This is a genomic window from Corynebacterium guaraldiae (assembly GCF_053480195.1).
The window spans coordinates 169,952-226,943 of the sequence record NZ_JBRBAU010000001.1 but is presented as its reverse complement, the minus strand read 5'-3'; the positions used below and the strand labels follow the sequence as shown (position 1 = coordinate 226,943).

At 61.5% G+C, this 56,992-nt stretch carries 52 protein-coding genes and 1 tRNA gene (2 of these 53 cut by a window edge); 27 read left to right on the top strand and 26 right to left on the bottom strand.

From position 1 onward, the window contains the following. On the bottom strand, window positions 1–1,086 hold the 5' portion of the coding sequence (gene dapE / locus ACUY3D_RS01070; RefSeq protein ID WP_269948520.1) for a succinyl-diaminopimelate desuccinylase. Its footprint begins 3 nt before the window's first position; the window shows 1,086 of its 1,089 coding nt (coding positions 1–1,086); its start codon is at window positions 1,084–1,086; the stop codon falls past the left edge of the window. Between the two features lie 91 nt (window positions 1,087–1,177). Between dapE and ACUY3D_RS01065 the strand changes: the two genes are divergently transcribed. From ACUY3D_RS01065 to ACUY3D_RS01040, 6 genes are all read left to right on the top strand, one after another. Then, on the top strand, window positions 1,178–2,536 hold the full coding sequence (locus ACUY3D_RS01065) for an amino acid permease (RefSeq protein ID WP_154762026.1): 1,359 nt from the start codon (window positions 1,178–1,180) through the stop codon (window positions 2,534–2,536). Window positions 2,537–2,554: 18 nt separating this feature from the next. Continuing rightward, window positions 2,555–3,526 carry a 2,3,4,5-tetrahydropyridine-2,6-dicarboxylate N-succinyltransferase gene (gene dapD / locus ACUY3D_RS01060; RefSeq protein WP_154762025.1) on the top strand — a complete coding sequence of 324 codons (972 nt, stop codon included), beginning with the start codon at window positions 2,555–2,557 and terminating at the stop codon, window positions 3,524–3,526. A gap of 126 nt (window positions 3,527–3,652) precedes the next feature. Then, window positions 3,653–5,083: an amino acid permease gene (locus ACUY3D_RS01055; protein WP_154762024.1), complete on the top strand. Its 1,431-nt coding sequence runs from the start codon at window positions 3,653–3,655 to the stop codon at window positions 5,081–5,083. Window positions 5,084–5,616: 533 nt separating this feature from the next. Continuing rightward, complete coding sequence (locus ACUY3D_RS01050) at window positions 5,617–6,462, top strand: type IV toxin-antitoxin system AbiEi family antitoxin domain-containing protein (RefSeq protein WP_154762023.1); 846 nt, start codon at window positions 5,617–5,619, stop codon at window positions 6,460–6,462. 69 nt (window positions 6,463–6,531) lie between these two features. After that, on the top strand, window positions 6,532–6,741 hold the full coding sequence (locus ACUY3D_RS01045; protein ID WP_196060522.1) for a helix-turn-helix transcriptional regulator: 210 nt from the start codon (window positions 6,532–6,534) through the stop codon (window positions 6,739–6,741). After that, a complete protein-coding gene (locus tag ACUY3D_RS01040; protein WP_196060523.1) occupies window positions 6,734–7,216 on the top strand; it encodes a transcriptional regulator in 483 nt (160 codons plus the stop codon). The genes ACUY3D_RS01045 and ACUY3D_RS01040 overlap by 8 nt, the downstream gene beginning before the upstream one ends. Window positions 7,217–7,634: 418 nt before the next feature. Here the strand turns inward: ACUY3D_RS01040 and ACUY3D_RS01035 are convergent, their stop codons facing one another. From ACUY3D_RS01035 to typA, 8 genes are all read right to left on the bottom strand, one after another. Continuing rightward, on the bottom strand, window positions 7,635–8,198 hold the full coding sequence (locus ACUY3D_RS01035; protein ID WP_144675980.1) for a GtrA family protein: 564 nt from the start codon (window positions 8,196–8,198) through the stop codon (window positions 7,635–7,637). Window positions 8,199–8,305: 107 nt separating this feature from the next. Further along, entirely contained in the window at window positions 8,306–9,112 is an 807-nt protein-coding gene (locus ACUY3D_RS01030; RefSeq protein WP_143335618.1) for a pseudouridine synthase, read from the bottom strand. After that, window positions 9,113–10,198 (bottom strand): succinyldiaminopimelate transaminase, encoded by a 1,086-nt coding sequence (dapC, locus tag ACUY3D_RS01025; protein ID WP_070562115.1) that lies wholly within the window; start codon window positions 10,196–10,198, stop codon window positions 9,113–9,115. Between the two features lie 3 nt (window positions 10,199–10,201). After that, window positions 10,202–10,525, bottom strand: coding sequence for a ferredoxin (gene fdxA, locus ACUY3D_RS01020; RefSeq protein ID WP_070524905.1), 324 nt, complete (start codon window positions 10,523–10,525; stop codon window positions 10,202–10,204). A 50-nt stretch (window positions 10,526–10,575) separates the two neighbouring features. Beyond that, window positions 10,576–10,968 (bottom strand): hypothetical protein, encoded by a 393-nt coding sequence (locus ACUY3D_RS01015; protein WP_070530376.1) that lies wholly within the window; start codon window positions 10,966–10,968, stop codon window positions 10,576–10,578. Beyond that, on the bottom strand, window positions 10,965–11,831 hold the full coding sequence (locus tag ACUY3D_RS01010; protein WP_101736278.1) for a PIG-L family deacetylase: 867 nt from the start codon (window positions 11,829–11,831) through the stop codon (window positions 10,965–10,967). Before ACUY3D_RS01010 ends, ACUY3D_RS01015 begins: the two co-directional genes overlap by 4 nt. Beyond that, the gene (locus tag ACUY3D_RS01005; protein ID WP_448240164.1) at window positions 11,824–13,425 is read right to left on the bottom strand and encodes an ABC transporter family substrate-binding protein; all 1,602 of its coding nucleotides are present in this window, start codon (window positions 13,423–13,425) and stop codon (window positions 11,824–11,826) included. Before ACUY3D_RS01005 ends, ACUY3D_RS01010 begins: the two co-directional genes overlap by 8 nt. 102 nt (window positions 13,426–13,527) lie before the next feature. Next, a complete protein-coding gene (gene typA / locus ACUY3D_RS01000; protein WP_070524897.1) occupies window positions 13,528–15,438 on the bottom strand; it encodes a translational GTPase TypA in 1,911 nt (636 codons plus the stop codon). 272 nt (window positions 15,439–15,710) lie between these two features. Between typA and ACUY3D_RS00995 the strand changes: the two genes are divergently transcribed. Genes ACUY3D_RS00995 through ACUY3D_RS00985 form a run of 3 tightly spaced genes read left to right on the top strand, consistent with a single transcriptional unit; the run spans window position 15,711 to window position 17,929 of the window. After that, window positions 15,711–16,430 (top strand): Rv1157c family protein, encoded by a 720-nt coding sequence (locus ACUY3D_RS00995; RefSeq protein ID WP_269948514.1) that lies wholly within the window; start codon window positions 15,711–15,713, stop codon window positions 16,428–16,430. Continuing rightward, on the top strand, window positions 16,430–16,966 hold the full coding sequence (locus ACUY3D_RS00990) for a ribonuclease FAU-1 family protein (protein WP_239248485.1): 537 nt from the start codon (window positions 16,430–16,432) through the stop codon (window positions 16,964–16,966). The genes ACUY3D_RS00995 and ACUY3D_RS00990 overlap by 1 nt, the downstream gene beginning before the upstream one ends. 42 nt (window positions 16,967–17,008) lie before the next feature. Beyond that, on the top strand, window positions 17,009–17,929 hold the full coding sequence (locus tag ACUY3D_RS00985; RefSeq protein WP_239248486.1) for a DUF808 domain-containing protein: 921 nt from the start codon (window positions 17,009–17,011) through the stop codon (window positions 17,927–17,929). On the opposite strand, the gene zupT is transcribed toward ACUY3D_RS00985, so the two are convergent. Then, window positions 17,922–18,719 carry a zinc transporter ZupT gene (gene zupT / locus ACUY3D_RS00980; protein WP_448240163.1) on the bottom strand — a complete coding sequence of 266 codons (798 nt, stop codon included), beginning with the start codon at window positions 18,717–18,719 and terminating at the stop codon, window positions 17,922–17,924. The two genes, ACUY3D_RS00985 and zupT, sit on opposite strands and share 8 nt — an antisense overlap. 9 nt (window positions 18,720–18,728) lie before the next feature. Then, the gene (locus ACUY3D_RS00975) at window positions 18,729–20,666 is read right to left on the bottom strand and encodes a BCCT family transporter (RefSeq protein ID WP_448240162.1); all 1,938 of its coding nucleotides are present in this window, start codon (window positions 20,664–20,666) and stop codon (window positions 18,729–18,731) included. A gap of 154 nt (window positions 20,667–20,820) precedes the next feature. On the opposite strand from ACUY3D_RS00975, the gene ACUY3D_RS00970 reads away from it, so the two are divergent. After that, on the top strand, window positions 20,821–21,645 hold the full coding sequence (locus tag ACUY3D_RS00970) for a hypothetical protein (protein WP_070530361.1): 825 nt from the start codon (window positions 20,821–20,823) through the stop codon (window positions 21,643–21,645). A 71-nt stretch (window positions 21,646–21,716) separates the two neighbouring features. On the opposite strand, the gene selB is transcribed toward ACUY3D_RS00970, so the two are convergent. From selB to ACUY3D_RS00955, 3 genes are all read right to left on the bottom strand, one after another. Then, on the bottom strand, window positions 21,717–23,507 hold the full coding sequence (gene selB, locus ACUY3D_RS00965) for a selenocysteine-specific translation elongation factor (protein WP_250223736.1): 1,791 nt from the start codon (window positions 23,505–23,507) through the stop codon (window positions 21,717–21,719). Next, the gene (selA, locus tag ACUY3D_RS00960; RefSeq protein WP_448240161.1) at window positions 23,508–24,791 is read right to left on the bottom strand and encodes an L-seryl-tRNA(Sec) selenium transferase; all 1,284 of its coding nucleotides are present in this window, start codon (window positions 24,789–24,791) and stop codon (window positions 23,508–23,510) included. Between the two features lie 24 nt (window positions 24,792–24,815). After that, window positions 24,816–24,910: transfer RNA gene (locus ACUY3D_RS00955), tRNA-Sec, on the bottom strand. A 35-nt stretch (window positions 24,911–24,945) separates the two neighbouring features. On the opposite strand from ACUY3D_RS00955, the gene selD reads away from it, so the two are divergent. Continuing rightward, the gene (gene selD, locus ACUY3D_RS00950; RefSeq protein ID WP_070524877.1) at window positions 24,946–25,923 is read left to right on the top strand and encodes a selenide, water dikinase SelD; all 978 of its coding nucleotides are present in this window, start codon (window positions 24,946–24,948) and stop codon (window positions 25,921–25,923) included. On the opposite strand, the gene nrfD is transcribed toward selD, so the two are convergent. Genes nrfD through fdnG form a run of 3 tightly spaced genes read right to left on the bottom strand, consistent with a single transcriptional unit; the run spans window position 25,913 to window position 31,329 of the window. Beyond that, window positions 25,913–27,007 (bottom strand): NrfD/PsrC family molybdoenzyme membrane anchor subunit, encoded by a 1,095-nt coding sequence (gene nrfD / locus ACUY3D_RS00945; RefSeq protein WP_101736268.1) that lies wholly within the window; start codon window positions 27,005–27,007, stop codon window positions 25,913–25,915. The genes selD and nrfD overlap by 11 nt on opposite strands. After that, entirely contained in the window at window positions 27,004–28,047 is a 1,044-nt protein-coding gene (locus tag ACUY3D_RS00940; RefSeq protein ID WP_144676002.1) for a 4Fe-4S dicluster domain-containing protein, read from the bottom strand. Before ACUY3D_RS00940 ends, nrfD begins: the two co-directional genes overlap by 4 nt. Before the next feature lie 9 nt (window positions 28,048–28,056). Then, on the bottom strand, window positions 28,057–31,329 hold the full coding sequence (gene fdnG, locus ACUY3D_RS00935) for a formate dehydrogenase-N subunit alpha (protein ID WP_448240160.1): 3,273 nt from the start codon (window positions 31,327–31,329) through the stop codon (window positions 28,057–28,059). 86 nt (window positions 31,330–31,415) lie between these two features. On the opposite strand from fdnG, the gene ACUY3D_RS00930 reads away from it, so the two are divergent. Next, entirely contained in the window at window positions 31,416–32,486 is a 1,071-nt protein-coding gene (locus tag ACUY3D_RS00930) for a lipoate--protein ligase family protein (protein ID WP_070565095.1), read from the top strand. Window positions 32,487–32,603: 117 nt separating this feature from the next. Beyond that, on the top strand, window positions 32,604–33,974 hold the full coding sequence (locus tag ACUY3D_RS00925) for a dicarboxylate/amino acid:cation symporter (protein ID WP_448240159.1): 1,371 nt from the start codon (window positions 32,604–32,606) through the stop codon (window positions 33,972–33,974). A gap of 274 nt (window positions 33,975–34,248) precedes the next feature. On the opposite strand, the gene ACUY3D_RS00920 is transcribed toward ACUY3D_RS00925, so the two are convergent. The 4 genes from ACUY3D_RS00920 to ACUY3D_RS00905 form a co-directional block, all read right to left on the bottom strand. Next, entirely contained in the window at window positions 34,249–35,529 is a 1,281-nt protein-coding gene (locus tag ACUY3D_RS00920; protein ID WP_144269180.1) for an HNH endonuclease signature motif containing protein, read from the bottom strand. A gap of 267 nt (window positions 35,530–35,796) precedes the next feature. Next, complete coding sequence (locus tag ACUY3D_RS00915) at window positions 35,797–36,987, bottom strand: MFS transporter (RefSeq protein WP_448240158.1); 1,191 nt, start codon at window positions 36,985–36,987, stop codon at window positions 35,797–35,799. 102 nt (window positions 36,988–37,089) lie between these two features. Then, entirely contained in the window at window positions 37,090–38,373 is a 1,284-nt protein-coding gene (locus tag ACUY3D_RS00910; RefSeq protein ID WP_448240157.1) for an FAD-linked oxidoreductase, L-gulonolactone oxidase family, read from the bottom strand. Further along, complete coding sequence (locus ACUY3D_RS00905; RefSeq protein ID WP_448240156.1) at window positions 38,370–39,542, bottom strand: alanine racemase; 1,173 nt, start codon at window positions 39,540–39,542, stop codon at window positions 38,370–38,372. The genes ACUY3D_RS00910 and ACUY3D_RS00905 overlap by 4 nt, the downstream gene beginning before the upstream one ends. A 90-nt stretch (window positions 39,543–39,632) precedes the next feature. On the opposite strand from ACUY3D_RS00905, the gene ACUY3D_RS00900 reads away from it, so the two are divergent. Next, complete coding sequence (locus ACUY3D_RS00900; RefSeq protein WP_448240155.1) at window positions 39,633–41,180, top strand: succinic semialdehyde dehydrogenase; 1,548 nt, start codon at window positions 39,633–39,635, stop codon at window positions 41,178–41,180. A gap of 11 nt (window positions 41,181–41,191) precedes the next feature. Continuing rightward, window positions 41,192–42,154, top strand: a complete 963-nt coding sequence (locus ACUY3D_RS00895; RefSeq protein WP_448240154.1) for a winged helix DNA-binding domain-containing protein — start codon at window positions 41,192–41,194, stop codon at window positions 42,152–42,154. On the opposite strand, the gene ACUY3D_RS00890 is transcribed toward ACUY3D_RS00895, so the two are convergent. Further along, window positions 42,140–43,048 carry a cation diffusion facilitator family transporter gene (locus tag ACUY3D_RS00890; RefSeq protein WP_070623778.1) on the bottom strand — a complete coding sequence of 303 codons (909 nt, stop codon included), beginning with the start codon at window positions 43,046–43,048 and terminating at the stop codon, window positions 42,140–42,142. The genes ACUY3D_RS00895 and ACUY3D_RS00890 overlap by 15 nt on opposite strands. Window positions 43,049–43,192: 144 nt before the next feature. Between ACUY3D_RS00890 and ACUY3D_RS00885 the strand changes: the two genes are divergently transcribed. From ACUY3D_RS00885 to ACUY3D_RS00860, 6 genes are read left to right on the top strand one after another with little or no spacing between them, the layout of a single operon-like run. Further along, window positions 43,193–43,846 (top strand): HAD family hydrolase, encoded by a 654-nt coding sequence (locus ACUY3D_RS00885; RefSeq protein WP_070524001.1) that lies wholly within the window; start codon window positions 43,193–43,195, stop codon window positions 43,844–43,846. Between the two features lie 32 nt (window positions 43,847–43,878). Further along, a complete protein-coding gene (locus ACUY3D_RS00880) occupies window positions 43,879–44,865 on the top strand; it encodes a phosphate/phosphite/phosphonate ABC transporter substrate-binding protein (RefSeq protein ID WP_070623775.1) in 987 nt (328 codons plus the stop codon). Window positions 44,866–44,896: 31 nt separating this feature from the next. Then, window positions 44,897–45,697, top strand: coding sequence for a phosphonate ABC transporter ATP-binding protein (phnC, locus tag ACUY3D_RS00875; RefSeq protein ID WP_448240153.1), 801 nt, complete (start codon window positions 44,897–44,899; stop codon window positions 45,695–45,697). Then, entirely contained in the window at window positions 45,694–46,488 is a 795-nt protein-coding gene (gene phnE / locus ACUY3D_RS00870; RefSeq protein WP_046649249.1) for a phosphonate ABC transporter, permease protein PhnE, read from the top strand. Before phnC ends, phnE (ACUY3D_RS00870) begins: the two co-directional genes overlap by 4 nt. Next, a complete protein-coding gene (gene phnE / locus ACUY3D_RS00865) occupies window positions 46,485–47,285 on the top strand; it encodes a phosphonate ABC transporter, permease protein PhnE (RefSeq protein ID WP_448240152.1) in 801 nt (266 codons plus the stop codon). Before phnE (ACUY3D_RS00870) ends, phnE (ACUY3D_RS00865) begins: the two co-directional genes overlap by 4 nt. 11 nt (window positions 47,286–47,296) lie before the next feature. Further along, window positions 47,297–48,139: a MurR/RpiR family transcriptional regulator gene (locus ACUY3D_RS00860; protein ID WP_070523993.1), complete on the top strand. Its 843-nt coding sequence runs from the start codon at window positions 47,297–47,299 to the stop codon at window positions 48,137–48,139. Here ACUY3D_RS00860 and ACUY3D_RS00855 read toward each other — a convergent pair. Continuing rightward, window positions 48,136–49,326 carry an amidohydrolase gene (locus ACUY3D_RS00855; RefSeq protein WP_448240151.1) on the bottom strand — a complete coding sequence of 397 codons (1,191 nt, stop codon included), beginning with the start codon at window positions 49,324–49,326 and terminating at the stop codon, window positions 48,136–48,138. The genes ACUY3D_RS00860 and ACUY3D_RS00855 overlap by 4 nt on opposite strands. 31 nt (window positions 49,327–49,357) lie before the next feature. Beyond that, window positions 49,358–50,443, bottom strand: a complete 1,086-nt coding sequence (gene ychF, locus ACUY3D_RS00850) for a redox-regulated ATPase YchF (protein WP_070523989.1) — start codon at window positions 50,441–50,443, stop codon at window positions 49,358–49,360. 47 nt (window positions 50,444–50,490) lie between these two features. Between ychF and ACUY3D_RS00845 the strand changes: the two genes are divergently transcribed. From ACUY3D_RS00845 to ACUY3D_RS00835, 3 genes are read left to right on the top strand one after another with little or no spacing between them, the layout of a single operon-like run. Beyond that, the gene (locus ACUY3D_RS00845; RefSeq protein WP_448240150.1) at window positions 50,491–51,978 is read left to right on the top strand and encodes an AI-2E family transporter; all 1,488 of its coding nucleotides are present in this window, start codon (window positions 50,491–50,493) and stop codon (window positions 51,976–51,978) included. 36 nt (window positions 51,979–52,014) lie between these two features. Continuing rightward, on the top strand, window positions 52,015–53,085 hold the full coding sequence (locus ACUY3D_RS00840) for a DNA recombination protein RmuC (protein ID WP_070564377.1): 1,071 nt from the start codon (window positions 52,015–52,017) through the stop codon (window positions 53,083–53,085). Window positions 53,086–53,120: 35 nt separating this feature from the next. Beyond that, complete coding sequence (locus ACUY3D_RS00835; RefSeq protein WP_448240149.1) at window positions 53,121–53,864, top strand: DUF6542 domain-containing protein; 744 nt, start codon at window positions 53,121–53,123, stop codon at window positions 53,862–53,864. Here ACUY3D_RS00835 and ACUY3D_RS00830 read toward each other — a convergent pair. Beyond that, window positions 53,861–54,820, bottom strand: a complete 960-nt coding sequence (locus ACUY3D_RS00830) for a 4-hydroxy-3-methylbut-2-enyl diphosphate reductase (RefSeq protein WP_180952102.1) — start codon at window positions 54,818–54,820, stop codon at window positions 53,861–53,863. The genes ACUY3D_RS00835 and ACUY3D_RS00830 overlap by 4 nt on opposite strands. Window positions 54,821–54,962: 142 nt before the next feature. Here ACUY3D_RS00830 and xseA point away from each other — a divergent pair, with 142 nt between their 5' ends. Genes xseA through ACUY3D_RS00815 form a run of 3 tightly spaced genes read left to right on the top strand, consistent with a single transcriptional unit; the run spans window position 54,963 to window position 56,885 of the window. Next, the gene (gene xseA / locus ACUY3D_RS00825; RefSeq protein WP_070523981.1) at window positions 54,963–56,204 is read left to right on the top strand and encodes an exodeoxyribonuclease VII large subunit; all 1,242 of its coding nucleotides are present in this window, start codon (window positions 54,963–54,965) and stop codon (window positions 56,202–56,204) included. A 39-nt stretch (window positions 56,205–56,243) separates the two neighbouring features. Further along, window positions 56,244–56,531: an exodeoxyribonuclease VII small subunit gene (locus tag ACUY3D_RS00820; protein WP_070523979.1), complete on the top strand. Its 288-nt coding sequence runs from the start codon at window positions 56,244–56,246 to the stop codon at window positions 56,529–56,531. Next, entirely contained in the window at window positions 56,532–56,885 is a 354-nt protein-coding gene (locus ACUY3D_RS00815) for a hypothetical protein (protein ID WP_070523977.1), read from the top strand. Between the two features lie 4 nt (window positions 56,886–56,889). Here ACUY3D_RS00815 and ACUY3D_RS00810 read toward each other — a convergent pair whose 3' ends face one another. Further along, window positions 56,890–56,992, bottom strand: partial view of a DUF4245 domain-containing protein gene (locus ACUY3D_RS00810; protein WP_070562565.1) — the end only. The gene runs 488 nt beyond the window's last position; only the last 103 of its 591 coding nucleotides appear in the window; its start codon lies beyond the right edge, outside the window — the gene reads right to left on this strand; the stop codon is at window positions 56,890–56,892.

The following is a 56,992-nucleotide window of genomic DNA, read 5'->3' as shown; positions in this document are numbered from 1 at the left end:
TCCCTTCAGGTAGTTCAAGAGTGCGGTCGAGACTTCGGCGATCTGGGTGACGGGCACTTGCTCGTCCTTCTTGTGGGCAAATCCCGGGTCACCAGCGCCGAAATTGACGGCCGGGGTCCCCATCTCGGAAAAGCGGGCCACGTCGGTCCAACCATACTTGGCGCGGACGTTGCCGCCGACGGCGTCGACAAGCGCGCGTGCCGCCGGCTGGCCCAGGCCGGGCAGGGCGGCGCCGGCGATGTCATCGACCTCCACGGTGATGTTCTCGTGTTCGCCGAGGACCTCCATCAGGTGCGCCAGCGCCTCCTCGGAGCTGCGGTCCGGGGCGAAGCGAAAGTTGACGAACATCCAGGCCTCATCCGGGATGGTGTTGGTGGCCACGCCGGATTCGAGGTGGACGATGTTGAGGCCCTCCTTGTAGGTGCAGCCGTCAATCTCCACATCGCGCGGCTGGTAATTGGCCACGTTGAGCATCACCGGCACCAAGGTGTGGGCGGCGTTGGAGCCCAGCCAGGCGCGGGCCGAGTGCGCGCGGGTCCCGTGGGCGGTAACGCGCACGCGAATGGTGCCCTGGCAGCCGGCCTCTATCATGGCGCCGGAAGGCTCCCCCAGCAGAGCGAGGGCCCCCTTCAGCCATTCCGGGTGATCCTTTTGCAGGTGGCCCAGGCCGTTGAACTCGGTGGCAACCTCCTCGCCCTCGTAGGCGATGACGGTGAGGTCGTGTTTGAGATCATCGGAGTTGTACAGCTGTGCAAAGGCGTTGAGGTAGACCGCCATGCCCGACTTCATGTCCACGGTGCCGCAGCCGTACATGATCTCCCCGTCCTCCGACATGGTGTGGGGGACGTTATCAGCCAGGGGCACAGTATCGATGTGGCCGGCTAGGACCACGCGGCTTTCAAAACCCCGGTTCGTCCGGGCACACACGGTGTTGCCATAGCGTTGCACCTCCACCGTGTCCTGGTCCAGATCGCGCAGGGCCTCCTCGACGGCGTCGGCGATAGCCTCCTCGTGATGGGAAGGGCTTGGGATATCCACTAGGGCCTTAGTGAGCTCGATGGGATCGGAGAAGAGATTTAAAGTCACAACCCGCCATGCTAGCGCCCCCGGATGCTCAGCGCATTGCGTAAAGTACTTCCCATTACAAACAATCAATAGCGTTGAAGGTGATCACCCTATGGCAGCGGCCACACAACTTAAAACCCGCCACCTCACCATGATGGGTCTCGGATCCGCGGTGGGTGCGGGGCTCTTCCTGGGCGTGGGCCTAGGCATTCAGGTGTCCGGCACCTCCGTTCTCATCTCCTATGCGGTAGCTGGCGCGCTCATCGCCTTGGTGATGTGGATGCTCGGAGAGATGGCCGCGGCGCGGCCTTCGCTGGGCGCTTTCTCCACTTATGCAGGACAGGCTTTTGGGCCGTGGGCCAGGTTTACGTTGGGCTGGATTTACTGGTTCATGCTGGTCATGGTGATGGGCGCGGAGATTACCGGTGCCGCGGCTATCATCTCGAATTGGTTCGGGGTCGATCCGTGGATACCGGCTTTGGTGGCTGTGGTGTTCTTCGCCGTGGTCAACTTTGCCGCCGTGGGTGGTTTCGGCGAATTCGAGTTCTGGTTCGCCATTATCAAGGTGGCCACCATCGTGGCCTTCCTGGGCGTCGGCGTGCTCATGGCTTTAGGCATCCTGCCCGGAATGGACCTCTCACTGGCGGGCCACAACTTTACAGAGAACTTCCTGCCCAACGGCGGCCCCGGTTTTGCTGCCGGCCTACTCGCCGTGGCTTTCGCTTTCGGTGGCATCGAGCTGGTCACCATTGCCGCCGCCGAGTCCGAGGATCCAGCGCACAACGTCGCCACTGCGGTGCGCGCCATCATCGTGCGCATCATGGTCTTCTACATCGGTTCCATCCTGGTTATCACGCTGGCATTGCCTTTCAGCTCCATCCAGGACGCCGACGTCGCCGCGGACTCGCCCTTCACGCTGGTCCTCGCCGCCGCGAAAATCCCCTTCGCTGCGGGATTCATGGAAGCCATCATCGCCCTAGCGCTGCTCTCTGCCTTCAACGCACAGATCTACGCCACCTCCCGTCTGGTCTATGACATGGCGAAGGACCATAGCGCGCACCACATCTTCCTTCGGACGAACACCTCCGGTTCCCCCATTTTTGCGGTGGTGCTCTCCATCATCTTCGCCTTTGCATCGGTGGTGCTGCAGTACTGGAACCCGCCGGGATTGTTGGCCTTCCTCTTCAACGCGGTTGGCGGCTGCCTGCTGGTCATCTGGTGTTTCATCGTGGCCTCCTATATCAAGCTGCACCCACAGATGCAGGCCAACGGCGAGCTCACCACGCTGCGCGTCCCGGGCTTCCCGTGGCTGCCGTGGCTCACCGCCCTAGCGCTGGTAGGCCTTACAATCCTCATGCTTTTCGACGCCTCCGCCCGCAACCAAGTCCTCGCCGTCCTCATCCTGACCGTGGCCCTGGTTGTGATCTTCCACCTACTACCGGGTAACTCACGGCGCACGGCCGAGGCGTAGCTGCTAGGGTGTGAGCCTATGACTTCAGCATCCGCACGCGGCCTGGCAACCATTACCCACGACGGCACCGTCCTGGACGTTTGGTTCCCGGCAGTTCACACCGATATTTCTGTAGACGCCAGCGGCACCGAGCGCTTGGAAGAGGTTCCGCAGCAGTTCGCTGACCTGGTTGGCCCCGATGAGGAGCGCGGCGTCGCCCGCATCGCCGTGGAGACTAAGATTGCAGACCTTGACGCAGCACCTGCCGATACCTACGACGCTTACCTGCGTCTGCACCTGCTCTCTCACCGCGCAGTCAAGCCTCACGGCCTGAACGTGGACGGGATCTTCGGCAAGCTGGCCAACGTGGTGTGGACCAACTACGGCCCCTGCGCGGTTGCCGATTTCCAGATGGTCCGCGGCCGCCTCGCTTCCCGCGGTCCGGTCGTTGTCTACTCCGTGGATAAGTTCCCGCGCATGGTGGACTACGTCGTCCCGTCCGGCGTGCGCATTGGTGACGCCGACCGCGTTCGCCTGGGCGCCCACCTCGCCGAGGGCACGACCGTAATGCACGAGGGCTTCGTCAACTTCAACGCCGGCACCCTGGGCGCCTCCATGGTCGAAGGCCGCATCTCCGCGGGCGTCGTCGTGGGCGATGGCTCCGATATCGGCGGCGGCGCCTCCATCATGGGCACCCTGTCCGGTGGCGGCAAGGAGGTCATCTCCATCGGTGAGCGCTGCCTGCTCGGCGCGAACTCCGGCGTGGGCATTTCGCTTGGCGACGACGCCGTCGTCGAAGCCGGCCTTTACGTCACCGCCGGCACCAAGATTGCCGTCTTTGGCAAGATTGCTCAGGCTCTCGGTTTGTCTGAGGGCGATACCATAAAGGGCTCCAAGCTCTCCGGAGTCTCCGGCGTGCTGCTGCGCCGCAACTCCGTCACCGGCGCCGTCGAGGCCGTGGACTGGAAGTCTGAGGCCGTGGCCCTCAACGAGGACCTACACAAGAACTAAGCGCTGCTGTTTGAGGCCCCCGTTTCTGCGGGGGCCTTTCGCGATCGTGGACTTAAGCCCTCCGCATTGTGCACAAGCGCTATAAAATGGCCCCTTTATGCCCAAACGCCTTGGCAGCTGCCTACAATGCTAAAGGTGACTGCTCAAAACGATTCCTCTCCTAGCTCACTCGGCAGCGGCTTGAAAGTCCGCCACCTAACCATGATGGGGCTGGGCTCCACTATCGGTGCCGGTCTTTTCCTAGGCACCGGCGTAGGTATTTCCGCCGCCGGTCCCGCGGTTCTCTTGGCCTACCTCATCGCTGGCTTCCTTGCCATCTTGGTCATGCAAATGCTCGGTGAGATGGGCACGGTCATCCCCGCTTCCGGTTCCTTCTCCGAATACGCCGAGCACGGTATCGGACGCTGGGCAGGCTTCACGCAAGGCTGGATTTATTGGCTTGCCACCGTCGCCGTCCTCGGCGCGGAAATTACGGGCGCTGCTGGTTTCATCGGCGCATGGTTCGACTGCCCGCCGTGGATCCCCGCCGCTATCTGCGTGGCGCTCTTCGGCACCATCAACCTCTTGCGCGTGCGCTTGTTCGGCGAGTTCGAGTACTGGTTCGCCTTCATCAAGGTCGCGGTCATCATTGCCTTCCTCATCATCGGTGCGCTGCTGATCTTCGGCCTTCTCCCCGGCCACACCTTCATCGGGACGTCCGTCTTCCTTGCCGACGGATTCATGCCCAACGGCCTCGGCGGCGTGGCCGCCGGTCTGCTCGCCGTGGCTTTCGCCTTCGGCGGCATCGAGGTCGTCGCCATCGCTGCGGCGGAATCCGAGGATCCCGAGAAATCCCTCGTCAACGCGGTGCGCACCACCATTACTCGCATTTCGGTCTTCTACTTGGGCTCCGTCCTCGTCATCACCTTCCTCCTGCCCTACTCTTCGCTCGGCTCCGCGCAGTCTGCCGCCGAGTCTCCGTTCACCATGGTCTTGGACCGGGCTGGAATCCCTGGTGCTGCGGCCATCATGGAAGTGGTCATCGTGCTCGCGCTGCTCTCCGCGTTCAACGCGCAGATCTACGCCTCCTCCCGCATGATGCACTCGCTGGCCTCCCGAGGTGAGGCGCCCAAGCTCTTCGCTGCAACAGATCGCCGCGGCGTGCCAACCGCCGCCATTGCGCTGTCCGTTGTGCTCTCCGCAGTCATGGTCGTTCTCAACTATGCGGATACCGGATGGCTACTCTCCTTCATGCTAAACGCCGCTGGTGCTTCGCTGCTCATCGTGTGGGTCTTCATTGCAGTGAGCCAGTTGCGCCTGCGCCCGCAGCTCGAGGCCGTCCACCCGCTGCCGGTCCGCATGTGGGCCTACCCCTACCTCACGTGGTTCGCGCTGGCATTGTTTGCAGCTATTGCGGTGCTCATGCTTAGCGACGCCTCCGCCCGCATCCAGCTCTACTCCGCCGCCGCCATGTTCGCTGTGCTCGCTGTCGCGGGCGTGATCAACGCTAAGGCCCGCGGAATCTCCCCGACCGCGCGCCTGCCCCTGCCCACGGAAGAAGAGCTGGAGGCACGCTAGCCGCCACTCCCGCAGCAACCCCACGCCCTTCGCGTCCCTTCCTCACTCCTCCTCGCAGCCACCTCACTCCCTTCGCGCTCACCGGCGCACTGCGTAGCACCGTATCTCCGCTCCCTGTGGCCGCCAAGGGCATGCCGCATGAGCTGTCACCCCAGCAAGCGCCCTTCGCGCTCACCAACGAAGGGCGGACAATGACAGGCGCCTGCCCCGTGAGCGCAAAAGGTAGGTGGACCCGAACGGCGCTGCTTCGCCGCCTCCCCTTCCCTTCGCGCTCACCGCCGAAAGCTCAAGCAGCTAATCAGCGAGCCCGGTGAGCGCCAAGGGCGCGGAGGGATTTAAGGGGCTGTGTTGGTCGACAACGCCGAATCGATGCGGCGATCCGAACACTGCAAAGCCCAAACGAAAGGAAATGCGCTAGTCAGGAAGACGACGTGTCAACATAAACCCTCAAAATCTGACTTTTGAGGCAGAGTTATCCACAGGCGGAGAATTGACTATCGACTCGTCGCCAAGCACTGCATACCTTGAGTTTCATGAGGGCATGGACTACCGCGGAGCTGCGCGAGATGGGGTTGAGCAAGGAGGCAATCCGGCGGAAGCTTCGCGCGGGAAAGCTGTTTCGCGTGCATCGGGGGATTTATAGCGATGAGTGGTCGCCGTTAGCTGTGGCAAAGGCCCTGGCGCATGGACTGAGCCGAATACACTTCACGGGTAAGACGGCACAAGAGATTCACCTGGGCCGAAAGCTGACGTTTCCGCTGGAGGCCGAGGGGCCGCGAACGCTCAAGGGGAAGAGCTTTCGGGTGACGCATTCGCGGCTTTCGGCCACAACCCTGGTCAACGGACTTCCGGTCATTCAGGTTCTCTGGGCGGCGCGGCGAATAACCGCAGCGTGTGGTCAATTGCTGGAAGAGCATTATCGCGGCAAGACAGGCCCTGCTCGCCTCGAAGATGACCGGCGGAGAATGCGGCGAGTCCCACAACGCTTGAAGGAAACTATCCGTCGCACGCCCATCGGCACAGACAGCGTGCCGGAGCGCCAGCTCAGTCGAAGACTGCGCACGGACGGAATCTTCCCTGAGCACAATGCGCTCATCGCGGGCTACCGCTTTGACTTGAAGATTGGCAAGCTCATAGTCGAGGTCGACGGCTGGGAGCACCACAAACATAGTCGCGCTTTTCAAGCAGACCGCTCGAAGCAGAACGCCGCAGTGGCACATGGCTATACGGTTTTGCGCTTTACTGCCGACGATATCCGCTACCACCTCGACGATGCAGTTCTACTCATCAAAACCACACTTGAACAGCTCAAAGGGCGTAAACCGAAGCTGCCGGCTGTGGTGATGCACCCCTACTGGACATGGCATGTTTGCATGTAACCCTTGCTCCTATGACAAGTTTGCTTTACATTAAGACATGTAAACGCGACACACCGTAAAGGAGACCAGATGGCCGAGCGCCAGAATATGGTTCGCAAATGGCGTCGGTGGCTCGAGATGTCTCAAGCCGACCTTGCTGAAAGAGCCGGAGTTTCTCGCCAAACTATCGCCAATATCGAACGCGGCAACTACTCCCCCTCCGTCTACCTAGCGCTAGACATCTGCCGCGAACTAGGAAAAACCGTCGAAGAAGTCTTTGGAGATGAACAACATGATTAACGCCCTTGCTAACTACACCCTCAACGAGATCGAGCGCGCCTCCCGCGACGAATACGAACGCGAAACCTTTTACAAAGCCTGCGCCGTCGCAGCGCCGCCTGTGCAGTTCTTGGAGCTCGTCATCGCTGCCATCCTTGCTTGGGTACTTCCCGGCCAGATGAGCATGTTGTGTTTCCTCGCCATAGTGCCGTCTGTCATCGGCAATGCCATCGGCACGGCGTGGCTGCGAAAACGCGTCGCTACCCCGCTTGTGGGTCGTAATTGGTCCGCCATGGCCGTTTACTTAATACCGGCAATCGCGATGTTCGCGGGAATCGCCTATAACGCCTATGCGCCTGCCGACGGCCACAATCCCACCGCTTATCTAGCCGGCACCGCAGTTGGCGCTATCGCCGTCCTCATCCTCGCCCCATTCCTTCGCCGCCGCCAGCACCAACGCGACCAAGAGCGCCTCGACGCCGAGCTCGACGACTAGGCAGCTCTTCCCCGCCCACCTTCCTTCATCCCGCCCTTCGCGCTCACCGCGGACGGCGGGTTCCTCTATTTTGCAGGCGCCGGTGAGCGCCAAGGGAGAATAGGGCCACGTCGAACCAAGCGCCGAAGTGCATCTCATCCCGCCATCTCACCGGTCAAACCGCCAGCACGCCCTTTCGCGCTCACCGGCAGCAGTAGCTACCGAATCTATTGGACGCGTGTGAGCGCGAAGGAGGCATTTCCACCAATTACCCCTAAGCGCTCACCAGGGCGATGGAGCGCTGCCTCGTCGTGTTTCCGGTGAGCGCGAAGGGAGCATCTGCTTGCCGACGCCCCCCTTCCCGCTCACCGCAGCATCGAAAAGACCCCACCGGCCGTCGCTGGTGAGCGCGAAGGGCAGGCGGGGCGAAGGGTCGATATTAAGCCGGTTCCGTCTCGTGGACCACGACCGGCGCCTTGGGCTTCGAGCGGAAGGTCCACAGCTTGTTGAAGATGAAGTTAATCGGCATGGCTACCACGATGGAGATGGCATTGGCCCAGTAGTACATCGTGCGGAAACCCGTGGAGTCATCGAAAATATCGGGCGGCAGCTGCAACGGCGAGGTCGGATTCATCAGCAAGTACTGCACAGCAAGAGTCACCAAATACGCGCCAATGCCCGTAATGAGGAACGGGAAGAAACCCCGCAACCACGAGACTTTGCTAACGGATTTAAAAGTCCACATGCGGTTGAGCTGGTAATTCCACGTATTCGCAACGAGGAAGGCGATGGTGGAAAAGAGCATGAACCAGCGCACGTGAAACTGGGTGCCGAAGAGGTTGAACATCGCGTCATGCGGCGTAGCCCCGAACCAGGACAATCCACACTTTGCGGCCAGGATTGAAACTGCAATATTGACCAACGCGCCCGAACCGCCAACCAGACCGAACTTAATGAACTGGCCAAAATTCGAGGCAAAGCGAGCAAAGCTCAGATCCGCCATGGACACGCCCTTCGTACAAAATGCTCAATTATGATGAATAAAACTTCATTTGAGTTTAGTCGTTCAATCAGCACAAACTAAAACGCACGCCGCATTAGCGCCCAATCTCACAGCTGAAACTCCCGGTTGCGGCCGGTAACTGGATCGCTAAAACTCAAAGCGACATGGGAAAGCAGCAGCGGCGTGGAGAAATCATAAAGATCCAAGCCTCGATCCACGGGATAAGTATCATCCCCCACAATCGGATGTCCCAGGTGGTTAAGTACCACGCGGATCTGGTGGGTATGGCCGGTGAGCGGCCATACATCGGCAGTCGTTCCACTAGCACGCACGCGGGTCACCGTAGGCGTACCGGTGGAATCCACGAGGACCTGACGTTCACCACGCACGCGCCGCATCCCCAGCCGTACAGTGCCGTCGAAGGAGAAGGGCGCGGCCACCTGAGCCCGGTAGTGCTTCACCACCGCACGCTCCTGAAAGAGTTGCTGATACGCAGCGCGCGTGCGGGGATTGCGCGAGCACAGCACCAACCCCGAAGTCAACCGGTCCAGCCGCTGCAGCGGCACGATGGAGTCCTCATTAAAGTCCACGCGCAAGCGTGTCTGGAGCGTCTCGCGGACGATGCGACCATTCGACGTCGTGGGTAAGAAGTGCGGCTTGTCCGCGACTATCAGGTCCCCGTCCTCATATACCACCCGGTAATCAAAGGGAATGGGCTCTTCGGAAGGTACCGAGGGGTGATACCACGCCAGCGTAGGGCCAGGAAGTAGAGTGCCGGGCTCCAAGCGCGTGCCAGGAGAAAACGCGGAATCGCCCGCCTCACCTGCCCAATAGGTAGGAGTGGCGGGCACGATGCCAGTGAGCATCACTTTACGCGGGCTAATCCCCTCCCGCGCCGGCGGGCGAAAAGCCACTTACTCAGCCAAGCGCGCCACCGCCGCCGCGATGCGCTCGTCCGTACCGTTGAGGCCAATGCGCACGAACTGCTCGCCCGCTGGGCCATAGAAGTCACCCGGTGCAACGAGGATGCCGCGCTCGGCCAGCCAGTCGACGGTCTCGCGGCAGTTCTCACCGCGCGTTGCCCACAGGTAGAGCCCAGCCTCGGAGTGCTCGATCCTAAAACCAGCTCCGGTCAGCGCCCGCATGAGATCCACACGGCGCGCGGCGTAGCGTTGGCGCTGGAGGGCTTCGGAGGGGTCGTCGTCAAGCGCGGCAACCATCGCCGCCTGGATGGGGCCCGGAACAATGAGCCCCGCGTGCTTACGCAGCTCCAGCAGCTCGGCGATGAGCTTGGCATCGCCCGCAAAGAAACCGGCGCGATAGGAGGCCATGTTCGCGCTCTTGGACAGCGAATGCATGGCGATAAGCCCGGTATTGTCGCCATCGGTCACGCGCGGGTCCAAGATGGACACCGGCGGGTTCTCATCATCCCAGCCCAAGCCCATGTAGCACTCGTCCGAGGCCACGATGGCATTGTTCACGCGCGCCCAAGCGACGATCTCGCGCAGCTTCTCGACGCCCAGCACCCTGCCCGTCGGATTCGACGGCGAGTTGATGAACACGAGCGACGCATCCTGGAAATCCTCGTCGGCGCGCAGGGGCTTAGCACCGGCCAAGAGGGCGCCGACTTCATAGGTGGGGTAAGCCACCGTCGGGAAAGCCACGGTCTCACCGCGCATGCCCAGCAAAGTGGGCAGCCAGGCGATAGCCTCCTTGGTGCCGATGACCGGCAGCACCGCGTCCACGTTCATGGTGTAGCGGCGCTCAAGTGCCTTCGCGATGGCCTCGCGCAGCTCCGGAGTGCCCTGAGTCTGCGGATAGCCGGGAGCCTCGGCCGCTGCTGACAGCGCTAACTGCACGCCAGGGGCAACTGGATCAACGGGATTACCCACCGATAGATCAACGATCCCGTCCGGATGCGCCTGGGCTTTCTTCTTGGCACCGGCGAGCGAGTTCCACGGAAAATCCGGAAGCGTGCGTCCAAGCGGCGTGCGGCTCATGCTCTACTCCTGGTTCTGGGGCGGGAGCTTAGCGATCATCGGGACGTCAAAGTCCTGAGGTCCAAGTGCTGCCGCGCCACCCGGGGAGCCGAGATCATCAAAGAAGGCGGCATTGGCGTCGTTGTAGTCCAGCCACTCATCCGGGACGTCATCCTCGTAGAAGATGGCCTCCACCGGGCAAGCCGGCTCGCAGGCGCCGCAGTCCACGCACTCGTCTGGGTGGATGTAGAGCATGCGCTTGCCCTCGTAGATGCAGTCGACCGGGCACTCTTCAACGCAGCCGCGGTCCATCACGTCGACGCAGGGCTGCGCGATGGTGTAAGTCATAAGGTGTTTAAACTCCTGTGTGTCACGGGTTTTCTACGAATAACAGTATGCTACTCCGAGGCGAAAAATGGCCAAACGCTGCCCGCGATTCCCGCAGCGAACAGCAGCAGGCTGAGAATATTATTGGCCAGCAGACTGCCATCCCCGATGGCGGCTCCCAGCATGAATGCGAGAAAACCGCCCACCCAGGCCAGTCCTGGCACGCCTGCGATGTAGGGATTCTCACTCCACAGACGCGCTGTGCGGGTCAACACCCCGTTGAACCAGAAGGCGATGAGGATGGTGATGGGAAAGGCCATCCCGGACTCGCCGGGCCACGGCAGACGCGCGGTGAGATAAACCACCTCGAGGGTCAGCGAGCAGAGCGCTCCCAAGACCAGCCACACCAAGCCACCTATCTGTTCGCCCCGGGAGAAATCAGTGCGAATGGCGCGCTCGCTCACTTCTCCCCCAGCAATGAATCCTGTGGCTCTCCCTGACCAAGCTGGTAGAACTCTTGGCGCAGCAGCGGCATCGTGAGCAGGTTGGACAAGGCATAGGCGGCGGGGACTTGGGCGGGGTCCTTAAGACCCGCCTGGGCGGCGTGGGGGTTGACGGTGGTGAGAGAGCCGTCGGCAAGCCAGATCTGCGTGGCGTGGGCCAGCATCGCGGCGCGCTTGGCAGCAAGTGCTGCGTCGCTGAGCGCGTAGGTCACGTCGCAGCCGGCGTTGGTGAAGTTGTCCAGGTACGTCTTGTCCGGCAGGCTCCAGCCATCCGGAGGAGTAACAGCCTCGAGGCCGCGATAGTGCGCGGCACGCTCAAAGACGGCCCACCAAATGCGCTGTTCCGGCGCGGCGGCCGTGTGCACGGCCTTGTGCACGGCGATGTGGTCTGGGTGACCGTAGCCACCGTCCGGACCATAGGTCAGCACCGCGTGCGGACGCAGCTGTTCAAGGTGGCCACGCAACAGGTCTGCTGCTTCCTCCACACGGTTGACCAGGGCCCGCAGGTGATCATGGGCGGGGGAACCTTCCATCCCGGAATCGCGAAAATGCCCGAAGCCGCCCAGCTGGATTCCTTCAACGCCCAAGGCATCGAGCGCGTGCTTGAGCTCCCAAGCGCGGAACCCGCCCAGCTGATCTGTTTCTGCGAGGCCTTGGTAGGGCTCACCGATTATTTCGCCCTCCTCCCCCAGCGTCGCGGTAATCACGGTGACCTCCGCACCGCGCGCGGACAAGTCCGCCAACGTGCCGCCTGTAAAGAGCACCTCATCATCCGGGTGCGCGTGAACGGCCACGACACGGTAGCCGGTGAGATCCTTATTCATCGTCTTTCCTCCACTGCGGTGCACTAATCAGACCGGAGTCCCAGTCCTTGATGCTTTGTCCGGGGCCAACAATACCCTTGCCCAAAGCGTGGATTCGCACCTCATTAAGCAACGGGACGAAGAGAACTTCTTCTTTGTTGAGGTGCTCCACCTGCTCTTGAGCCGCTGCGGAATCGAGCTTTCCCGACAAAATATCGGTAGCAGTCTTCGCGGACTCTTCAGGGCAGAACCCCGACTGCGTTGCCGCAGGCCGCGTGGGCGTTGCGCACACGAAGTAGTTAGCCAAACTCAGCGCATCGCTGCCGTTTTCGTCCCACGCCACCACGGCGTCAACTTTGCCAGCCGGGAGCAAGTCAGAAGTAATGGTGGTCGGGCGTTCGGTGACGAGCTCCGCGTCGATGGCCTTGGCTTGCAACACGTCCACGATGGTGGTGGCGGCGGCCAATGCAGTGGGGTTTAGGGGATCCGCGGCGATGCGCACGGGTTTGCGGCCCGCACGCTCACGCAGCGGGGCAAGTTCTGCGTTGCTATCGAAGGGATTCTCCCCCGGTTCGAGCTCCGAAGCGCGGCCGGTGGCAAGCCGGGCCAGCTGGTCGGTGTTGAGCAGCGAAGCCAAGGCGCGGCGTTGCGGCTGTTCCTCGAGTGCGCCCTCGGCGGCCGACATCTCCAGGCGGAGCTGACGCTGCCGGGTCACCACACCGGTATTGACGTTGCTGAGCAGGCTCAAATTCTCCAGGGTGGTCTGCTGCGGGGTGAAGTCAGCAAACCCAATCTGGTGCGAGCGCAGCATGTTCACCGCCTGTGCGGTATCGCGCACAGCGCGCAATTGGATCACGTCGATATGTGCGGGATCCTCTCCCCAGAACCGGTCATTGCGGTTAAGCGTGATAATCCCTCGCCCGCGGTCCATCCCTTCTACGAGGTAGCGTCCAGCAGAGGCTGGGATACCCTCAGCTAAGGCCGAGGTGAAGTCCTTGTCCTCCAGCACATGGGAGGGCAATAGGTGGGCAAAGAGCTTGTGCCAGTCCTCCACGCGGTGGTCGAAGTCCACGGTGACCACTCGCCCATTACCGGAAGTCCGCACGGCCGAAATTGCCCGGTAACCGGACACGTTTTTAGCGCCCGGAGTGCGCGTGATCTGGGACCACAAATAATTGAAGTCAGAGCCTGTGATCGGCGTCCCATCGGACCATTGCGCTGGCGCGGCGATGGTGTAGCGCACTCGCATGGCAATGCTGCCCGGAGCGTCGATTTCCTCGGCGGATTCGAGGACATCCGTGTCCATCTGGTCCCCGTGGAAGGCCGAGGGCAGCACTAGCTCCGCGATTTGGTTGACCAGTTCCGAATTATTCGCCACGAGGTGCGGGTTAAGCCCGCCGCGCAGCGGGTCCACCCCAATGGCCACGGTGCTGCGCTTCGGCAGTGCGTCTTCCTCGGGTGCTTTCTCCGGCGGCGGACTGGTGGTGCTTGAGTTCGTGGGCGTGGCGCTGCGATCTTCCTCGTCCACAACCGGCGGCGGCCCGGGGTTGGCTTGGCATGCAGTCAGCACGGCGGCTGCGAGAATGACTCCGAGCCGGGGCAGGAAACGGTCCACTCCACACAACCTTTACGTCCGGAAAACTCTTCCGCGCTATTTTAATACCCCGGGGCAGGTGGTCCTAGCGGTGGGGCGCCGCTTGGCGACGCCCACAGCGGCCTACTTGTTGAGCTGCTTAGCGCGTGCGGCCGCGCGCTTGCGGTCGGTGGCAGACAGTTCAACCTTGCGCACGCGCAGGACCTTCGGGCCCACCTCGACGCACTCGTCGGTGCCACAGAACTCCAGAGCCTCGTCGAGGGACAGGGTCTTGGCCTTAGCCAGCGTGACGGTGGCGTCGGCGGTGGCGGAGCGCATGTTGGTCAGCTTCTTTTCCTTGGTGATGTTGATGTCCATATCCTCATCACGGTTGTTGGCACCGACGACCATGCCCTCATAGGCCTCCATGCCCGGCTCCACGAAGAAGTCACCGCGGTCTGCCAGCTGCTGCAGAGCATAAGCGGTGATCTGGCCGGAACGGTCGGCCACGAGCGAGCCGGTCGGGCGAGCCTTGATGTCTCCGGCCCACACGTCGAGACCATCGGAGATGGAGTTAGCGATACCGGAACCGCGGGTCTCCGTCAGGAACTGGGTGCGGAAACCGATCAGGCCGCGCGCTGGGACGCGGAAGACCATGCGCACCCAGTCGCCCTCGCGGACATCCATTGACTGCATCTGGCCCTTGCGGGAGGCCAGCAGCTGGGTGATAGCACCCTGGAATTCCGATGGGGAGTCGATGGTGAGCATCTCGTAGGGCTCCATGGTCTTTCCATCGATGACCTGGGTCACCACCTGTGGCTTGCCGACGGTCAGCTCGAAGCCCTCGCGGCGCATATTCTCGATGAGCACGGACAGTGCCATCTCGCCACGGCCCTGAACCTCCCAAGCATCGGGACGCTCAGTCGGCAGCACCTTGATGGAGACGTTACCGATGAGCTCCTGGTCCAAGCGGGCCTTGACCATGCGGGCGGTGAGCTTGTCGCCGCCGCCCTGGCCTGCCATCGGGGAGGTGTTCACGCCGATGGTCATGGAGATAGCCGGCTCGTCGACCTTAATGCGCGGCAGCGGCTTCGGGTCCTCGACGTCGGCGATGGTGTCACCGATCATAATGTCGGAGATACCGGAGATGGCCACGATGTCACCGGCGATGGCCTCGGTGTCCGGCTGACGCTCGAAGCCGACGGTGCGCAGCAGCTCGGCCACCTTGACCTGCTTGACGTGCATCTCGCCCTCGTCGTCGTAGTGCATCCAGGCCACCTGCTGGCCCTTCTTGATGGTGCCGGAGTAGATGCGCAGCAGTGCGATACGACCCAGGAAGTCGTCGGAGTCCAGGTTGGTCACGTGGGCCTGCAGCGGGGCGTCGACCTTGGCGGAGGGCTCAGGGAGGACTTCGTAGATGACGTCGAAAAGCGCCTGCAGGTCGTCGGCGTTAGGAACGTTGCCGTCACCCGGGTTTTCGGTCGAGGCCTTGCCCTCGCGGCCGGAAGCGTAGAGAACCGGCAGATCCAAGAGTTCCTCGGCGGCAGCGGCTGCTTCCTCATCTTCGAGGCCGGCAGCGATTTCCAGCAGAAGATCCTGTGCTTCGGTGACGACCTCGTCGATACGGGCGTCGGGGCGGTCGGTCTTATTCACGCAGATGATGACCGGCAGCTTGGCTTCCAGTGCCTTGGTGAGAACGAAGCGAGTCTGCGGGAGGGGGCCTTCGGAGGCGTCGACAAGCAGCACGACGCCGTCCACCATGGAGATACCGCGCTCGACCTCGCCGCCGAAGTCGGCGTGGCCCGGGGTGTCGATGACGTTGATGATGAGGTCCCCGCCGTCCTTGCCCAGGCCCTTGCGGTGAATGGCGGTGTTCTTCGCCAGAATGGTGATGCCGCGCTCGCGCTCCTGATCATTGGAGTCCATGACGCGGTCCGAGTGTTCGCCATGGTCGCCGAAAGCGCCGGACTGCTCCAGCATTCCGTTGACGAGGGTGGTTTTACCGTGGTCAACGTGTGCGACGATGGCTACGTTACGGAACTCAGTATTACTCACGTGTGGGGTGCTCCTTTAAAGCATGATGCGTTAGCGGTATGAACGGCCCTTAAATATACTCTCTAGCTCTTTCATGTGCAGCATCGTGCGCATCGCGCGCTTTAGCGCGCGATGTAACGAAACGATATCAACAGCCGACATACCGCACAGTAGGTCTCTATTTAGAGTTGACTACGCCAAAAAAGTGAATATTGTGGCAGCAGATACTATTGTGACGCATGTGATTTAGTTTCCTGCCGCCACGTTCCCATACCCAAACACAAGGATTTTCCATGGCCCTTTCCGAACAGCGCTCTTCCCGCTCCGCCCGCCGTGGCGTCGCTGGACTAACTGCTGCCGTGATGATGGGCTTCCTCAGCATCACGCCAGCACATGCCGGCGCCCCCGATCTCTCCTCGCTGGTGAACATTCCGCAGAGCAGTAACCCGCTGGACAGCCTCGGCCGCCCCACCCCGGAGACGCAGGAGCGTGTTCGCGCTTTCGCGGCACAGCCATGGATCCCACAGGAGGCCCGCAGCGCCATCCTCACCGCCCTTAACTTCTCCGCCGGTGACGGCGGCGAAGGCGGTGTGGCCATGCCGGAGGGAAACAACCCCGGCTTCCGCCAGTTCTACTGGCCTACGGTCTCCGCGCAGTGCATCGGCGGGCAGGGCGATTCGGTGGGCTCCGCCATCGCCGTGCCTGGCCCGACCGATATGCCGGCCCCAGGCGCAGGCGAAGGAGAAACCGTCTTCCTCTTCACCGCGCTGGGCACCCCCACCGCCGCTGAGCAGCAGGGTGCCATGAGCGTCCAGTGGTTCAACCTGGATACCTTCCAGTTCGGCACCACTCCCCTGTTCAACAACGGCATCAACGCCGATGGGCCGACCACGGTCTCGGGCCGCGCAGCAACGGGCAAGGGCACCGTCGTGGCGGTCCTCTCTGGCGCGGTCAACACTGCTGAATCCTCGTGTTCTTTCCCACCTACCGCGGCTTACCTCGAGGTGAACTAATGAGCACTGACCTGCACCCAGTCAAGCAAGAAACCTTTAACACCACCGACAACATCAATGTCGACCCGAAAGGTTTTCAGCGGGAGGTAGACACCTACCGGGTCACCGACTTTGGCCTCTACATGGCCCGCGGCGCTAACCACCCGCGCTTCGGCTACCTCGAATCCTGGTTGCTGCCGGACCTTGGCCTGCGCGCCAATATCTTCCACTTCCGCGAGGGCGTGGATGTCCACCAAGATTTCTACATCGACGTCGCTGATATCGACGTCGACGGTGATGTGTGGACTACCCGCGATCTTTATGTCGACTTGGTCTCCACCTCCGGCGAGCCGGTTGATGTGCTCGACATCGACGAGCTAGCCGCCGCAACCTCCAACGGCCTCATCAGCGCCGAGGAGGCCGAGCGCGCCATGGAGCGGACCCTGACCGCCGTCGAGGGCATCACACGCTACGGCGATGACGTCATGAGCTGGCTGCGCACGCTGGGCATGGACCTTACTTGGGCAGAAAATGTGGAGCTCGTTCCTGCCGAGTAACCTAGGGTAAACACTTACCCCTACACCACAAGGATGTGAGCCATGGCCGGTGGCCTTTTTGCCCTGCTTGATGACGTCGCCCTGATCGCCCGCTCCGCTGCCTCCAGCGTCGACGACGTAGCAGCATTGGCCGGAAAGACCTCGGCGAAAGCCGCCGGAGTCGTTGTCGATGACGCCGCTGTTACGCCTCAATATGTCCAGGGCGTCAAGCCGCAGCGTGAACTGCCCATGATTTGGCGTATCACCAAGGGCTCGCTGATCAACAAGCTCGTCATCATCCTGCCTATCGCGCTCATCCTGTCGTGGATTGCCCCGTGGGCGCTCACCCCGATCCTCATGTGCGGCGGTACCTACCTGTGCTTCGAGGGCGCAGAGAAGATTTTCCACGCTGTCCTCCACCGCGGCGAGGAGGAACAGCAGACAGTGGAAGAAAAGGGCCCCGATGCCGAGGACTCCCTGGTCAAGGCCGCTATCACCACGGACCTCATCCTCTCCGCTGAGATCATGGTGATCTCCCTCAACGAGGTCATCGACCAACCATTCTGGCTGCGCCTGGGCGCCTTGGTCACCGTTGGTGTCCTCCTCACCTTGGGCGTCTACGGCGCCGTTGGACTGCTAGTCAAAATGGATGACATCGGCGTGGCCCTGCTCAAGCGGCACGACGGAGATTCGGCCGTGGGTACCGCCCTGGTAAAGGGCATGCCCATCGTTCTCAAGATCATCGGCATCATCGGCACCGCCGCCATGCTGTGGGTCGGCGGCCACATCGTAGTCAAGGGCCTGAGCGAATTCGGCGCCGAGCAGCCCTATGGCTTCATCCACCACGTGACCGAGAGCATCAGCAACGGCGCACTCGCCTGGTTGGCGGACACCGGCTTGTCCATGTTGTGCGGTTTTATTCTGGGCGCCGTCATCGTCACCATCATCATGGCGGTCAAGGCCACTGCGGAGCGCGTTAAATAAACATCGCGAGCGAGACCGCCATGACCGCCATACCGGCGATGAGACCGTAGATGGCGCAGTGGTGTTCGCCGGTCTCCTCCGCCGTGGGCAAAAGCTCATCGAGGGAGATGAACACCATGATGCCGGCGATGACGGCGAAGCTGATGCCGAAAGTCATCGGCCCGATAAACGGCATCAGCAGCGCGAAGCCAATGAGCGCGCCGAGGGGCTCAGCCAGCCCCGACAGAGTGGCCCACCAGAAGGCTTTCTTGCGGGAGCCCGTTGCACTTCGCAGGGGCACCGCCACCGCAATGCCCTCGGGGATGTTGTGGATGGCGATGGCTACCGCAACGGGGATAGCAATTTCAGGGGCTTCGAGGCCCGAAAGAAATGTGGCAAAGCCCTCGGGGAAATTGTGAATGACCAACGCGAAGGCAGTGAACATGCCGGTCTTCATCAGCCTCTTGCGGCGTGCTTCTTCCTCAGTGGTGGCCGGCTCGTGCGGGTTAATCTCCTCTGGCACAAGCCGGTCAATGATGGCGATGATCGCAATGCCGGCGAAGAACGCCGCCATCATCGTCCACGTGGCAGTGGCCTCTCCCCCAAGTGTGCTCTCTAACTTTTTCAGCGCCTCCGGCAGGATCTCCATAAAAGAGACGTAGAGCATCACGCCCGCGGACAAGCCCAGGGCGGCGGCCATGAACTTCGGGCCGGGCTCGCGCTTGCCGACGGCCAGGGCGCCACCGATGGACGTCGACAAGCCAGACAGCAGCACGAGGCCGAATGCGAAGGCGACGGTGGCTAGATCCATAGTGGGAAACTATAGCTTGTCGGTGCTGTCCTCTGGCGGTAGCGCAAGTGACTCGCCGTCCTTGACTGTCGGGTCGTCGTCGGTGTATTCGCCGGTCTCATAGTCATAGCCCACGGCGTGTCCATCTTCATCCGTGCGCGCGTACCACTCGGTGACTTCAACCGCGGTGGAATCAAAGTCTGCACCAGTGGCGTAGGCGGAATCATCCGTTGTGGGCTCAATGGCCAACGCAAAGTTATCGCCGTGGTCCCGCACGCCGTGGATGATGGCATTGGACACTGCTTGTTCTTCATAGAACGTGCGGATCGCGGCGGGGTCGTGACGCAACTCCCGAATCAACGCGATGCACATGAGCACAATGATGACCGCGAAAGGCAATGCAGTCACGGTAATGAGGTTCTGGAGGCCCTGGAGCGCATTACGGCCGCCCGCGAGAAGAATCACTACGGCGATTCCCGCCATGCACATGACCCAGAAGATGGTGACCCCGGGCTTCGGCTTAGGGTTGCCGCGTTGCGTGAGCTGTGAATTCACGATGGACGCGGAATCCGCCGTGGTGATGAAGAAGACGATGAGCATGACGAGCACGAGCGGCGCCATGATCTGCGACCCCGGCAGGTGATCCAGAACGGTGAAGAAGATATCTTCTGCAGGCGGCATGGAATCAATCGTCCCATCGGGAGCAATATCTCCGTCGCGACGCTGCAGCCAGATTGTCGTTCCGCCCAGGATGGTGAAAGCACACACGATGATGGCGGAAGGAATAAGCAAGACGCCCACAATGTACTGGCGGATGGTACGCCCGCGCGAGATCTTGGCCACGAACACGCCAACGAAGGGCGCCCAGGACACCCACCAGGCCCAGTAGAACGTGGTCCACGAGGACAGGAACGACACCATCTCTTCGCCTTGTCCCATGTTGGCGGAGAGCATGCTCGGCATCTCATCGAGGTACTCAATGATGACGGCGGGCAGCATGTTGGCCAGGAAGGCGGTGGGCCCCACGACAAAGAAGAAGACCGCGAGCCCGAGCGCCAAGACAAGGTTGATGTTGGATAGCCAGCGGATTCCTTTCGATACACCCGAGACCGCGGAGAAGATCGTGCCGATGGACAGCACTATGATGATGACCAGCGCCGCCGTGTTGCCCGTGGTTGACCAGCCGCTGACGATTTCCACGCCGCGACCGATCTGCAAAGCTCCAATACCGAGCGTTGCCGCGGTGCCAAAAAGTGTGGCGATGATTGCTAGCCCGTCGATGATGCGCGCGGGCATGGAGTCCGTCTCGCGGTTGCCAAAAAGCGGCATGAGGATAGAGCTCATCAACGGCACTCGCCCGCGGCGGTAGGACACGTAGGCCACGCACAGCCCGACGATGGCATAGATTGCCCACGCATTGATTCCCCAGTGCATCGCTGCTTGAGCCATCGCACCCATGACGGCGTCATCGCTGGCGGCCTCATAAGCGCCGGGCCGGGGTGACAGGTAGTAGCTCAGCGGCTCAAAGGGGCCGAAGAAGATAATTCCGATGCCGATGCCGGCTCCAAAGAGCATCGCTGCCCAGCTCACAGTAGAGAACTCCGGCTTCTCTCCATCCACGCCCAAGGGAATTTTTCCGTATTTGGAAAAAGCGAGGATGAGGAGCAAGAACATAAGGAATGTTGCCAGCGTGGTAAAGATCCATCCCAGGTTGCGCATGACCCAATCCAAGGCCGCGGAGGAGGCAGTGAAAACCTGCTCGGGCGCGATGACACCCCAGGCAACGAATGCCACAATGAGTCCGCCCACGACGATCAAAATGGGTTTGTCCACCCCATACTTCACCTTTTGGTCTTCGATGGACACGCCCGGAACCAAGGCCGGATGGATGTTGTGCGGATAGATAATATCTTTAAGAATCCGCTTAGCCTCGCGCGTACGCTTCTTGCTCTGATCGGTATTGTTCACCGAACTACGAGAATCAGCCGTGATGGGTCTTCACTCCTTATTCGATATGTTGTTGTTTAAGTCTTCTATCGACCGTATCGGAGATCCGGCTCCTGCGTAAGCTTGAGACAAGTCCGTCGATTCCCATCTGACCCACGAGGTGACTGCCACAACTATGGCGCTGTATCCGCTAGCTCCTTCTTATTTTGGTGTCGAGCACGTCGCGGTTCTTGAGCACGTGAACTTCTCCACCGCGTTGAGCATCCCTGGGTTGGCGCAGGAGCCTGCGCTCGTCGACGTTTCCTTGCTCCCCGACCCCACCACCGGGGGCTGGCGCGTACATTCAGATTTCGGATTCTTGGGTTCACTCGATGGTGCGGAGTCCGCAGAGTATCCCGCCCTAAATCGACTGCGCACGGCGGCGATGAACCCGGCGACGCATGCCACCGTCGACATTGTCGACGGCGAGGTGGAGATCGCCCTCGCTTTGGGGCTCGACCCGTGGATGGTTCCCGCCAACAACCAGCCTGCGGGTACCGCGCTGCTCAGTGGCGGGCAGGGCGCTCTTGTTCGCGTCGCGGAAGGCGAGCTCACCGCATATCAGCTCCGCACGATGGGTACGGAACAGTTCTTCGTGACGCTCGTGCTTCTCGACGACACCGTCCTCGCCACCCACGACAACCTCGTCCTCGGACCGTGCGCGGAGCTCTCCGATGCCCCAGCGTTGGCCGCCGCGTTCGCGGCCGCCACACAAACCAGTGCCTCCCTTGCCGCCCGTGCTTATGCTGGCGCGGGCCGCATCGCAGTGGACTTTCCAATAGACCCCGAAGCGCTCTTCGCCCCCGCAGTCCCGCCGTTGCCGATCGACCCGAACAAGCCTGCCATCCCGCCAGTGCTCAACCCCAATGCCGATTGGGAGTTCACTGCCCCGGCCGATCCCCTTACCTCACCGCTGCCGGCCGGTCCACGCGCCTTCACGTCCCCCAAAGACACCTTTTAACTGGCACCTTATGCGCTTAACCTAATACACTGAACTGGGGTTTCCCCGAAAACCGGCCCCAAATGGTGCCTTTACTTTGGTTCCTTTGCCCCTGCCGCGCGCACGAATCGCTTTCCGTCGACTAGGCGCGTCGCACCCGTAGCGTCGAGGTGCTCCAGCACCGGGATGGCAACCCGGCGCGTCGTTCCAAGTGCCTTGCGCGCCTCCGAGAGGGTGAAGGGCTGTTCCAACTGTGAGACCACGGCGAGTGCCTCGCGCGGAGCTGAAGGCAGAAGCACCACACCGTTAGCCAGCCGGAGCAGGCGCCCAGCGCGTTCGGCAGCGGCCAGCTCTTTCGGGCCCAAGCCCAGCTCTTTGAGGTCTTCCGCTTCCGGGGCAGCAAAGGGGTCCTCGCGCAGTCGCCGCTCGAGCTCCGCCACTCCCCTCTCCGCGGGGCCAAGGTCGACTGTCTGCCCGGGCATGCGCAGCACGCCATCAACTGTCTCGAGCTTGGCAGCTGCTACCGCTAGGCCTAACAAGGCCGGCTCGGTCAGTCCCAGTGCATCCATGGCCGCTGCCTTCGTCAGCCCCGGAGAGAGCGGATTCGCCTTGGCGTGGGCTTCCACAGTCTGAATCAAAGACCTTTTCCACGCAGTGACCTGGCTGGCGGCGATCCACCAGTCGCGGAACTCAATGACTCCCGCTGGCTTCTCTGTCACCGAAAAGCCATCGCGCACAAGACCATGCAGCTCCGCGTAGCCACAGCGCTTGAGCCATTGGGCCGGGTTCGTTGCTTCTAAAGTTTCTAGCTCAACAGCGCGCTTCTTGGCATCGCCGCGCCTATTCAATTCAGCTGGGTGTACATCCACCACCTCAAAACCGGCCACGACGTGCCGCCCGCCCGGACTGCGCACCACAAACCTATCGAGCAAAGTAAGCGGTAGCGGGCTTTCCAGAGTCAACCGCGCGAACTCACCTCCTAAAGGCCGCAGCCGCGCTCCCACTCCCGCGGTGCCGATGTGCACCACGAGGTTCTGTGGAAGCTCGCTCATGTTAGTACCGAACGTTCGCCGCACATCCACGGTGTCGAGCACACGCCAGCACCCAGGGCTAAGCAAAGCATCTCCGCGATGAACCTGGTCCGCGGCCACCCCGCGCAGGTTGAGCGCTACGCGCGTGACGGGTGCAGCGCTGTCCACTGCCCTGTTCTCACTGTGCACCCCACGCACCGTGGCGCGTTGCCCACTGAGCTCAAGGTCATCGCCAACCGAAACCGTCCCGGCCGCCAACGTTCCCGTCACCACGGTTCCAGCGCCCTTCACGCTGAAGGCGCGATCCACCCACAATCGCACGCGCGCCTGCGGATCCGGCGCGGGCATAGCAGCAAGCACGCTATCCAATTCGGCACGCAGCTTCTCCACGCCTTCGCCGGTCTTTGCGGAAACGTAGACAATGGGGGCGTCGGCAAGCGCTGTTCCAGCCAGTTCTGCTTTGACCTGCGCGGCTACCTCTGCCCGGCGGGCAGTATCAGCCCTATCAGCACGAGTCAGCGCCACCACGCCGTGCTCGATTCCCAGGGCACGCAACGCGTCACGATGATCGGTGGACTGCGCCTGCCAGCCTTCATCGGCCGCCACCACAAAGAGAACCACCGATGCCGGCCCCACCCCGGCCAGCATGTTGCCCAAGAACTTCTCGTGCCCCGGCACATCGACAAATGCGACGTCCGCGCCGGAGCCCAGCCTCGTCCACACAAAGCCCAAGTCAATGGTCAGGCCGCGCCGCTTTTCTTCCTCCCAGCGGTCCGGTTCCATCCCCGTCAGCGCCTTGACCAGGCTCGACTTGCCGTGATCCACGTGCCCCGCAGTGGCCACTACATACACCTAGATCACCGCCCGCAATGCCGCGATGAGCTCGGCATCCTGTGCCTCCGGCACGCAGCGCACATCCACCAGGCAGCGCCCCTGATTCACGCGCGCTACCACAGGAGGCTCGCCCAACCGCAGTGGACGCACAAGCTCTTCTGGCAGCGCCACAGCCCAGCCCGGCAGCGGTACCTCTGGGGCTCCGCCACCGCCGACGCGTCCGGCGTGTTCGACGACCTCACCGCCAACTGCCGCTGCCACCTTCTCGGTGCGCTCGCGGTGGCGCTGCGGATCAATGTGGAGCGCGTCCTGCACGGCGTTGGAGGGCGTGGACAGAGAGGCCTCGAGCGCGTTGAGCCGCAGCTTATCGATGCGCACCGCCCGCGCCAACGGGTGCTTCTTGCACGCAGCAATCGCGTTCTTCGTGCCCACGAGCACCCCGGCCTGCGGGCCGCCGAGCAGCTTATCCCCTGAAAAGAGGACAACGTCGGCGCCATCGCGAAGAGCCTCGCTGGCGGAGGGTTCTGCCGGCAGCGCGTCATCTGGTCTAAGCAACCCCGAACCGATATCCACGATGAGCGGCAAGTCGGTGAGCGCACGAAGCTCAGCAACCGATACCGAAGAAGTGAACCCACTGATCAGGAAGTTGGAGGGATGCACCTTCAAGATGGCTCCCGTGTCCTCCCCCATCGCCCGCTCATAGTCCGCCAGGTGAGTGCGGTTCGTAGCGCCGACCTCGCGCAAGCGGGTGGCCGTGGACTCGATGAGCTCGGGCAAGCGGAATCCCGCGCCAATCTCGATGAGCTCACCGCGGGAGATGATGACTTCCTTGCCAGGGGCCAAGGCCGCCGTAGCCAACAGCAGCGCGGAGGCACCGTTGTTCACTATCAGCGCATCCTCCGCGCCGGGGCATGCAGCCAATACCGCATCAACGGCCGCGCGGCCCCTATCTCGTGAGCGCAGGCCGCTGTCCAGATCCATCTCAACGTCCGTATACGATGCCGCGGACACTAGCGCATCTACCGCTGCCGGCGGTAAAGGAGCCCTGCCCAAGTTCGTGTGGATGATGACGCCAGTGGCGTTGATGACGTGGCGCAAGGAATATGGCTGCACAGCATCGAGCCTGGTGGCCAGCTCCTCCTCAATCTGGGAGGGGGCGAGGGAGCCGGAGCGGGCGTCGGCAAGCACGGCGTCGATGATCGCGCGCACCGAGTGCGGTGCCAGGCGGTGGTGGGCATCCTGCACCGCCGGGTACTGGAGGATCTCATCCATCTTCGGGATAAAGCGGCGGGGGTCAGTCATCAAAGTTCCTCCTAGCTGCGCACATGGCGGAGACGGACAGGAATCGAACCTGCCAGACCGAGATGCTCGGCCTCACCGGTTTTGAAGACCGGGGCGCCCACCAGGACACGTACGCCTCCGTCTGCTCACCTTACACGGGGCTAAAGTAGGACTTATGACTGACATTAAACTTACGTCCTTTGCCGCCGGTGGCGGTTGTGCTTGCAAGATTCCCCCGGGGGAACTCGAGTCTGCTGTGGAGGGCCTCGTGGGCACTGCGGACCCCAACGTGCTGGTCGGGCTTGACGACGGCGACGATGCCTCCGCCGTGCGCATCCCCAACGGCCTGGCGGTCATCTCTACCGCGGATTTCTTCACGCCGATGCTCAATGACCCTTATGACTGGGGCCGCGTGGCTGCTGCCAATGCGCTTTCCGACGTCTACGCCATGGGCGGCACCCCCATCACCGCCATCAACCTGGTTGGCTGGCCACGCGAGGTGCTTGGTCTCGACATTTTGCGCGAGGTTCTGCGCGGCGGCATGGACGTGGCATCTCAGGCCGGCATCTCCATTACCGGCGGTCACTCCATCACCGCACCGGAACCCACCTATGGTTTGGCAGCCACGGGTATCGTCCACCCGGACAAAATCCTGCGCAACGACGCCGCCGAAGCAGGGCTTCCCATCACGCTGACCAAACCGATTGGCGTGGGCATCCTCAATAACAAGCACAAGACCACCGGCGAGGTTTCCCAGGCCGCGGTGGATTCCATGACCGCGCTTAATCGGGATGCCTCTGCGGCAGCCGTGGCGGCCGGGGTGCGCGCGGCTACCGATGTCACCGGCTTTGGTCTTCTGGGGCATCTCTACAAGATGTGCCGCGCCTCCGGTATAGGCGCAGAGCTGGACTTCTCAGCTGTTCCTGCGATTGAAGGTGCCAAGGATGCCTTGGCGGATGGCTTCATCCCGGGTGGCTCGCGCCGCAATCTGGATTGGGTGCGCCCCCACCTCGACACGGATTTGAGCGAGGAAGACTTGATTTTCCTCGCCGATGCCCAAACATCCGGTGGACTCCTCGTCATCGGCGAGGTTCCCGGCTACCCAGTCATTGGCCGGACTGTGCCGGGCGATGCACGGATTTCTATCCGCTAGTCACCGTCGAATGGCTGAGGCCCTCTGCCCTGCGGCGGGCTTCAGCGCGCCGCTTTTGGGGGCCAATGCTTGTCGACGGATCCTTCACCGCCTCCAGCCCAGCGTTGAGCACGCCAAAGCGCGTGCACGCGGATCCCGCCATGAGCGCCACGCCGGATACCACCGACACGGCGCGGGACTTGGTTGCTGCCGCCACGGCAGCTCCCACTCCGCCGGAGGCGATGAGCCACTCAGAAGCCTTCATGAGTTTTCCGGGGATGCCCGAATGGAGGGGCCGCTTAGGCTCAGGCTCCATGTGGTCTTCCATGATGCGGGTCGCGGCTAGGTCACTGACAGCGGCCGTGATGCCCAGCGCGCGGGCAGGCCCCGCGCTGCTAACCGGGGTAAAGGCCATGGCGGCACCCGCCGCGGCTGCCGACGCCGAGGAAACAAAGACATAGGGCAAGTGCTTCTTCGCATCGTTCCACGTCGGGTTAGAGGTATTAGCCAACAGCACCGCCGTATAGCCCGCTAGCGGCCCTCCAAGAACACCGGCAACAGCACCTGCTGGGCCAGCCGCCTTGTCGAGAAGCCGACGAACCGGCTTTGGCAGCACACCGCCGACCAATGCATCGGCTTCGACGATTGCAGGAAGCGACGCAGCGGAGGCAAAGCTGCCGAGAATCCACGAACCGATGGACATCGGCGACGTCACCTTGAACACGCGGAACATGTTGAGCAACCGCTCCGGGCGCCCCAAGTCAAGGATGAGAAAGACGGATCCCACCGAAGCTGCGGAGAATGCCGTCAACCGAGTGGAGCGGCGCAACTCCGCATTCCCCGTTGCCTGCGCACCGGCAGCGAGCAATGCCGAGCCGCCCGACAGGCCACCTAAGAACAGGTATCCGCCAATGGGCCACTCCCACGGCGGGGCCTTGACCACGGGCTTGCCGTAATAGGAGGAGAACTCAAAGTCCTCCGCCATGCGTTCTTCTTTAGAACCATCCTGTGCGCCGGCGCCGACGCGGCCACGCCGACGCTTCTTTCCGCCGCCACGACGCCGACGCGGCTCCTGTGGGGGACGGTACTCATCAAACTCGCTCATTTCCGGCCTCCCATCATGAATGCTCCTGCCACAGCCAGCGCCATGCCGCCGATGGCTTTCACGGCCGTCTTGTACATCTGCGGCAAATCCGCCGTGGGCACGCGCGGATCCGGCGGTAGCCCGTAAACCTCTGGGGAATCCAGCAACAAGAAGATTGATCCCGTTCCCCCAACACCATCTTGCGAGTTTGCTCCGTAGAGGCGGGCTTCGGTCAGGCCTTGCTCGTGGAGGACGCGCACGCGCTCCCGCGCTGCGGCAAGCATCTCCTCGTAGGGGCCGAATTGGATGGAGTCCGTCGGGCAGGTCTTGGCGCAGGCAGGCTGCTCACCAATTTTCAGGCGGTCATAGCACATGGTGCACTTCTGGGCCACGCCCAGATTCTTAATGGGCATGGCCTGTCCCGGTGTATGGTCGGGGCCCTGCGGCTTGAGTTGCTTCAGCTTTGCCAACACATTTACGCCCGCGTGGTCCGGAACCTGGTAGTCCACGGTGGCCGTTTTATCCGCCTTCAGCGTCACGCCGCCGTCATCGCGGCGCTCAATCACGCCGAACGGACAACCGGCCACGCATGTCCCGCACCCATTGCACACATCATCCTGGACCACGACGGTGCCGAATTCGGAACGGAACAGCGCGCCTGTCGGGCACACGTCCAAGCATCCAGCGTTGGTGCAATGCTTGCACACGTCGGAGGACATCAACCACCGGAAATCATCGGTATCCGGGGTCACGCTTGGGGTGGAGGCTTTGGGCATGCCTAGCGAAACAAGCTTCCGGCCCTCCTCGCGAGCCTGTTGAATACGCTCGTTGCTTTGCTCAATGAAGGCCACGTGGCGCCAAGTATTGGCGCCCAGCGAACCAGTGTTGTCATAAGAGTCACCGGTGACCGCGTACCCCTCAACCGGGTTGCGGTTCCACTCCTTACACGCCACCTCACAGGCCTTGCAGCCAATGCAAATCGAGGTATCCGTAAAGAAAGCCATGCGCTGATAGGACTCATAGCCGTGCTTATCAGCCTTTTCGGTCAAAAGATTAGCCATTGGTCCTCCTTAGCTTTCTTTGCCTTCATAGTCGGCGACGTTTCCAGCAGTCGCATCATCACCCGTGTTGTCCTCGGTAGCTGCTTTCTCAGTGCTGAAGGCATCGTCAACATCCAGGATCCGGTTGCCGGAGTCCACGGTGAGGTGCGCTCGTTCTTGGTACTCACGCAAGAGCTGAAGACGTGCCTCGCCACGCGGGCGGCGGCCCGGCTGGATATCACACGCACCCACCTTGGAATTCTGGATGAATACGTTTGGTTCCAGGGTCAGGCCCAACAGGTCGTTGGCGCCATCGCCGGCTACCTCGGTGGTCTCCGATTCTCCGTAGTGATACGGCAGGCCGATCTGGTGGAAGTCCTCACCATTGATAGTAAGCATCTCCATGCGGTCCGTTACCAGAACCTGTGCCTCGATGACACCGCGTGGGGACACGATGGTGGCCCACTCACCGTTAACCAATCCACGCTTTGCAGCCAGCTCCTTGTCCACCTCGCAGAAGAGTCCCGGCTGCAGCTCCGCCAAATAAGGCAGGCGGCGTGACATCGCACCCGAGGTATACATCTCCGTCAGGCGATAGGTGGAGAAGACGAACGGGAAAACATCAGCACCGCGCTCCCCCGGCTCCGGGCGGGAGAGGTTGTCTTCGCGCTTAATTGTCAGACGCGTCGGCGACTGCTGCTGCTTGTACAGCGCATTGTGTACCGGTGACTCCTGCGGCTCGTAGTGAGTCGGCAGCGGGCCGTCAGACAATCCCTTCGGCGCGAACAGCCAGCCCAGGCCGTCGGCCTGCATGATAAACGGATCGTCACCATCGAGGGCATCGGGGCCAATGGCGTCGACAGGCGCCACGTAGTCCGGGCGCTTCGTCAACGGGAAGTCGGGCACGTCATCGCCAACCCACTTACCTTGCTCTTCATCCCACCAGATGTACTTCTTGCGCTCCGACCACGGAGTTCCATCCGGCTTTGCGGAAGCACGGTTGTACAGGATGCGGCGATTGGCCGGCCAGACCCAACCCCAGTCGAGAGCAACCTCGTTTTGCTCCGAACCCGGAACCTTCTTCGCAGCATGGTTGATGCCGTCCTTGTACACACCGGTGTAAATCCAGCAACCTCCGGAGGTGGAGCCATCGGTGCGCATTTCTGTGAAGGCAGGCAAGAGCTGCCCCTTCTTCGGGCCGTCGAGATAGTAACCGTTGATCTCCCGCAAAATCTCATCCGAGCTCGGATCGCCGTGCTCATCTTCGGTGTAATCCCAAGTTACGGACTTGATTGGCAGGTCGCGCGGATCAGTCGAATCCGCGAGGCGCTCCCTAATCTTCTTGCCCAGCTGGTAGAAGAACCACGCCTCGCTGCGCGCTTGCCCGGGTGGCGGAACCGCTTGGAAACGCCACTGGACCATGCGCTGGGTCTGGGTAAAGGTTCCGGACTTCTCCACGTGGGTAGCTGCCGGCATGAGGAAGACCTCAGTAGCAATGTCCTCAGTCTTCAGCTCGCCGTTCTTAATCTCCGGCGAATCCTTCCAGAAGCTTGCAGTCTCAATCTCTTGGAAGTCGCGAACCACCAGCCACTTCAGGGAAGCGAGACCGCGGCGCTGCATACCACCGTTGGACTGCGCCACCGCCGGATTCTGACCGAAGACAAAGTAGCCCTCTACCTCATGGCGCAGCATGGCCAGCAAGGTCTCATAGGTCGAGTGTGCTCCAGAGAGGCGCGGCATGAGGTTAAAGCCCCAGTCGTTCTCCTTGGTAGCAGCATCGCCCCAGTAGGACTTCATGAGCGAGACCGCGTAGTTCTCGCCCAATTGCCAGAAGCCCTTCTGGTCCGCCGCGCGGAAAGAATCCAGGTAATCCGCCCAGGTTTCCTGGTCCACATGCGGCATGGGCAGGTAACCCGGCAGCGAGTTGAATAGGGTCGGGATATCGGTCGAGCCCTGAATCGACGCATGCCCGCGCAGGGCCATGATGCCCGAACCGGGGCGGCCCACGTTGCCCATGAGCAGCTGCAGGATTGCCGCGGTACGGATGAACTGTGCACCCAAAGTGTGCTGGGTAAAGCCCAGCGCGTAGGCGAAGCACGTGGTGCGGTCCGGGTTGGAATTCTGCGCAATGGAATCCGCCAAGTAGTAGAAGTCCTCCGGCGAAATACCGCAGGTCTCCTCCACCATCTCCGGGGTGTAGCGCGAGTAGTGGCGCTTGAGAATCTGGAAGACCGTGTTCGGATCCTCCAGCGTCATGTCCTTCTCCACGTTCCACGAGGAGCCCTCGGGCTTTTGTACGTATTGCCACGAATCCGTGACATACTTGCCCTTCTCTGCGTCGTACCCAGAGAACAAGCCCTCCAAATCCTCGGTGTCCTGGAAATCCGGCGAAATTATCGACGCCGCGTTGGTGTAATTCACCACATAATCGTGGAAATACAGGTCATTATCCAACACGTACTTGATAATCGCGCCGAGCAGTACCACGTCCGTGCCACCGCGAATGCCGATGTGGCGGTTCGCAAAGGCAGACGTACGCGTATAACGCGGATCAACGTGAATAATCCGCGCGCCGCGCTTCTTGGCTTCAACGACCCATTGGAAACCCACTGGGTGGCATTCAGCCATGTTAGAACCCTCAATGACAATGCAGTCCGCATTTGCCATATCCTGCAGCGGTTGGGTTGCGCCGCCGCGGCCAAACGAAGTTCCTAGACTAGGAACGGTGGCGGAGTGTCATATGCGCGCCTGGTTTTCCACCTGAATGGCGCCGGTGGCAGTAAACAGCTTCTTGATGAGGTAGTTCTCCTCATTATCCAGCGTCGCACCGCCCAATCCAGCGATACCCATCGTGCGGTTAAGGGGACGCCCCTGCTTATCGACGTCCTCCCAGTGCCTTGCGCGCGATTCCACGAAGCGGTCCGCGATCATGTTCATCGCGGTCTCTTCATCGAGCTCCTGCCATTCGGTGGCATAGGGTGCTCGGTACTTGATCGTGGTGATGCGAGTCGAGGAGTTAATGAGCTGCTCAGAGGCCGAGCCCTTAGGACACAGACGTCCGCGGGAAATTGGGGAGTCCGGATCGCCCTCGATTTGGATGACCTTGTCATCCTTGACATAGACGCGCTGGGAACAGCCCACCGCGCAATAGGGGCACACCGATTGCACCACGCGGTCCGCGTCTACGGTGCGTCCGCGCAGATCTTCGCTCTTAGCCGACTGCGTAGACACATCGCGACCGAAGGCATCCTTGTTCCGGATCTGGCGCACGACGGGCCAGTTCAGTGGGCTAAAACGTGACATACCTTAAACCTACTTGCTTGCCCCAGCGTTTTCCAGCTGCCACTACCCTGCCTCTCGAAACAGCGCCGCTGAGTACGCTGACAACTATGAACCACACTAAGCACTTTGAGCTCAAGGTCCCCGGCGGCAAGCTGCTCGTCGTTGACCTCGATTTAGACACCGACAACACCGTCACTGCCGCGAAGGTTTCCGGTGACTTCTTCCTCGAGCCTGAGGAAGCCTACGAGGCACTAGCCCCAGCACTGATCGGCATCACTACCGCCACCTCGACAGAGGAAATTCAATCCTGCCTCGATGCCGCCCTTGCACGAATCGATTCACCCGTAGCTCTCCACGGCTTTGACACCCACCACCTTGCCGTCACCGTTAAGCGCGCGCTGTCTGGTGGCACCGATTTCACCGACCACCACTGGGAGATCCTGCGCCCAGGTGTTCTCCCCACGCCCGTAAATGTCGCACTTGACGAGGTTCTCCTCAACGAAGTTGCTGAAGGAAAGCGCGGGCCCACGCTCCGATTTTGGGAATGGGAAGACCGTGCCGTCGTATTCGGTTCCTACCAGTCCTATGCCAATGAGCTGGATCAGGAGGGCGTCGACAAGCACGGCATTGTTCCGGTGCGCCGAATCTCCGGCGGTGGCGCGATGTTCATGGAGGGTGGCAATTGCGTGACCTATTCCCTGTACGCCCCGGAATCGCTCGTGGCCGGCTATTCCTACGAGGCCAGCTACGAATACCTGGACCAGTGGGTGCTCGCGGCACTGAACAAGCTTGGCGTCAATGCATGGTACGTGCCGATTAATGACATCACCTCGGACGGCGGCAAGATTGGCGGCGCCGCCCAGAAGCGCCGTAAGGGCGCGGTACTGCATCACACCACGATGAGCTATGACATCGACGCGGACAAGATGATGGAGGTCTTGCGCATCGGCAAGGTCAAGGTCTCGTCGAAGGGCCTTGCCAGTGCAAAGAAGCGCGTCGACCCGCTCCGCCGCCAAACCGGCGTGCCCCGCGAGGAGATCATCGAGACCATGGCGCGCGAGTTCGCCACCCGCTATGGCGCCGTCGACGCCGTGCTTTCCGACGACTCCCTCGCCGCCGCCCGCCGCCTCGTCGACACCAAATTCCTCAACGATGAATGGACCAAGCGCATCCCATAATTTGCGGGGGAATTTCTGGGCAGCGTACGGTGTTATAAGTTCAAGTGAACCGATCGGTACGAGAGTGCCGAACTAAATGGTCCATTTCTATACAACACTGTCTAGAAGGAAAATCTCGTGTCAGACACTTCCTCTCGTGCATCCTCCCGCACGCTGCCCTCTTGGGCCACCGGCTTTGGCGCCCAAGTTATCGCCGGTCTCATCATCGGCCTCATTCTCGGTTTTATCGCTTCCGGCATGGAGTCTGAGTGGCTCTCCGATACCCTGTCCGGCGTCGGCGGCGCGTACGTCCAGTTGCTCAAGGTGATGGTCCCGCCTCTCATCTTCGCGGCTGTCGTCACCTCAGTTGCTAACCTGCGCAAGGTGGCTAACGCCGCCTCGCTGGCGATCTCTACTCTGGTCTGGTTTGCCATTACGGCGTTCTTCTCCGTCTTGGCTGGCATTCTCGTCGCCCTCGTGATGAAGCCGGGCGTAGGCACAACTGTCGATGCTTCCACCGCCGCCGACCCATCCCACATCGGCTCCTGGACCGCTTTCCTCCAGCAACTTGTCCCCGCCAACTTCTTCGGTCTCACCGCTTCGCTGAGCGACGGTGAAATCTCCCTCAGCTTCGGTGCCCTTCAGCTCCTTGTCATTTCCCTTGTGCTGGGCATCGCCGCGGTCAAAGCTGGCAAGGCGGCCGATCCCTTCCTGCACTTCACCGAATCTTTCCTCAAGGTCATCCAGGTGGTCCTCTGGTGGATCATCCGCCTTGCCCCGATTGGCACCGCCGCCCTCATCGGCAAAGCCGTGGCCACCTATGGTTGGGACGCGCTTAGCTCCTTGGGCAAGTTCGTCCTCGCGATGTATGTGGGCCTTGCACTCGTAATTTTCGTGGTCTACCCCGCCGTGCTCGCATTCAACCGGATCCCGGTAGTTGGCTTCTACAAGCGAGTCTGGCCCGTCTTCTCCCTTGGCTTCGTCACCCGCTCCTCCATGGGCGTCATGCCAGTTACCCAGCGCTTTACGGAAAAGGCCATGGGCGTGCCCCGCGAATACGCCTCCTTCGCCATTCCGCTGGGCGCTACCACGAAGATGGACGGCTGCGCTTCCGTCTACCCGGCCATCGCTGCCATCTTCATTGCACAGTTCTACGGCGTTGATCTCTCCTTCACCCAGTACCTGCTCATCATCTTCGTTTCCGTCATTGGCTCCGCAGCAACCGCCGGCACGACCGGCGCTACCGTCATGCTGACGCTGACGCTCTCCACGTTGGGCCTTCCGCTCGCCGGCGTGGGTCTGTTGCTGGCCATCGAACCCATCATTGATATGGGACGCACCGCCGTCAACGTCACCGGCCAATCACTGTGTGCCACCATCGTGGCCAAGCGCGCCGGCATTCAAGACGAAGCCGTCTGGGATGCTGCTGGTAACGGAGTCTCACACATTATGAACGAGGACCAAGACACAGACGAGCCCGAGACACAGCCGGTCAACACGACTGCATAACTCTTCCTGCCCCTCCCCAAGCCTTCCTAACACGCAAGAGCCGTGTAGGAAGGCTTTGGTATTTCTGCCCCAGGCGAAGGGCTTTACCCGTCGTTCTTTTCGACGGTGTCAGTGTAGAGCTCGGCACTTGGAGCTATGGAGTCGTCGTCTGCAACGACGGTGAGTGTGTTCTTGGCTTCTTTTCCTTTCGACTGTTTGGAGTGGTGTCGTCGTTTGATTCGACGAGGGCTAGGCCCCTGTTCTTCGTCATCGTCGTCGTTTGAATCGACGGGGTTTAGAAGGGGATGTCCTCGCCGCTGTCGGTGTTGGTCTGGGTTTCGGCTTCGGCGTTGGCTTTGGCTTGTTGTTGTGCGTGGTAGTCGTCGAGTTCTTGTTTGAGGTGTTGGGCTTCTTCACGCACGCGTTTTCTGGTGGCGGTGATGTGTTGGGCTACGGTTTGTGCCCACCGTTTTTGCTTGGGCGCCAGGGGTCCTTCTGCTTCGTTGATGGTCCAGGTACCGTCAGCGAAAAGCCAGATAACATCCCCACTGTAGGGGTCCAGCAAGTATTTGAGGGTGCCATCGGTTTTCATGTTGTGATGTCCTTGGCATAAACATGCCAGGTTCTTCGGGTGTGTTGGCCCGCCTTCAGCCCAGTTATGTCGGTGGTCTAACTGGGTGAGGAAAGCTGGTTTGTTGCATCCGCCGACCCGGCAGGTTCCGTCGCGGCCTTCGACGTGTTTGCGCATGACAACACCTGGTTGGTAGCCGTCTGCTTCGGCTACCTCGCCGGTTAGATCCCGGGTTTTATCATGCGGCATGGCTTCTTGCCGCCAGCCAAAGTCTTCAATAAAGGTTGGGGCATTCTCAATATCGCAGGCCTGATAGGTGTGTAGCACCACAGCGGCTGGAGGCTCAATCTCACCGGACAGCAGTTTCTTGACAGCATCCGGAATCGTCAGGTCGTGCTTGGCAGCGGTTTGGTGGATGAAGGCATCGAGTTTAATGCCGGTATCTTCAGTAACTTGGAGTTCTAGCCAGGCGGAGGTTCCGTTGGAGGAAAAGCGGTAGGTGTCTTTGGGGCGGGTGTCGCGATATGCGATGGAATCATCCAGGGTTTTACATATATCGCGGACTTTGCGTCTGATTTGGCTGCGGGTGGGAAAAGCCTGATTCGCCTTAGTGGGGGTGAAGAAGTCAGCCAGGATGGTGTCGATAAAATCCAGGGTTTCAGCAGTCAAGCCGGTTAGTGCTGACATGGGTTGGTCAATAGCAATCAAGGACTCGATGTCCAGCAGGCAGTGGGTGTCTTGTATGGCTTTGACTTTTGGCAGGCTATCAAGCCGGTGGATAGCACGCAGACCTGCTTTGATGTGGCCTTCGGGCAGTGACCAGGCAGCCACCAAGCTTAAAGCGGTGGTGTTGATATCAGCCTGCAGGCTGGGCATAGCAGCAACCCAGGTGTTGTAGATAGCTCGGCGGGCTGCCGCACGGGCTATAGCGTGTGGATTATTCGGATTCGTTGTTGAGAAGAAGAAAGAAGAGGAGGTTGAAGGGTGCGTGGCGGTGGTAGTCATGAATGTCTCCCCCGAGAAACATGAGTTAGAAGAAATGTTCTAACAATGATTCTACCGACCCTCACCACACATAGCCATAGCCTGCAATGAATTCACGTCAAGTCGTTACTACAAACGGGGGTAGCCACCACGGGTTAGCTAGGCCGTTCGATCCTCAATCAGTAGCGGTGGCTGGGACAAAACGAATAATGCCCCACGCTCGTTGTTGGTGGCACGTGGGGCATGGGGATCTACTGGGCGTCGGAAAGCGCGACGCCAGTGAGTAATTTATTCGTACCGCACATCACCGCGCGCGATGTCCTTGCGCCCGTGAACGAAGAAGTAGACCACCGAGGCCACTAGCATCAAGGCAGCCAACATCCAGTACATGACGGAATAACCCGCCGCGGAGATAATCTGCCCCAGCAAAATCGGTCCAAAGCCAATACCTAGGTCCAGCAGCAAGAAAAAGGTCGAGATCCCCGCACCCATTTCGTGCATCGGCACCAGGCGCACGGCGATAGCCTGGCCCGCCGGAAGAATTGAGCCGTAACCAAACCCCACCAAGGCACCCGCAGCAATGATCTGCCAATCAGCTGCAGCCAAAGCAAGGACTACCAAGCCAGCAATAAAGAAGACGAGCGAGGAATAGATGATGATGTTGTCACCGCGACGATCTTGCAGCTTGCCCAGCACAAAGCGCAGAATGAGGCTCACCACCGCATAGGCCAGGAAGAAGTAGCTAGCGCCCTTCTCCAGGCCCGCATGGGAGGAGTAACCGTTAAGAAACGTAATGATGCCCGTGTACGCAACGCCAACCAAAAGGATAAAGACGCCAAAAGGCGCCACCGCTGGGTGCACGATATTTCCCAAGGAAAAGGAGACGCTTCGACGCTCCTGCGCCGGTGCCTTGACGACGAGTCCCAGCCCCAACGCCACCACCGTCAGCGTCAGCGCCACCATAAACACGGTGTTATAGCCAGCGTGGTGGGCAATCGCCAAACCAGCCGCTGGACCAAAGGCAGTGGCTAGGGTTGTCCCCAAGGCGAAGTAGCCGGTCCCCTCGGCACGACGGTGGTCCGGAATCACCGATTGCGCCACTGCCATCACAGCAGTCGAGGCCACCGCATATCCAAAGCCATGCAAAATACGGACGGCAAAAAGCATCGGCAACGAGTGCGCTGGCATGTACAGCGCCATGGCTACAGCCACCACAATGAGCGAGGCCACCAACGAGCGTTTTCGCCCAGCCGCGTCAACGATGTAACCGGAGAAGAGACGAGCAATCGTCGCCCCCACCACAAAGGCACTGGACGCAAACCCGCCCGCCGTATCCGAAGCCTGAAACTGCTCCACGGCATAGAGCGCCATGATGGTCACAAGCAGATAGAAGACCGTAAACTGGGCGAAATTTACCAACCACGCAAACACGAATGTCGGCGTAATGAGGGACTGGGATTCAGAGGACGTTTGAGACACCTTCTTCGATAGCGTTATGGAATTAAGACTTCCACACGCTACCAAAGATCAGAGATACTTTCGAATCCAATTCACGGATTGCACTGCGCTTGACGACGCCCTCTACCCGAACAGTTTCCGCAGGTAGGGCGAACCGAACTTCCACTCCGGATCCATCTTTTCGTGCAGTTCGCAGAACTCATCAAATCTTGTATAAAGTTGAGCAAAGTCATTCCGGGACAGGGAGTTCATCTTGCCCCAGTGCGGGCGCCCACCTGCTGCACGGAAAATAGGTTCCAGCTTCGGCATGTAGTCCTGCGGATTCAGCGCACGCGGAATGTGGAAGGCAATGTACATCGATTCACGGCCCGACGCCGTCGAAAGAGCAACGTCATCCGCGGCCGTCGTACGCAGCTCCATCGGGAATCCGATGCGCCAGTCCTGTTCATCGATGAAGCGACGGATTTCGCGGACGGTGGCGGGGCCGTCGGCAAGCGGCACGGCGTACTCCATCTCGTGGAAACGAACCCGGCGCGGGCTGACAAACACGTCGTGGGCGGCGGAACGGTAGCGATTATGAGAAATGACCGAGGTGGCGAACTTATTAAGGGTCGGAATCGTTCCCGGAATCAGGCGCCCCAACGCCAAGGCGGCGGCAAAGGCGCCGTTGCCGATGAGCTCGTCGTCGATAAGCTGCTTAAGCCGTGAGCGGCGCTCCCCATTCGGTTCGAGGCGCGTGTTGGCCTTGACCATGGCGCGGTCGGTATGCGGGAACCAATAGGACTCGAAGTGATCGACGCTGCGGGAGAGCTCCTCCCAGTTGTCCATCAGCTCATCGAAGGCAATGCCGGACTCCTCTGCCAGCAGGTCGAAGGCATCCACGCACTGCATTTCGACTTCGACGACCACACCGAGTGCGCCAACACTGACCACCACGAGGCGAAGTAGTTCTGGGTCCTCGTCGATGGAATAGGTGCGGACGTTGCCGTCGGCGTCGATGAGCGTCAGGCCCGTGACCGTCCCCGCAAAGCCGGTGTAGTTGATGCCGGTGCCGTGGGTCGAGGTCGAAATCGCGCCCGCCAGGGATTGCGGGTCCACATCGCCTTGGTTTGCCAGGGCGAGACCAAAGGGGCACAGCAGTTTGGGCACGTCTCGCAGGCGAGTGCCGGCCAGGAACCGGACGCGTTTGCGCTGCTTATCGACGCTCACCAGTCCACTCACGTGGTCGAGGTTGAGCATGGTCTCCTCCCCCGCCGCGATGGGAGTGAAGGAGTGGCCGGCGCCCACCGCACGCACGCTGCGAGAGCGACTAATGATTCCAGGGATCTCGTCTATACGGGATGGCTGTACAAACTCCTGCGGTTTCGTGGTGACCGATCCTGCCCAATTGCTAAATGTGGTTGTCATCGGAGTGTCCATCCTTGTCCTCTATAGGTGTCCCATACATCAACGCCGTCGTGCCCGACGGCGAGGAGGCGGTCGACGTTTTCTGTCATCTCCCCCGCCTTGGCGTGGCGGAACCACACCAGGTCCTCAACGCTCAGGTCAGCCCCGCGCAGCGGAGTCTGCACCTCACCGGCGCCCTCCGTGCTGGAGTAGCTAAGGCCCGCCGGCCACACCGGTACGGGGACGCGATCCTTCGCGGGAGGGCCGGAGGCGATCCAGCCGCCGGAGTTGACCGTGGCCCAGCCCGGCGCGGGAACGCGGGATACTTGGCAGACGAAGAAGGCTGCCGCCTTGTGATTGATGCCGGTGAAGTCATCGAAGATCGCTGGCGTATAGAAGCCGGAGCCAGCGGCCAGCTCGGTCAAGGTTCCCTCGGCCGCGGATTCCTGGAGGCTGCCCGTGCCGCCACCGTTGACGAACTCGATGTCCGCTACCTCCCGCGCAGCCGCCACGCAGGCTCGGCGCCGCGGGGCAAGGTCGGCCATGGACTTCGAACGCAACCAACGCTTGACCGCTCCCACTGGACCTGGCAGGCCATCCGCTACGGACGCCACCTGCCCCTCATAGGCCATGAGCCCCACCAACCGGTGACCGCGCCGAAGAATTTCACGCGCCAGCGCTGAGACCTGTTCCGGAGTGCGCACGGGCGAGCGCCGCGGGCCGATGACCGCACCCGGCAAGTGGAGGGTGCAGTCAATATCGATGGCCACGCGTACAGAACCCTCGAGCAGGCTCAACAGCTCCACGCTATCCACCATGACGGTGATGGACTCGCGCGCCGTGTCATCTGCGGCGATCTCACGCAGGGCCTTCCGATTAACACTCGGGTAGGCCACCACGATGTCGCGGAAACCCTCCCCGACCAGATGCAGCGCCTCCGGAACGGAATACGAGAGGATGCCTCGGTAGCCCTCATGCTCGAGGGCACGGCGTAGTGCCGCCACGCTGCGTATTGACTTCGAGGCCACGCGGATGGGCAGACCCCCGGCGCGGGTGGGCATCTGTGCAGCGTTGTAGTCGAATGCATCGAGGTCGATAACGCCGACGGGCGCTGGGCTTTCACCGGACCTGACGAGCGGCTCAACGGCCGAACGCACCTGGGCCTGTGGAGTGGTCGCGAGGATTGGCATAGCGTCATCCTAACCACAACTAGTTTAGTTTGTGAGACAAATCTCGAAAAACTCATAGCGGCATCCCATATTTTTGGGACAATAGACCGCATGAAAACCTTCACGCAGACACGTCTTCCCCAGCGAGTGCTCAATTTCTTAGACACTTCCCCCGCCCGCGATGTCCGTGGCACGGGTGAGCAACACCAGGCTCACGCGCCGTTTAGTGGTGACGAGCTTTTTAGCTTCCCCGTTGCCACCGCAGGGGACGTCGAGAAGGCCGTCAACTATGCACGCGCCGGCGTTGGCCAAGGTGACCGCGCCGCCATCCTGCTGCGCCTGCACGACCTCGTTCACGAGAACGAGGAGCTCATCCTCGATCTCATTCAAGCCGAGAACGGCAAGTCCCGCTCCCACGCTTATGACGAGCTGATGGATCTGTATAACTGCGCACGCTTCTATGCCGTCAACATCCGCAAGGCTTTCGGAAACGACCGCCGCCCCGGTGCGCTTCCCGTGCTGACTAAAACCCGCACCCAGCATTACCCGCTGGGCGTGGTGGGGCTTATCTCGCCGTGGAACTATCCCTTGTCCCTCGGTGTGGGCGATGTTCTGGCAGCGCTCTCCGCCGGCAATGCCGTGGTGCACAAGCCGGACTCCCAGACGACGTTGACAGCAATTCTGCTGCGACGCCTAGCCATTGAAGCAGGCCTTCCGGAGGCCGCCTGGCAGCTGGTTCCCGGCCGGGGTGCCGAGGTGGGTGACGCCCTGGTTCCGCTGGTGGATGGCCTCTCCTTTACCGGTTCCACCCAGGCTGGCAAGTCGATTGCCACCCAGGCCGCGGGGCGCCTCATCCCCACCATGCTGGAGTTGGGCGGCAAGAACCCGATGCTCGTGCTTGACGACGCCCCCCTTAAACCCACCGCCCAAGGTGCCGTACGCACCGCCTTCTCCTCCTCCGGGCAGCTGTGCATGTCCGCCGAGCGCGCCTATGCCCACGAGAGCGTCTTTGAGGAGTTCCTCGCAGAACTCAAGAACGCCCTGGACCAGCAAGTGCTCGGGGCAGCATTCTCCGATGCTGCCACCATCGGCTCGCTGACCTCGCAGCGCCAGCTCGATGCAGTAGTTTCCCACGTCGAGGACGCCCTGTCCAAGGGCGCCACCGTGGTATATGGCGGAAAGGCTCGGCCGGATCTTGGGCCCTTCTTCTATGAGCCCACCGTGCTCACCGGCGTGACCCCAAAGATGGATCTCTATGCCACCGAGACTTTCGGCCCAGTGTTGGCGGTATACCCGGTGAGCTCCGATGCCGAGGCCATCCAGCGCGCCAATGACACCACCTACGGTCTTTCTGCCTCAGTGTGGTCCGGAAACTCCCGCCGCGCGTGGAAGGTTGCCTCCCAGCTAGAGGCCGGCATGGTCAACATCAACGAAGGCTTCGCCGCCGCCTACGGTTCTATCGCCGCGCCAGGTGGAGGCGTCAAGGAATCTGGCCTGAACCACCGCCACGGTATTACCGGCATGCGCCTGTGGGCCAACGAGCGCACCGTGGCCGAGCAGCGCCTGCACCCGCTTGCGCCGTCGGAGTACGTCTCACCGGAACGCTTCCGCCAGCTGGTATCGACGGGTATGCAGCTGATGAAGACCTTCCGGCTCTAATGTAGACAGCTATGAAGGAACTTCACCGCGACGAGCTTCTAGCCCGCCGGCTCATTGCTCAAGGCCTTGCCCCATCGGCCGCGAGGCCATCGCTCGCCTCGGCGCTGGACGTCGCTGAGCATCTCCTCGCTCTGCAGGGTCAGATCTACGATGCCGGCATCGCAGCACTAGCCCTTCGCGCCGGCTGCACTGATCAAGAGGTGCTCGGAGAAGTTGCAGACTATCGCGTGGTGCGCTGTTGGCCACAGCGCGGCACGCTGCATTTCATGCCGGCTGCCGACGTCCGCTGGATGTCCCGCTTGCTCTATCCGCGCGTGGCCTCCAGCCAGAAATCCCGGCGACCGAGCTTGGGGCTCAGCGAAGACATGGTGGCAGCAGCTTCGGAAGCACTACATGGCGCAGCCACCGAGCCTCTCACTCGCACGGAGGTCTACGAGATTTTCGCTGAGGTTGGAGTGGACCCCACAGAAGGCAGGGGCTCCCACCTACTCCGCGCATTCGGCGGTGCCGGTGACTTGGTACAGGGCCCAAAAGCTGGCAACCAAGAGACCTTCCTCCATGTCGACGCGCTGCCTAGCGTCCAGCGCAAGCCAGAGAAGCCACTCTCAGAGCTAGCCCAGCGCTATGTCGAAGGCCACGGCCCCGTATCCGTAGCCGACCTCCAAACATGGTCCAAGCTCAGCAAGTCCCAGGCCACCAAGGCTCTTGCGAGCACGGAGGCCACGACCGTTAGCCATGATGGGCAGACACTGTGGATGGCGGGCTGGCAGGAGGATGTCACCGCGAGCGAAATCGACGGTGCCTTAAAAATCCGGCTCGAACTCCCCGCCTTCGACGAATACCTGCTGGGCTATGCCAACAAGGAATGGATCGTGCCCGATGAGATCCGAGCAAACGTCCTCACTCGAAATGGCCTCAGTTGGCCGTGGGTCATGGAAGGCGGGCGCGGCGTAGCCAGCCTACGGCATCCGTAGGATGCGGCGATGAACCGTTCCTTCGGGCTCGACATGGATAAACACTTCCGCACCGGGAAAAAGCTCATCGATGGCGTCTTCGATGCGGTCGGCGATTGTGTGCGAGTGCAGCACCGTCCACTCGCCGGGAACATCCATGGTGAGGTAAACAAGGCGCTGGCGCCCTGCCGCGACCGTGCGGCGTGAGGTGAAGGAAACATCGTGACGGCCCTCCAGCTCATTGAGCAAAGCATCCAACTTGGCGTGTTCCTCTTTGGGCAGGGACTCCGACAACAGGGAGCTCAAGGATTCCTTGAGCAGCTTGTACCCAGTCCACAAGATGTTAATGCCCACTGCCAGCGCAATGACGGGATCCAACCACAGCCAGCCAGTCAGTGCGACTGCACCAATGCCGAGGAGGACGCCGACGGACGTCCAGACGTCGGTAAGCAAGTGCTTTCCGTCCGCCTGCAAGGTAGCTGAGCGGTGTTGCTTGCCTGCACGCACAAGCAGGAGGCCCACGCCCAAGTTCAGCAAGGAGGCGATAAGCGACAGTAAGAGGCCGAGCCCAGGTTGCTCCAGCGGCTGCGGAACCAGAAATCGGCGGATGGCCGTGTAGATGATCATCGCGGCGGCCACGAAAATCATCGCGCCCTCTACCAACGCGGAAACATACTCGGCCTTGCCGTGGCCGAACTGGTGGTTTGCGTCTGCCGGCTTCGCCGCAATTTTGATAGCCACAAACCCCACGACGGCGGCTACGAGGTTCACACCGGATTCGAGGGCGTCGGAAAGAAAGCCCACCGATCCCGTCGCCGCAGCAGCGACGACTTTGAGCGCGATCGTGGCCACTGCGGTGGCAATGGAGAGCTTCATGAAGCGTTCGAGCAGCAGTTGCTCGGTTGGAAGAGACATGTGCGTCTTTCTATATGTCCTTCGCTGAGGAAAATTTCTATTTACCGTGAGTCAGGGTACCAAGGGCGAGTGTGCACGTACTGTTCACGCATTGTTTACCGCGTGTGGTCGTAAAGTACATACACCGTCGTTAGTTTGTACTTCATGTCCAAAGACATATCTCCCCCAGTTCTCCTCTTCGATTTCGACGGCACCGTTAGCCTGGGCCACGGGCCCGTGCTGGCCTATGCCCGCCACATCGGGGAGGCAACCGGAAACCACTCCATCCCCCACACCGCCGAGCGCATGCTCTCAACGAACGACGCCTCCCTAGTGCACTATTGCGACGGCTACGACCTCGTCCGCAGCCTCGCCGCGGATTGCGATGTCCCGGAGGACTCCTGCCAACAGGCCTACATGGCCTCCCGACTAAACCTTGCGGACACCGGAATCAAAGCGCCCGAAGGCCTCGCCGAGTTTCTAGGCTCGTATCCCGGCCGCGCGGTTCTCGCCACCAACTCCCCCGAAACTGGCCTCGCAGAGGCGCTAAAGGTTTTGGGGCTGAGCAACTCCTTCGACGCCATCTACACGAGGGTGGGCAAGCCCGACGGCTTGACTCGAATCCTCGAATCTGATTTCCCCGATAGCCCCATCATCGCTTTCGGCGATATCTGGGATTTCGATCTCGCTCCCGTGACTGCCCGTGGCGGGCGCACCGTTTTATTGGAAACACCGTTCGCCACCCCCGCAGACGCCAACCCCACGTGGCGCGCTCAGCGCGTCACCGACATCTTTTCTGAACTATCTTCCGCCTTCTAGCACTCCACCCCTCGACACAGAAAGACATTCTCATGCGCCGTTTCACCGCCCTCGCTGCCTCCGCCCTTGCACTGTCGCTCTCCCTGACCGCTTGCTCCTCTGATTCCTCCTCAACCGATGACTCGAACTCCCCCGACAAGCTCACCCTCGCGCTCATCCCGAACGAGAAGGTCAACGATCTCGTCACCACCGCAAAGCCGCTGACTGACTACCTTTCCGAGGAGCTCGGCATCGAGGTCGAGGGAGTCGTGACCAAGGACTACCAGGCCGCCGTCGAGGCCATCGGCTCCGGCCAGGCAGATATCGCCATCGCCTCCGCCGCGCAGCTGGCCTCTGCAGAAGACATGTACGGCGCTCACGCCGTACTGCAGGACGAGCGCTTCGGCGCGGATTCCTACGCCGGCCAGTTCGTCACCAACAACCCCGACAAGTACTGCAAGGACGAGCCGGTGGCCTCCACCTATGCTGCCAGCGGTGCCGACTACCTGTACTGCAACGGCACCGCCACCCCGGAGGAGAACAAGGGCCAGGGTCCGAAGGGCCTCGAGGCGCTCAAGAAGATCGATGGGGAGACCACCGTCGCCATGCTGGGTGCTACCTCCCCCGCCGGATACCAGCTGCCGGTCATGGCCATGGAATCCCAGGGCATCGACGTCGACAGCCTCAAGAAGGTGCCTGTGACCTCCAACGACGCCTCCATCATGGCGGTCTACAACGGCGATGCCGAGGTGGGCTTCAGCTTCTGGGATGCGCGTTCCACCATCGACGCGTCGGAGGCCCCAGGTCTGGCCGAGAAGCTCGTGGTCTTCGGCTACACCGACATGTACCCCAACGGTGGCGTCGTGATTTCTGATGAGGTGCCGGAGGATCTGCGCGGCCAGATCACCGACCTCATGGACGGCTTCTCCGAGGTTGATCCGGACACCATGTCCGCCATCTTCGACATCACCGACTGGGTTCCCGCCAAGCAGGAATCCATCGATATGGCGCGCAAGGTCAACGAGCGCTTCGCCCAGTAGCCTGACGCCCCTACTCAGAAAGGCTTCACCCATGACGGAGGAGAAAGCGTGGGGAATCCGCTTCGAGAATGTCTCGGTGCGCTACCCCAACGGAACGCTGGCGCTCGACGACGTCTCCGTGGACATCGCTCCCGGCGAATTCGTCGCCATCGTCGGCCTGTCCGGCTCTGGCAAATCCACGTTCATCCGCAGCATCAACGGCCTCGTGCAACCGACATCCGGCAAGACTTTCGTCGGCGACCACGAGATTTCCGCAGCGAAAGGAGCACAGCTGCGGAAGCTACGCGGCCGCATCGGCATGATCTTCCAGGAGTTCAACCTAGCCGACCGCGCGAGCGTCTTCTCCAATGTCCTCGTCGGGCGCTTTTCTCACAATCCCAGCTGGCGCACCCTGTTGGGAATCTCTACCGCCGAGGACAAAGCAATCATCGCCGAGGCCCTCGACTCCGTAGGGATCCTCGACAAGGCGTGGAATAAGGCCGGCGCCTTGTCGGGCGGCCAGAAGCAGCGCGTGGCCATCGCCCGCGCCCTGTCCCAGAAGCCGGCGATCATGCTGGCCGATGAACCCGTCGCCTCCCTCGACCCGCCCACTGCCCACTCCGTGATGAAGGATCTGCGCCGCATCAATACCGAGCGGGACCTGACCACCCTGGTGAACTTGCACCTGGTGGATCTGGCGCAAGACTACGCCACGCGCATCATCGGCATTCGCCACGGCAAGATAGTTTTCGATGGGCCCGCCGCAGGCTCCACCGTGGAGGATTTCGAAGCCATCTACGGCCGCCGCATCCGCGAGGAAGACCAGCTGGGAAGTCAGGAGAGCCGGGCATGACGGCGGTACTTCCCCCACGGCAGCGCAACTGGCCCGGCATCCTTGGCGGGCTGGCTGCTTTTCTCGCGCTCACCATCGCCACCTGCGTCCCCGCCTGGGGCGGAATCGAGATCGACTTTGGGCAGATCGCTCGCAACTGGCGCAACGGCGCCGACCGCTTGGCCCTGATGTTCAGCCCCGACTGGTCCATCCTCCCGCGCACGTGGGAGCCGATGCTTGAAACCCTCGCCATGGCTGTCGTCGGTGCCGCCATCTCCGCGGTCATCGCTCTGCCCTTATCCCTGTGGGCGGCGCGGCCCACCAACCCATCGACACCGTGGCGCTCGCTAGTGCGCGGCATCGTCAACGTTGTCCGCGCGGTGCCCGACTTGGTCTACGCCACCATCCTCGTGGCCATGCTCGGAGTCGGTGCCCTGCCCGGCATCATCACGCTGGTGCTTTTCGACGTCGGCATCGTGGTCAAGCTCGTCTCCGAAGCCATCGACTCCGCGGATGATTCTTACATGGAGGCCGGCCGGGCCGCCGGCGGCACGCAAACCCAGATCAACCGGGTTACTGCCCTGCCGCAGACCTGGCCGGTATTTGCCAGCCAGGTGATCTACTCCCTCGAGCTCAACGTCCGCATCTCCGCGGTCCTCGGCCTCGTGGGCGCTGGTGGCATTGGCCTGCTGATCGACGAAGTCCGTGGCTTCTACCGCTATGACGCGCTCTCCGCCATCGTGCTCGAGCTGCTCGTCGTGGTCATCGCCCTAGAGATCGTGTCCGTCAACCTGCGAAAGAGGCTGCGATGAGCACTGCACATGTACTTCCCTCCCGCTCCCGCAGCTGGGGAGTCTTCGCTGCGTGGGCCGGATTCCTTATTATTTTGGCGCTGTCCTTTGGCTACATTCGCGTTGATCTGACGGCTCTTAAAGATTTGCCCTCGAACATCTGGCACTACCTCGTGCTCATGTTCTCCAACCCGGACTGGTCCAAGCTGGGTGAGGCCCTCCTGCAGACCTGGCGCTCCGTGGCCATGGCCTGGATCGGCGCGCTGCTCGGCGTGTTCCTCTCCACCATCCTCGGTGTCCTAGCTGCCAATACGGTCTCCCCGGGGTGGGTATGCCTACCACTGCGCGCACTGTTTGCCATCATCCGCGCGGTACCGGAGATCATCATCGCCATCATTATCCTCACCGTCACCGGGTTAACCCCGTTTACGGGCGCGCTAGCTCTAGCCATCGGCGGCATCGGCACGCATGCGAAGTGGACCTATGAGGCCATTGAAACCGCGCCGACTGGCCCAGCCGAAGCGGTCAAGGCAGCCGGCGGCAGCCTGGCAGAAATGGTACGCTGGGGAACCTGGCACATTGTCCAACCCGAGCTGGCTTCGCTCGCGCTCTACCGTTTTGAGATCAACGTGCGCACCTCCGCGGTCCTCGGCCTCATCGGCGTGGGTGGCATCGGTGACATGCTCACCGGCTATACGCAGTACCGCCAGTGGGACGTCGTCGGCGTCCTGCTCATCGTGGTCATCGTCATCACCATGTCCATCGACGCCATCTCCGGCGCTATCCGCCGCCGCATCGTGGCCGCCAAATTCACCTGATAGTTACCCCTATGACTGATTCCGCCCCGCTCTCCGCGCACATCACCACGCGCATGCCGAGCCTGCAGCCCATCGAACAACGCGTGGCCCAGGCAATCCTCGAAGACATGGACTTCGTCCTGCACGCCACTGCGGACCAGCTGGCAGCCAAGGTAGGCACGTCCCGTACCTCCGTCATCCGCACCGCGAAAGCGCTGGGCTACGACGGGTACCAGCAGTTGCGTGTGGCGCTCACGCAGGAGATTGCGCAGCGCCCCACCCCGCCGGCGGGTGCCGATTCCACCCACGTCGGCCGCATGAGTGCCGAGATTGCCTCCTTCAGCAACTACCTGCATGGGCTTACTGCCCTGCTCAACGAGGATGAGCTAGCCGCGACAGTGGAGGCAGTAGCACAGGCCAAGCGGGTTCTCCTCGTGGGCAATGGCCTCTCTGCTCCCTTGGCGCAGACCATGGCGCTGCGCCTCACAAGCATCGGGCGCCCCGCCGAGTTCGTGGCGGAGGCCATGGGCCAGCACATCGCGGCGACGCAACTAGACGCAGAGTGCGTGTGCCTCGTCGTTTCCGGTTCAGGGTCGACCACGCTCACGCTCAAAGCCGCGACCGCATCCTTCGAGGCGGGCGCGAAGCTCATCGCGCTGACTTCGTTTACCTCCTCGCCCTTGGCGGAGCTCGCCTCCTACACGCTGGTCATCCCCTCCCCGGATGGGACATTTCGTGCAGAGCTGCAGGATGCCTCGCGCGTTGCTTTTCTGCTGGTGCTTGAAGCACTCGTGACGCTGGTGGATTCCCACCTCGATGATTCCGCGGCACGGCGCACGGTGCTCTCCGTGCTCCATTCGGCGATGGAAGATTAATTTCCCAGGTAGGCGTAGGCCGCGGCGATGAGCGCCTGCGTCGCGGTGCTGAGCGTCGGCTGCAGCTCCGGTGCAAAGCGCGGATTGTGGTTCGGGACGGAAACGCCGTCCGTGCGGCCACCGAAGCCCCAAAAGCAATAGGGAGCGCCGAAGGCATCGGGGAGTCTCGAGAAATCTTCCGATGCGGTCCACGGTTCCATGTCGAGGACGTTGTCGCTTCCGAGGACGTCGACAAGCTGCGCGCGCACCTTGTTCGTGACTTCCTCATCGTTGACAGTGAGCGGGTAATTATCGCTTTCGGTGATCTCCGGCTCACGTGGGGACATCGCTGCCTGGCACTCGGCGTTGACAATCCGGTGGATGGCCACAACGATTTGCTCTCGAATCTCCTCGCTATAGGCGCGGACATTGATGCGCAGGGTGGCCGAATCCGGGATGATATTGGCCTTCGACCCCGCTTGCAGCGCGCCGACGGTCAGTACGGCGAACTGGTGAGGATCGACTTCGCGGGACACGACGGTCTGCAGCCGCAACACGATGGAGCTGGCCAAGACGACTGGATCGACGCTGAGGTGCGGCATCGAGCCATGGGAACCGTGGCCATAGACGGTGACCGTGAGTGAGGTCGCTGTCGACAAGACCGGGCCGGGCGCAATCAGTACGGTGCCGGCCGGGGCGTTTTTATCAATAAAGATGTGCTGGCCAAAGGCCACGTCAGGCGTGGGGACTTTGCCGGTAAGTCCCGCGTCCACCATGGATTGTGCACCCTCCGCGGTTTCCTCGCCCGGTTGAAAGAGCGCGATGAAAGTACCGGACCACGCGTCAGTAGCCTTCGCCATCGCTTCCGTGGTACCAAGCAAGGCGGTCACGTGGGTGTCATGGCCGCAGGCGTGCATAACCTCGCCCGTGGCCGAGTAGTCCAAGCCAGTGTCTTCAGTGACGGGCAGGCCGTCGAAGTCGGCGCGCTCTAAAACCGTCGAACCCTCACCGTTGCGGAGGATGCCGACGACTCCCCCGCCGAGTTCAAGCACCTCAACCCCTGGAAACTCCCGGAGCTGGCCCGCAATGACGCCGCGGGTGCGCTCCTCCTCCATGCTGAGCTCAGGATGCTGGTGAAGGTCCTTATACAGGGCTTCTTGCCACTGCGTGGCATGTGCTGCTCGGTCTAGGATGTGGGCGATACTCATGCCCACAGCCTACGCGCTATGAGCGCACGAGCTAGCCGCCGATCTTGAAATCGCAGACGTCGCCATCCTGCATGATGTATTCCTTACCCTCCTGGCGCACCTTGCCGGCGTTACGGGCTTCCGCCATGGATCCAGCAGCATCAAGGTCGTCGAAGGAGACGATTTCTGCCTTGATGAACTTCTTCTCAAAGTCGGTGTGGATAACGCCAGCAGCCTGCGGTGCCGCAGAGCCCTGCCTGATGGTCCACGCGCGGGCTTCCTTCGGGCCAGCGGTCAGGTAGGTCTGCAGGCCGAGGGTGGCGAAGCCGGCCTTGGCCAACGTCGCCAAGCCTGGCTCTTCCTGGCCGACAGACTCCAGCAATTCCAGAGCCTCTGCCTCGTCGAGCTCAAGGAGCTCGGTTTCAGTCTGGGCATCGAGGAAGACGCACTCCGCCGGGGCTACGAGCTGGCGCAGCTCTTCCTTCTTGGCCTCATCGGTGAGGACGGCCTCGTCCGAGTTGAAGACATAAAGGAAAGGCTTCGCGGTCATGAGGTGCAGCTCGCGCAGCAAGGACAAATCAATCTCATTGTTCTTGGACGCCGCGAAGAGGGTACGGTCATCCTCCAAGATGGCCTGGGCTTTCTTGGTCTCCTCCACGGTTTCTGCCAGATCCTTGTTCTTGCGGGCCTCCTTTTCCAAACGCGGCAAAGCCTTCTCGATGGTCTGGAGGTCCGCAAGGATGAGCTCGGTGTTGATGACCGAAATATCGTGCGCCGGGTTAACCTCGCCGTCGACGTGGATAACGTTCTCATCAGCGAAGGCACGCACCACCTGGCAGATGGCATCGGCTTCACGGATGTTGGCAAGGAAGGCGTTGCCCATTCCCTCACCCTTGGAAGCGCCCTCGACAATGCCGGCGATGTCCACGAAGGACACGGTGGCCGGAAGGATGCGCTCGGAGCTGAAGATTTCCGCGAGGCGGTTCAGGCGGGAATCGGGAAGCTCCACTAGTCCGACATTGGGCTCGATGGTGGCAAACGGATAGTTCGCTGCCAAGATATCGGAACGGGTCAGGGCATTAAACAAAGTGGACTTGCCCACATTGGGCAGGCCGACGATTCCAAGTGTAAGACTCACGGGGCCAATCCTAACGCACCCCGGATCTTTTAAGGCAAGATGGTGGGGTGAGTTCTGATCAGCCATCCCCCAATGCATCCTCGCCTGAGCTCGCCGCCGCTGAGGCAGCGCTTGGCGGACGCTTCGATGATTCCGTCGACGCCGCTTCGCTGAACGCAGTCTCGCCGCACCCGCCAGGCAACCAAGTGGATCGCTCCGTGGTGGTCGGCGAGGTCATCAAGTCCGCATCGCTGTGGGCACTGCGCCTGACCATTATTGGGCTATTCCTCTATGCCTCATTCCGCATGTTGGGCAACTTCTGGCGTGGCATTTTGCCGGTTCTCATTGCTCTCATCATCTGCACTGTGCTTGCCCCTGTTGCGAGCGCCATGCGGCGCAAGGGGTTGCCGTCGGCCCTGGCTGCGGCGGTAACCATCCTCGTGTCCTTTACCGCGGTGGGCTCGCTTTTCATGTTCATTGCTCCGGACTTTGCGCGGCAATCCCAAACGCTGTACCTGCAAACTGCGGAAGGCATTCAGCGCCTGCAGCTATGGGCACAGGGTCCGCCGCTCAACCTCGATCCGGATGATATCGGCCAATACATCGATGAGATCGCCCTGTGGCTGCAGCGCCAGGCCGGCTCTATTGCGGGTTCCGTGTTCACAGGAATTGGCACGGCGACCTCCATCGTGGTCACGCTCTTCATCATCGTGGTGCTGACCTTCTTCTTCCTTAAAGATGGCCACAACTTCCTCCCCTGGTTGCGACAGGCCACGGGCCGCCGGACCGGCTGGCACCTCACTGAGCTGCTCACCCGTGTGTGGACCACGCTGGGCGGTTTCGTGCGGGCGCAGGCGGTGGTCTCGCTTGTCGACGCCATCTTCATCGGCCTCGGCCTCGCCCTCATCGGGGTGCCTTTGGCCATGGCGCTGGCCATCATCACCTTCATCGCCGGCTTTATCCCCTTTGTGGGCGCGATCGTGGCTGGTGCGCTATCCGTGACCATCGCGCTGGTCTCCTTGGGCTTTACCAAAGCACTGCTCGTTCTTGGCTTGGTCCTTTTAGTTCAGCAGCTTGAGGGCAACGTACTCTCCCCGTGGCTGCAATCGAAGGCCATGAACCTGCACCCGGTCATCGTGTTGATTTCTGTGACTGTAGGTTCCGCGCTCTTCGGCCTCGTCGGCGGCTTCCTCGCCGTTCCGGCGGCGGCGACCATCGCGGTGGTCTACCGCTACTTCCAAGACATGATGATGCTCCAGTCCGGCGAAAGGACCGCCGAAGACTTGGAATTCTCAACGGTCGCCGGCTTCCTCATCGGGCGCTACACACAGCAGCAGGGTGACCGGAAGCGCGAACAATGGCTGTCCATCCCGGACCACGCCGCACCCGAGGGCGCAGCAGAGGACGTAGCCCACGACGGCACCAGCCCGCTGGACCAAAAGATCGATGTCGACGTTGACGCAGACTTCAGCGAACGAGATAGCGGTGCCCCAGCGGGAATCAAGCGAGCGATTGGCGCTCTCGAACAGATTTTGCAATCAAAAGACAAGAGCTAAGCCTCCGTGTCCGGGGAGCGTGCCATGATGACAGGCATGACGTCTTCCCTTCCCGTAGTGCTCTTGTTCCTCGGCCTCATCATCGGGGCCGCTCTGGGCTGGCTGGCCCGCGCCTATTCCGCGCAGTCCGCCCAGCCTTCAGAAGAGCACCGCGCGCTACAAGAGTCTCAACGCCGCCAAGCAGAACTCGCCCCTCTAGAGAAAGCCATGGACCGTTTGGGCCTCCAGCTCCAAGAAATCGAGGAGGATAGGGCGACATCGCTCGCAGCGCTCAGCAGCCAAGTACAAGCGGTGACCCGCACGTCGACACGCCTGTCTGATCGCACGGACAAGCTGGTCGGCGCACTGCGTTCCCCGAATGTTCGGGGACGCTGGGGCGAGGTGCAGCTCGAGCGCGTCGTCGAGCTCGGCGGTATGCGCAAGCACGTGGATTTTGATTCTCAGGTGAACGCCCGCATCAATGGCTCGCTCGTCCGCCCCGATCTGGTCATTCACTTGGCCGGCGGGCGCAGCATTATCGTGGACGCCAAGGTACCGCTCAGCGCCTACCTCGATGCGATGGAGACTGAAGACCCGGAGGAGCGGGCTGGATTCCTACGCCGCCATGCGCACCTCATGCGTTCCCACGTGCAAGCACTGGCGTCGAAGGACTATATCGAGGCCTTCTCCCCCACGCCACAATTTGTGATCCTCTTTGTCCCCGCTGACACCTTCGTGGACGCGGCCTTGTCTATCGACGCTGAATTGCTCGAGTTCGCCTTCGAGCGCAACATCGTCATCGCTACCCCGAGCACCCTTTTCGCACTCTTACGTACCGTTGCGGTGAGCTGGCAGCACGAAGAGATCGAGGATAAAGCCCGCGAGGTCCAGCGCCTGGGCCGCGAGCTGTACACCCGGCTCAACACTCTTAATGAGCACTACGACAAGGTGGGCCGCGGGCTGGAGCGCGCGGTGGAGGCCTATAACGCAAGCCTGGCTAGTTTGGATTCGCGCGTTTCGGTCACTGCACGGCGGCTCAAAGAATTGGACGTCCCCGCCCGCGTCGACCGCCTGCCCGTGGAGCCGCGCCGTGTCGGTTCTTGGCCGCGGCGCGCCCAGAATGAATAACGGTTTGGCCAACATTCCCGGTAAGCTCTCTGGGCGTGTCAGTTGCCAAAAATCGTCGCCGCCCTCCCCGCCGCGGGATGCCGCTTACCCGAGCGCTTCTCCTCGCGCTCGTCGTAACGCTCGTGGCTTTGACGGTCTCAGGAGTGCTTGGCAGCGTGGGGCTGCCGTTCGCCCTGATTTTTGGACTGGGATCGCTCGCCGTCACCTGGCTGGTGGAAACCCGCGGGCTCTACATGCTGGTAATTCCATTGCCCCTGCTCTACGCGCTGGGAACCGTGGGCGGTGGCTTCATCAGTTCCACGTCAGCCTTGCCAGAAGGCGCGTCGCCGTTTTCTAAGACCGCGCTTCTCACCACGGCCTTCCCGCTGCTGCAGCACTTCCCCGTACTTATTGTCACAGTAATTGCCTGCGCGCTACTCGCAGTCCTGCGACTGTGGCGCAGCGACAATCGCGCGAAGAGCCGTGAGGCCAAAGCCCAGGAAAAGCGCCGCACCGACGCAGCTTCCGACCTTCGAAACCGCTCCGAGCGTCTTTCCGTAGCCGAGCTCCTTGCTCGTGAAGCCACAGGCTCCGGCCGAGTCCGGGAGCGCGACCGCGAAGAACGCCGCCGTATTCAGGCCGAGGAGCGCGAACAGCGCAAACAAGCCTCCCCCGACGCAGATGAGCGGGAGGAATTCCGCCGTGCCGCCGCTGAATCGGCAGAGAATGCGCGGCGCGCACGGGAGCGCTCCCAGCGGTCCTCCCAGCCGCTGGAAGAGAATCTCTACGACGAGGATTAACGCGCGGTGCGTGCCGGACGCAGATCGCGCGGCAAGGAGAATGTGATGGTCTCCGTGGAGGTCGTCACCTGCTCAACGTCGTGGTAGCCACGCTCGTCCAGGAATTCCAGTACCTCACGGACCAGCAGTTCAGGCACGGATGCGCCACACGTCACACCGACGGTGTTCACGCCCTCCAGCCAAGCTTCTTCGATCTCCGAAGCGAAGTCTACGAGGTGCGAGGCCTTAGAGCCTGCTTCTAGGGCGACCTCGACGAGACGCTTTGAGTTGGAGGAATTCTGGGACCCGACGACGATCATGAGATCACACTTCGGGGCAATGGCCTTCACCGATTCCTGACGGTTCTGAGTGGCGTAGCAGATATCATCTGATGGCGGATTCTCCAGGTGCGGAAAGCGCTCACGCAGCTTATTGACGATCTGAATGGTTTCATCAACCGACAATGTGGTTTGCGACAACCAGATGAGTTTCTCATCGTGGAGGAAATCCGGCAGCTTGTCGACGCCGTCCAAGCCATCTACCAAGTGGGTAACCTCTGGGGCCTCACCGGCGGTGCCTTCGACCTCTTCGTGGCCCTCGTGGCCGACGAGCAAGATGTGATAGCCATCGCGCTCAAAGCGCTGTGCTTCCTTGTGCACCTTGGTCACCAGCGGGCACGTTGCGTCCAGCGTTAGCTGCTTGCGTTCCTCCGCTTCCTTGCGCACCGTCGGCGCAATGCCGTGTGCAGAAAATACAAGGTGAGCGCCTTCAGGGGCTTCGGAAGCCTCCTCCACAAAGATGACACCACGCTTAGCCAGGGATTCAACAACGAAGCGGTTGTGCACGATTTGCTTGCGCACGTAGATAGGGGCGCCGTATTTCTCCAACGCCTTTTCCACTGTCTCAACAGCACGGTCCACGCCGGCGCAATAGCCGCGGGGAGCCGCCAGGAGCACCTTCTTTGCAGTTTCAGTCATGGCTCCCAGAGTATCGAAAGTCGCGCGCATACTGTAGTTACAGCTTGCCAGGCTTGGCCGGTAGCACCAGATGTCCGGCACGCCTCTTACACTGGACGGAACATACCCGAGAGACTAGACCACTCAAGAGAAAGGACTGCGCGTGAACCAACCGGCCAATTCTGCGGAAACGCCGTGGCCCGTCGGCAAGGTCAATGACCAAGTCAAAGGCTGGATCGAGCGCCTCGGTTTCCTCTGGGTGGAGGGGCAGATCACCCAGCTGAACATGAAGCCAACATGGAAGCTCTCCTACATCACGTTGCGTGATGTCGAACAGGAAAAATCTGTTCAGTTGACATGTAACACCTCGCTCATCCGCAATGCCCCCTCACCGCTCAAGGATGGCGACCGCGTCGTGGTCTACGGCAAGCCCGCCTTCTACGCCGGACGCGGAAGTTTTTCCCTGTGGGTCACGGAGATCCGCCACGTCGGTATTGGTGACCTTCTTGCTCGGGTAGAGATGCTGCGCCAGCGGCTGCGTCAGGAGGGCCTGTGCGACGCTTCCCGTAAGCTGCCGCTTCCCTATCTACCGAAGAAGATTGGCCTCATCACCGGCCGCGGGTCCCATGCCGAGCGCGATGTGCTCTCCGTAGCGCAGGATCGTTGGCCAGCGGTTCAGTTCGAAGTCATTAACACTGCTGTCCAGGGAGCCACTGCCGTTACCCAGGTGATTGACGCGCTCCGGACTCTCGACGCGAACCCGGAAGTCGATGTCATCATCATCGCCCGCGGCGGTGGTTCAGTGGAAGATCTGCTTCCCTTCTCCGAGGAGGCGCTCCAGCGCGCTGTGGCAGACGCCCGCACTCCGGTTGTCTCCGCCATCGGACACGAACCGGACCACCCGGTGCTCGATGATGTCGCCGATCTGCGCGCCGCCACGCCCACCGATGCGGCCAAGCGCGTCGTTCCTTCCGCCGCCGAAGAGTATGCGCTGATCTCTGAAGCCCGCTCGCGCATGGCGGCAGCGCTGCGCGGCTGGGTGGACAGGGAACGCCGCGGCCTCGAGAGCATCCGCTCCCGCCCGGTCCTCGCCGATCCCATGGTGCCGATCAACGCGCGCCGCGAGGAACTTGAGCGCAACCTCGCGCTGATTCGCCGGGTAGTTACGCACCGGTTGGATCGCGAAAGTAACCAGGTAGCCTCGTTGCGTGCTCGCGTCTCAGCCTTGGGCCCCTCGGCCACACTTGAACGGGGCTACGCCATCGTTCAGGTGCTGCCTCGCGACGGTAGCGGACCAGAGGTTGTCACCAGCTATGCGCAGTCTCCCCCGGGATCGCAGCTGCGCATCCGCGTTGGCGATGGTTCGATTACCGCCGCCGCAATGGCCTCCCAGGCCGCAGATTAAAACGATTTATTAGAGCACAAGAGAAAAGGAATTGACCCCATGACTGACACAATTGGTGCCGGCCAACCCGGCCAGGACGCGTTCCCACCGGTAGAAGAACTGAGCTATGAACAAGCCCGCGATGAACTCATTGAGACCGTAAAGATCCTCGAGCTGGGCCAGATGGGCTTGGACGAGTCTCTTAAATACTGGGAGCGTGGCGAGGCCCTAGCAAAAGCTTGCGAGGCGCACCTCGACGGCGCATCGAAGCGCGTAGAGGAAGCCCTCCGCAAGAATACTGAGGGCACCGATAGCGCAGCCACCAATGCAGAAGCAGGAGAGGATTAAATGAAAATTTACGGCTACCCGGGAGATCGCGTCGATTTCGTCTCCAAGTCGGGCGGAGCGGGATCCATGGTCTTTGGGGATTCACGCCAGCTCGTCGAGGAGTTTTTCGGCCCGCCGCACACCGTGAGCGGAGAGGAAATCAGCTATTTCTCCGGCTCCATCGTCCTGCGTTTTAGCGCTGATAAACTCGTCGAAATTGCACTCTTCCCCGGCAAGTCCCAACACGAAAAGGTCGATGTCTACCTGGGCAAGACGCGCCTGAGTGGGCTCGACCCGGAGTCTCTCACCAGTGCCGCCGGCGATGCCGTCGAGGTGGAGTGGGATGAAACGCTGCAGAGCGTGACGTTCCGCTAACTATTTACTCGCTGACGACGCTGCCATCCTCAGCAATTTGGAGCGGCTCAGCTTCCGCGAAGGCGGTGAGGGCCGTCTCATAATCAGCGTCGGAGGCAGAGCCCGTA

Bases quoted from the DNA above. Each gene is read 5' to 3' on its own strand.
- ACUY3D_RS01065 (WP_154762026.1), top strand. From the start codon at position 1,178: ATGGCAGCGGCCACACAACTTAAAACCCGCCACCTCACCATGATGGGT.
- dapD (WP_154762025.1), top strand. From the start codon at position 2,555: ATGACTTCAGCATCCGCACGCGGCCTGGCAACCATTACCCACGACGGC.
- ACUY3D_RS01055 (WP_154762024.1), top strand. From the start codon at position 3,653: ATGCTAAAGGTGACTGCTCAAAACGATTCCTCTCCTAGCTCACTCGGC.
- ACUY3D_RS01050 (WP_154762023.1), top strand. From the start codon at position 5,617: ATGAGGGCATGGACTACCGCGGAGCTGCGCGAGATGGGGTTGAGCAAG.
- ACUY3D_RS01045 (WP_196060522.1), top strand. From the start codon at position 6,532: ATGGCCGAGCGCCAGAATATGGTTCGCAAATGGCGTCGGTGGCTCGAG.
- ACUY3D_RS01040 (WP_196060523.1), top strand. From the start codon at position 6,734: ATGATTAACGCCCTTGCTAACTACACCCTCAACGAGATCGAGCGCGCC.
- ACUY3D_RS01035 (WP_144675980.1), bottom strand. From the start codon at position 8,198: ATGGCGGATCTGAGCTTTGCTCGCTTTGCCTCGAATTTTGGCCAGTTC.
- dapC (WP_070562115.1), bottom strand. From the start codon at position 10,198: ATGAGCCGCACGCCGCTTGGACGCACGCTTCCGGATTTTCCGTGGAAC.
- fdxA (WP_070524905.1), bottom strand. From the start codon at position 10,525: ATGACTTACACCATCGCGCAGCCCTGCGTCGACGTGATGGACCGCGGC.
- ACUY3D_RS01010 (WP_101736278.1), bottom strand. From the start codon at position 11,831: ATGAATAAGGATCTCACCGGCTACCGTGTCGTGGCCGTTCACGCGCAC.
- ACUY3D_RS00995 (WP_269948514.1), top strand. From the start codon at position 15,711: ATGGCCCTTTCCGAACAGCGCTCTTCCCGCTCCGCCCGCCGTGGCGTC.
- ACUY3D_RS00990 (WP_239248485.1), top strand. From the start codon at position 16,430: ATGAGCACTGACCTGCACCCAGTCAAGCAAGAAACCTTTAACACCACC.
- ACUY3D_RS00985 (WP_239248486.1), top strand. From the start codon at position 17,009: ATGGCCGGTGGCCTTTTTGCCCTGCTTGATGACGTCGCCCTGATCGCC.
- zupT (WP_448240163.1), bottom strand. From the start codon at position 18,719: ATGGATCTAGCCACCGTCGCCTTCGCATTCGGCCTCGTGCTGCTGTCT.
- ACUY3D_RS00970 (WP_070530361.1), top strand. From the start codon at position 20,821: ATGGCGCTGTATCCGCTAGCTCCTTCTTATTTTGGTGTCGAGCACGTC.
- selA (WP_448240161.1), bottom strand. From the start codon at position 24,791: ATGACTGACCCCCGCCGCTTTATCCCGAAGATGGATGAGATCCTCCAG.
- selD (WP_070524877.1), top strand. From the start codon at position 24,946: ATGACTGACATTAAACTTACGTCCTTTGCCGCCGGTGGCGGTTGTGCT.
- nrfD (WP_101736268.1), bottom strand. From the start codon at position 27,007: ATGAGCGAGTTTGATGAGTACCGTCCCCCACAGGAGCCGCGTCGGCGT.
- ACUY3D_RS00940 (WP_144676002.1), bottom strand. From the start codon at position 28,047: ATGGCTAATCTTTTGACCGAAAAGGCTGATAAGCACGGCTATGAGTCC.
- ACUY3D_RS00930 (WP_070565095.1), top strand. From the start codon at position 31,416: ATGAACCACACTAAGCACTTTGAGCTCAAGGTCCCCGGCGGCAAGCTG.
- ACUY3D_RS00920 (WP_144269180.1), bottom strand. From the start codon at position 35,529: ATGACTACCACCGCCACGCACCCTTCAACCTCCTCTTCTTTCTTCTTC.
- ACUY3D_RS00910 (WP_448240157.1), bottom strand. From the start codon at position 38,373: ATGACAACCACATTTAGCAATTGGGCAGGATCGGTCACCACGAAACCG.
- ACUY3D_RS00905 (WP_448240156.1), bottom strand. From the start codon at position 39,542: ATGCCAATCCTCGCGACCACTCCACAGGCCCAGGTGCGTTCGGCCGTT.
- ACUY3D_RS00900 (WP_448240155.1), top strand. From the start codon at position 39,633: ATGAAAACCTTCACGCAGACACGTCTTCCCCAGCGAGTGCTCAATTTC.
- ACUY3D_RS00895 (WP_448240154.1), top strand. From the start codon at position 41,192: ATGAAGGAACTTCACCGCGACGAGCTTCTAGCCCGCCGGCTCATTGCT.
- ACUY3D_RS00890 (WP_070623778.1), bottom strand. From the start codon at position 43,048: ATGTCTCTTCCAACCGAGCAACTGCTGCTCGAACGCTTCATGAAGCTC.
- ACUY3D_RS00885 (WP_070524001.1), top strand. From the start codon at position 43,193: ATGTCCAAAGACATATCTCCCCCAGTTCTCCTCTTCGATTTCGACGGC.
- ACUY3D_RS00880 (WP_070623775.1), top strand. From the start codon at position 43,879: ATGCGCCGTTTCACCGCCCTCGCTGCCTCCGCCCTTGCACTGTCGCTC.
- phnC (WP_448240153.1), top strand. From the start codon at position 44,897: ATGACGGAGGAGAAAGCGTGGGGAATCCGCTTCGAGAATGTCTCGGTG.
- phnE (WP_046649249.1), top strand. From the start codon at position 45,694: ATGACGGCGGTACTTCCCCCACGGCAGCGCAACTGGCCCGGCATCCTT.
- phnE (WP_448240152.1), top strand. From the start codon at position 46,485: ATGAGCACTGCACATGTACTTCCCTCCCGCTCCCGCAGCTGGGGAGTC.
- ACUY3D_RS00860 (WP_070523993.1), top strand. From the start codon at position 47,297: ATGACTGATTCCGCCCCGCTCTCCGCGCACATCACCACGCGCATGCCG.
- ACUY3D_RS00855 (WP_448240151.1), bottom strand. From the start codon at position 49,326: ATGAGTATCGCCCACATCCTAGACCGAGCAGCACATGCCACGCAGTGG.
- ACUY3D_RS00840 (WP_070564377.1), top strand. From the start codon at position 52,015: ATGACGTCTTCCCTTCCCGTAGTGCTCTTGTTCCTCGGCCTCATCATC.
- ACUY3D_RS00830 (WP_180952102.1), bottom strand. From the start codon at position 54,820: ATGACTGAAACTGCAAAGAAGGTGCTCCTGGCGGCTCCCCGCGGCTAT.
- ACUY3D_RS00820 (WP_070523979.1), top strand. From the start codon at position 56,244: ATGACTGACACAATTGGTGCCGGCCAACCCGGCCAGGACGCGTTCCCA.
- ACUY3D_RS00815 (WP_070523977.1), top strand. From the start codon at position 56,532: ATGAAAATTTACGGCTACCCGGGAGATCGCGTCGATTTCGTCTCCAAG.